We start from the raw sequence: 57,671 nt of genomic DNA on the forward strand, positions 1-57,671 counted from the left end.
TAGAAGCAACCGATGCAGGAGGAAACACCAGTTCAGATGTAACTACAGATGAATTAGTAATTGATACTACTGCACCAGTTTTAACAATAACTATAGATTATATTACAGCAGATAATGTATTAAATGCAGCTGAAGCAGGAATAACCATTGCAGTAACCGGAACAGTAGGCGGAGATTTCAATACCGGCGACACGGTAACATTAGAGATCAATGGAAACACTTATACAGGAACAGTAGACGCTGCAGGAGACTACAGCATCAATGTTCCAGGTTCAGACTTAGCAGCCGATGCAGACACGACTGTAGAAGCAAGTGTAATTTCAATTGATAATCATGGGAATAGAGGATCTGCTTCGAATACTCGTAAATACTATTTACAAGACACGGATAATGATGGCATATCAGATGTTGTAGATGTAGACGATGATAATGATGGCATTCCTGATGTAGACGAAGGAGATGGTTCGGTAGATACTGATGGTGATGGAATTCCAGATTCATTAGACCTAGATTCTGATAATGATGGTATTAATGATGTAATAGAAGGAGGAAATGGAGATTTAGATACCAACGAAGACGGTGTTATAGACTCTGGCGATTCAGGGTATACAGATACTAACGGAGATGGACAAGCAGATGCTTCAGTAGACAATAATGAAGAGCCAGATACAGATGGTGATGGAGTTCCAGATTATCAAGATTTAGATAGTGATAATGACGGTATTAATGATGTAATTGAAGGAGGAAATGAAGAGTTTGATACTAACGGAGATGGCGTTATAAATACAGAAGATATTGGAGGTTCAGATTCTGATGAAGATGGAATTTCTGATAGCGTTGACGGTGATACTACCAGGTTTGGTGAAGGTAATGGAGGAGATGAAGGAACTATTGATTCGGATGGAGATACTATTCCTGACTATCAAGATTTAGATAGTGACAATGATGGAGTGAATGATGTTGTTGAAGGAGGAAATTCAGATACAGATGGAGACGGTCAAGTTGATAATCCACATGACGATTCTGATAATGATGGTATCGCAGACAGTGTTGATGATTTAGATGGTTTTGGTGATGCTGATAATCCAGATTATAACTCTAATCCTACAGACCCTAATGATGGAGGAAATGGAGTAGTAGATGGAGATGATTCTGACGGAGACGGAATACCAGACCCTGTAGATGGTCTTGAAGGATTTGGAGATGCAATCAATGAGGATACTTGTGTAAAAGTAAATAACTTAATGAGTCCAAACGGAGATGCAGCAAACAGTTATTTACATATCGATTGTATTGAAAATTTCCCAAATAATACTCTTGAAATTTTTAATAGATGGGGTAATACAGTATATAAAACTGAAGGGTATAACAATAGCAGTGTTGTGTTTAGAGGAATTTCCGAAGGAAGAGCTAATATAAATGTAGGCGATAAATTGCCAGTTGGAACATACTTCTATATTTTAGATCTTGGAAATGGAAGTAAAGTTAAAAAAGGCTGGATTTACATTAATAGATAATCTGGATTTATAAAAAAGACTGATGAATAAAAGTATTAATCAAATGAAATTATATTTAAGTTTAATTATAATATGTACAATGAGTATTTGTATAACTACAAGTATTCATGCGCAACAAGATCCTCAGTACACACAGTATATGTACAATACAATGAATGTAAACCCTGCTTATGCAGGGTCTAGAGGGCATACTGTAATTACTGCTTTAGGAAGAATGCAGTGGGTCGGTTTTGAAGGAGCGCCAAATACTCAAAACTTATCTTATGATACACCTTTAGGCTATTCTGGTTTAGGGTTAGGAGTGAATTTGATGAATGATCAAGTAGGACCTTCTAGTGAGATATATTTAGATGCGAATGTATCTTACAATATACAAACAGGTGCAGAAGGTAATTTAGCCTTTGGTTTACGTTTAGGAGGAAGATTGTTAAATATAGATTGGTCTAAAGGAACCTATAAGGATAGTGAAATTGCCTTTCAAGATAATATCAATAAGTTCTTACCAACAGTTGGAGCAGGTATTTATTATCACCAACCACAGTGGTATGTCGGATTATCGGTACCAAATATTTTAAGAATGGAACATTACGATGCTGAAACTCCAGGAGAAGTAGCAGTAGAAAGAATGCACTTTTTCTTAATTGCAGGATATGTTTTCGATATTAATGAAGATTTAAAATTTAAACCAGCAGCTTTATTAAAAGGAGTTTCAGGAGCACCTTTATCATTAGATATTTCAGCAAATTTATTATTTAATGAAAAGTTCAGAATAGGAGCATCTTGGAGGTGGGATGATTCTGTAAGTGCACTTTTAGGTTTCCAAGCAACTGAATCGCTATTAATAGGATATTCATATGATTTAACAACGTCAAATTACAATGTAACAAATTCAGGAACACATGAAATAATGTTACAATACGAGATATTCCAAGATATTAGATATAGATCCCCTAGATTCTTTTAAAAAAGAGAAAATATGAATTTTAAAAAAGTACTAGCATCATTTTTATTGATGTTGGCAGTAAGCAGTTTTGCACAAAGCAAAAAAGTAGCAGATCGTTATTTTGAAGAGTTTTCTTACGTGCAATCAGCTAAACTGTACAAGGATTTAGTCTTGATTAAAGGAGATACTTCTAAACATGTGTTGAGTAGATTAGCAGAATCGTATTACAATAATTCAGATACAGAAGAAGCAGAAGTTTGGTATGAAAAATTATTAGCGAATTATAAAGATGATTTAGATGATAAACATTTATTTAAATACGCTCAAACGTTAAGAAGTAACGGAAAATATAAAAAATCTGATTCTATTTTTTTAAAGCTTACTGAAAATCAAAAAGGGAATTTAAACGAAGTATTAAACAGAGAAGGATATTTACAAGATTATTCTAAGCAAGAAAAGAGAATAGGAATAAGAAACTTGGCAATAAATACTCCTTTTTCAGATTTTGGAGGATTTTTATTAAACGGAAAATCATACTATTCATCTTCTGTTCCAAGTGGAAATAAAAGAGAGAATATTTATAAGTGGAACAATCAACCATTTTTAAATATTTATAAGGCTGAAGAAGATATTCAAACATTAGAAGGAAGAGAACAAGACACCGTACTAGTACTAGCAAATAGCCAAAAATTAGAAGCGCCAATATCTTCTGAATTGCATGAATCTACTCCAGTATTTACGAAAGATGGAAAAACAATTTATTTCACCAGAAATAATTCAGATGGTAAAAGAGCTAGAAAGAGTAAAAAGAATACTTCTAACTTGAAAATATATAAGGCTAGTTATATAAACGGATATTGGGTAAATGTTAAAGAATTACCGTTTAACAATGACGAATATTCTACAGGACATCCAGCATTAAGTCCAGATGAAAAAACATTGTACTTTGTTTCTAACATGCCTGGTGGTTATGGAGATTCAGATATTTATAAAGTTGAAATTAAAGGAAAAGACGACTACGGAACACCTGTTAATTTAGGAAGTACAATTAATACATCAGAAAAAGAGGTTTTTCCTTATGTAGGAAGTGATGATGTACTGTATTTTTCATCAAACGGACATTTAGGGTTAGGTCTTTTAGATATTTTTCAGTCAAAAATAAATGAAGATGGTACTTTATCTTCTCCAGAAAATTTAGGATATCCTTTTAATAGTAAGAAAGATGATTTTTCATTTTTTATAAGTGAAGATGGCAAAAGAGGTTTTTTCTCTTCAAATAGAGAAAAAGGAAAAGGAGATGATGATATTTATAGTTTCTTTATTTATACAGATCCTCCTGTTTGTACTCAAATAGTAGAAGGTGTTATTCGTGCAAAGAACACTAATAAAGTTATCGAAGCTGCTGTTGTAAAACTAATAGATAAAAATAAAGAAATTGTAGCAGAGGTGATTTCTGATGTAAATGGTAAATATGTTTTTAAAGAAGTTCCTTGTAATAACACTTATACAGTTACAGCAACAAAGCTAGATCATCGAGCAGGAAAAAGTAAGGTAGCTACTTTAAGTAATCGAAACGAGGTAATTAAAACGAATATCGAGTTAACTCCATTAATTGTTGGTGATCAAATCGTGATTAACCCTATTTATTTTGATTTTAATAAGTCAATTATTAGAGAAGATGCTGAGTATGAGTTAGAAAACATTGTTACTGTTATGACGAATCATCCTGAATTAGTGATTAAAATAGAATCTCATACTGATAGCAGAGGACCTAGAGAATACAACAGAATGTTATCAGACAAAAGAGCAAAATCAACCAGAGATTATATCTTATCTAGAGGAATAGCTAAAGATAGAATTGAAAGTGCTATAGGTTACGGTGAAGACAAACCTTTAAATGATTGTGTTGATGGAAAAAAATGTACTGAAGAAGAATATCAATTAAATAGACGTTCTTACTTCTATATTGTAAAAGGAGGAGAAAATATAGAAAAGAGACACGAAATAGAAGAGCGAAAAGTAAGAAGAAGAATTTCAACAAGAAAAAGTAATTTCTTAGAATACTTGAGAAAAAATTTTAAAAAGCCAAATAATTCAAGGCCTGAAAGTAGAAAATGTTACAAAGAAAAAGACGAAAATTGTGAAGCTACGCAGAATAAAGGTAAAGTGAATTATAAGAGATAATTAAAGATTCTAAAAAGTAAATAAACATTAATAAACGAAGAAAGCCTCTTAAAAAAGGGCTTTTTTTGTTTATAGTATAATATTACAACAAAAATTAAGTTATAGGTGTACATTAACTTATTATATCATTATTATTAATTATGAAAAAACTATTTATCCCCCTAGCGTTATTAGCTTTGACGATGACGTCGTGTGTATCAAAAAAGAAGTATGTTGAGTTAGAACAAAAGTACAATGATACTAGAGGTAACTTGCAAAAAACAACTCTAGAGAAAGAGGAATTAGAAGCAAAGTTTGCTAAGATTGAGCAAAGAGTTGATAACTACAATCAAAAAATTAACTCGTTAAAAAATGTAAACGAATCGCTGCAAGAAGAAAATAATGTTAAGTTAGATATGGTTGGTAATACAGCTGTAATCTCTAACACTATGAAAGAAAAAATGAGAGAGACACTTAAAAATGTTGATCCAGCAGAACTAGCTAATGCAAAAACATTAAAAGACTCAATGAATGTTGCAGTAGCTTATAATCTTAAAAAGTCAATTAACTCTTCAGAATTAGAAAACGATGAAGATGTAAATATTGATATAGACCAAACAGTGGTTATGATTTCTGTATCAGATAAAATGTTATTCAACACAGCTAGTTATAGAGTTAAGAGTAATGCTCACAAACTAATTAAAAAATTGGCTGACATAATCAATTCTGAACCTAGTATGGATGTAATGATTGAAGGACATACAGATGCCAGATCATATAACTCAGGTGTATTACAAGATAACTGGGATTTAAGTGTAAAAAGAGCAACGTCTATTGTTCGTCTTTTAGAGAAAAAATACGGAGTTGATCCAAGTAGGTTAATTGCATCAGGTAGAGGTAGTGCAGTTCCTTTAGTAGAGAATAACTCAGCTAAAAATAGAGCAAGAAATAGGAGAACAAGAATTGTAATCTTACCTAATTTAGATAAGTTCTTTGGTTTAATGGCTAAAGAAGAAACTATCAAACCTTAATTACATCTTTTAGAAGCAAAAAACCAGCATTAGGCTGGTTTTTTGTTTATGGTATATTTAAATACTTATGTGTTTGTAAGGATATTTTCCATTTCGGATTTTCCATTACATAATCAATAATTTGTGGAGTCATTTTTTCTTTTTTACTCCATTCGGGTTGTAAAAATAACTTACACTTTTCACCAACTTTAGCAGCTTGTTCTTCTGCAAACTGAAAATCATTTTTATTATGAATAATCATTTTCAATTCATCAGCCTCTTGGTAAGCGCGCTCTAATGGTAATTTCGTTTTTTTAGGAGATAAACAAAACCAATCCCAAACTCCAGAAAAATCATAGGCTCCAGAGGTTTCAATATGTGTTTTAATACCTTCTTTTTGTAATTGTTGGGTAATATGATCTAAACTCCACATTAAAGGCTCTCCACCTGTAATTACTACAGTTTCGGCATATTTTTTAGCATTCTCAACAATAATATCTGTTTTTGTAGGCGGATGTAAATTAGCATCCCAACTTTCTTTCACATCACACCAGTGGCAACCAACATCGCAACCACCAATACGAATAAAATAAGCAGCAGTACCAGTGTGTGCCCCTTCTCCCTGAATCGTGTAAAATTCTTCCATTAACGGAAGCATTTCTCCCGTATTAATTAACTCTTGTACTTCTTTTTTCAACATAAGAGTGCAAAGATAGGCAACATTAAAAATTAATGAATGATTTTTGTTACTTTTACGTGTTTTTATCACAAAAAAGGTCATAAATAATGAGTAAAACCGAAGAGTTTTTCAATTACATCAAAGAGGGCTATACAACAAAAGGAGAGTTTATTACGCTAGGAGCAGGAATGTTAGGAGAAGAAACTGTAACAAACGCTCATGTAAATATTCCTTTAAAAACATTAAACCGTCACGGATTAATAGCTGGAGCAACAGGAACAGGAAAAACAAAAACCTTACAAGTGCTGGCAGAAAACATGTCAGAAAAAGGAATACCTGTATTGTTAATGGATGTAAAAGGAGACTTAAGTGGATTAGCACAACCAAGCCCAGGGCATGCTAAGATTGATGAACGCCATGAAAAAATCGGAATACCATTTACTCCAACAAAATATCCAATAGAAATTTTATCAATTTCAGAACAAAACGGAGTTCGTTTACGTGCTACAGTTTCTGAATTTGGCCCTGTTTTATTATCACGTATTTTAGATTTGACGGAGACACAATCTGGAATTGTAGCGATTATTTTTAAATATTGTGATGATAACCAATTACCGTTATTAGACTTAAAAGACTTCAAGAAAATCCTTCAATACATAACCAATGAAGGAAAAGAAGAGATTAAAAAAGAATACGGAAGAATTTCTACCGCAAGTACAGGAGCAATTCTTAGAAAAATTATAGAAATAGAGCAACAAGGAGGTGATTTATTCTTCGGAGAAAAATCATTTGATGTTGACGATTTAACTCGTATTGATGAAAACGGACGCGGTGTTATTTCTGTACTACGTTTAACAGATATTCAAGATAGACCAAAACTGTTTTCAACCTTTATGCTACAGTTACTAGCAGAGGTATATGAAACCTTCCCAGAGCAAGGAGATAGTGGACGACCAGAATTGGTAATTTTTATAGATGAAGCCCATTTAGTGTTTGATGAAGCTTCAAAAGCGTTGTTAAGTCAAATAGAAAGCATTGTAAAATTAATTCGTTCAAAAGGAATAGGGTTGTACTTCGTAACACAAAATCCAAAAGATGTTCCAGAAGATGTATTAGCACAGTTAGGAATGAAGATTCAACATGCCTTACGTGCATTTACAGCAAAAGATAGAAAAGCAATTAAATTAGCTGCAGAAAACTATCCAGATTCTGAATATTACGATACTAAAGAAGTATTAACTCAGTTGGGAATAGGAGAGGCGTTGATTTCTGTATTAAATGAAAAAGGAATTCCAACACCATTAGCACGAACCATGTTGCGTGCACCTATGAGTAGAATGGATGTGTTAACAGATAAGGAAATTAAACAAGTTTTAGATAATTCAAGATTAATCCCGAAATACAATGATACTATTGATAGGGAGAGTGCTTATGAAATGCTAAACGAGAAGATTGAAAAAATCAACAAAGAAAAAACTGAAGAAGCACGCAAAGAGGAGGAAGAAAAAACAAGAAGAAAATCTTCAACACGTAGTAGAAGCACACGTATGAACCCAATAGTAAAGGTGTTAACCAGTGCTACCTTTATAAGAGCAGCTTTCGGAATTTTAAAAAAAGTAATAAAATAACAAATAGGAAAAATAGACGTTTTAAATATAAAAGAAGAACAATGAGAACATTAATGAAACCTTTAGTAGTTGCTGTAATGGCAGTAGTATTTGTACAATGCGGTAATAGTAAGTTTGATATTGCTAAAGGAAAAGTTGGGGAGCTAACTACGAAAACAACTGTGAAAGAAATTGAAGGTCTTTTCAAACAAGATTCAATAGTAAAAGTTTTAAGTGAAGGAGCTAAAGGAGATAACCTTTTTCAAGAAGATGATAAGTATTTAGTATATGAAAAAGGAGGGAAGCATTTGTTAACTATTACTCCAAAAGAACAGTTAGATTCTACATCTACAATTAAGAGTATCGAAATTTTTGATGAGCGTTTTAAGACAAAATCAGGAGTAAATATTAAATCTACCTTCCAAGATATTAATGCTAATACTAAAGTAAGTAAAGTAGAGTCATCATTTTCATCAGCAACGTTGTTTATAGATGATTTAAATGCAACAATTACAATTGATAACGAAGACTTAGGGTTAAAAGAGTTTAGCACTCAAAAAGTAACAGTTGAACAAATTCCTGATTTAGCAAAAATTAAATCATTTACTATTTGGTTTAACTAAAATATACGAAGCCGAAACAACTGTTTCGGCTTTTTAATTAATAATAGCTATGTAAATTTTAAAAGATGGAAGTAATAAAAATAGTATTTTTTGTATTGGGTGTTTTTTTTGGAGAAAACAGTAGAATAGGAGCAGAGAAAACAACAGTAACAGTAAATTCAAAAGAAAAAGAGGTGGTAATTGTTCAAGAAGGTTTATTTGCACTTATAAAGAATGAGCGAGATAGTATACAAGTTAATTCGGAGCTAGAGAGAATCATTGCTAGAAATTGGAGAGAAGAAATTAAGGCTTATCCATCAAAGTCATGTACTTTTCATACTACGAAAGAGGGTAATTTAAATGCAACAATCATTTTAAATTATTCATCAGTAAAAGACTTGAAAAATTTTGCTCTAGAATTTAATGAAGAGACCAAGGAGTTTTCCTTAATAAATATTCCTGATTGGAATATTGAAACAAGGCAAGGTGAGTTAAAGGGAAACTATTGGAAGTTTCAAGGAAACAACGAGTTTACTTTTATTGTTACACCTTTTAAAAACATGCCCGAAAAGCTTATAAATGCTAAAAAAAATCTTAGACCAATTTTAGAAGCTAAGGACTCAAAATAAAACAAGATGAATAAAAAATATACGATTCAAAAAAGCCCGTTTGTAGTACCAACTACTGATGGAAAGTTAATTGAAGAACATTATGGAAATGCTACCGATGGAAATTCAAATGTGAGTATTGCACACATGATAGCACCTCCTGGTTGGAGTGAGCCTTTTCAAACACCAGAATTTGAAGAATTCACGTATATTATTAAAGGAAAAAAACAATTCAATATAGACGGAGAAATTGTTGTACTAGAAGCAGGACAATCTATCAAAATTGAAAAGAATGTACGTGTACAGTATTCTAATCCTTTTACAGAACCTTGTGAGTATTTAGCCGTTTGTTTACCAGCTTTCTCAATGGGGTTGGTGCATCGTGAAGATAGTTAACAACACCCCTAAAATAATAGCTGCAAATTTTTTATAGTTGAATTTGTGGTTTTCAGTACTTTCAAAAAGGATAATAGTTGAAATATGTAAAAACACTCCGATAATTAACGCAGTAATTTCAGTGTTATACTCCATAATTACAGGGACTTTATCAGCCACTAAAATCCCTAACGGACTCATTAATGCAAATACCGTTAAAAAGAAAAAGATTGTTTTTTTCGAATAGTTAGCGTGTAATAAAAAAGTGGTTAATACAATAGCAATTGGAATTTTATGTACAATGATTGCCCACAATAAATTATCATCAGCATGATGAATTGGTAGTCCTTCAGAAAACGCATGAATACATAAACTTACAAATAACATCCAAGGGAATTCAGAAGAATCTGAATGCAAATGAATATGTCCGTGTTCAGCACCTTTAGAAAATGATTCTAATATCGATTGTACAATGATTCCTATAAGAATTAAAATACCTACTAATTTAGTATCATCAGTATGATGGTATACTTCTGGTAATAAATGTAAAATAGTAACAGAAAGAAGGTAAGCACCACTAAAAGCTAATAACAAACGAACGAAGTTATTGCTTGGTTTTATCATAAAAACTAATAAAACACCTACTAAAACAGCTGAAATTAATAAGAAGTAACTCATTTAGCAACGATAATTAAACGATCAGAAGATTGAGAATTGAATTTATTCAGGCTATAGTCGCCAAAAATATGTTTTACTTGCAAATTCACTTTATCAAAGTACGATTGCAATTTTTCTAAAGTTAAAAATTTTACACGTTCGGTATACAAATATGACTTTCCTTCCGCAGTAAAAGAAATATGTTTTAAGATGAATCCGTCTTTGATTTCTTTTTTAATATTGAACTCAATATCATCAATAGTCTTTGTTTCTTCTTTTACCAGTGTGTTTTTTACTTTTTCAACATTTAAGAAGTCCAAGACAAATACACCGTTTTCTTTTAATCCGTTTTTAATACTTCTTAAAACAGCAATGTCTTCGTTATCGTCTTCAAAGTAACCAAAACTGGTAAAAAGATTAAATACAGCATCGTATTTACTTTCAATAGGCTTTCGCATGTCCCAAACTTCAAAATGAAGCGTGTCATTCTCAAATTGTTTGGCATGTTCAATACTGTTTTCACTTAAATCACCACCTACAACGTCATAGCCTAACGAGTTTAAGTACACTGCATGGCGTCCTTTACCACAAGGTAAATCAGCAATACGACTCAATTTAGGTAATTGTAAAAAAGAGGTAATATTTCGCATAAAAAACTGTGCATCGGCATCGTTTCTATGCTTGTATAAAATATGATAGTATGGTGTATTAAACCATGAAGTAAACCAATCTGTTGTTGTATTCATAACTATAAAGGTCTGCAAAAATACGCAAAACTTACGTTTTTTATATTCAAAGTAGAAAAGATTCACAACAACCCAAAATTAGCTGTACTTTTGCAGTGAAATTTTACAGTTACATGGAAAAAGATTTTAAGATGACCGCCATAACCATGGCAGGTTTAGAAGGTGTTTTAGCAGACGAGTTACGTCAACTTGGAGCAATGGAAGTGAAAGAAGGGGTGAGGAGCGTTACTTTTAGAGGAGATAAAGGTTTTATGTATAAAGCCAATATAGCCTTACGTACTGCTATTCGTATTTTAAAACCAATTAAACGTAGTAAAATTTTTGATGAAGAAGATTTATACGAAGCAATACAACGTGTAAAATGGGAACGTTTTTTAGATGTTGATGGTACGTTTGCGATTGGTTCGGTAGTAAATTCAAAGAACTTTACTTCAAATTCACATTATATTAGCTTAAAATCGAAAGATGCTATCGCAGATTATTTTATGCACAAGTATAAAAAGCGTCCGAATGTAGATTTAAAATACCCAGATGTAAAAGTTCACGTGCACATTCATAAAGAATGGCTAACTATTTCGTTAGACTCTTCTGGTGAATCGTTACACAAACGTGGATACCGAAGTGCTACGAATATTGCTCCGATTAATGAGGTATTGGCAGCAGGATTAATTTTACTTTCAGGATATAAAGGGGAAGAGAATTTTATCGACCCGATGTGTGGTTCAGGAACTATTTTGATTGAAGCTGCAATGATTGCGAATCAAATTCCTGCAAATATCAACCGTAAGCATTTTGCTTTTGAAAACTGGAAGGATTATGATGAAGATTTATACTTTGTTATTCAAGATTCGTTATTAAAGAAAATACGAAGTTCTCATTTTAAAATTATGGGATTTGATAAGGCTCCATCGGCAGTTAGAAAAGCGCAGCAAAATATTATCAATGCTAATTTGGATGAGTTTATAGGAGTACATCACGTAAACTTTTTCAATTCCAAAAAAGAAGTATTTGGTAAAACTACAATTTTGTTCAATCCGCCTTATGGAGAGCGTTTAAATATTGATGTAGAAGAGTTTTACAGAAAAATAGGAGATACGCTAAAGAACAATTACCCTAATTCAACAGCGTGGTTAATTACGTCGGATATTCAAGCATTAAAGTTTGTAGGATTACGAACATCGAAAAGAATTCCGTTGAAAAATGCCGATTTAGATTGTCGTTTTGTAAAGTACGAACTGTATGAAGGTAGTAAGAAAGAAAAAAAGAATTCTTCATTTAACGATGAGGAAGAATAAAAATAAAACTCCGCTGAAAGGCGGAGTTTTATTTTTATAGTTTAAGAGAAAGTTTTCTAATATTATTTTTTAAGTAAGTATTTATTAAAACTTTTACCGTTTATTTTAGTGTACTTTGAGTCAATATCAAAGGCTACTTCCATACCTGTTATATCAAATTCACCTGATACTTTGGTGTATTTTATGTTTAAGTCTTCTTCAAATTTTACATTTCTAAACGATACACCATCTTTAAAATCAGTATATTTAAAAATAGCACTTTCGTTAAATACTGAGTTTTCAAAACTTACAAAACGTTTAAAGTTTGCATATTTAAAAGTAGAAGGTTCTTCAAATAAGGTGTTTTTAAAAGAAATATCTCTATTAAACTTAGCATATTTAAAAGTAGAGTCTCCTTTAAATTTAGAGCCAGAAAAGTCTGTGTTTTTCTCAAAGTCAGAATATTTAAACATGGCTTTTTGTTCAAAGGTACAGTCTTTAAAAATTACGAAGTCTTCAAAATTAGCAACAAAAGTATAGCCGCTTTTTTCATCGGGAATATAAGCTAATACGTCATCTTCAAAAACACAGTTTATAAACGAAACCTTATTAGTAATTTGTTTTTCTATAGTGTTTGAGCCACCGTTGTTCCACCAACGTTTTCTTGTAGGTAGTTTCGGTAAGGCTTCCTCCATAAAAGTAAAATCTAGTGTCCCTTTAATTGTAGCATTTGAAATGGTTACAGCTTTACCGTTTTTAACATCTTTTATAATATCAGATGCATTTATCGTTTTTTGAGCAAAAGTAGTTGAGAAACAAAATAGCAGTATGATAAGAGTGGCTATATTTTTCATTGTATAATTGTTTTAAGTTCTATTTTAAAGACAATAGCTATATGTTTTTTGTGACACTATAGAAATAAAAAACAGCATTTAGTTTCCTAAATGCTGTTGTAATATGTTTTGAGGAGGATATTAGTTTACTGAATTGCTTAAACCAGCACCAGCTTTAAACTTAACTACATTTTTAGCAGCAATTTTAATTTCTTTTCCTGTTTGAGGGTTTCTACCAGTTCTAGCAGCTCTCTTAGAAACAGACCAAGTTCCCCATCCAACTAAAGCAACTTTATCACCTTTCTTTAAAGTTTTAGTTACGTTATCAGTTAAAGAGTCTAATGCAGCTTTAGCAGCAGCTTTTGAAATTCCTGCATCAGCAGCCATCGCATCGATTAAATCTGATTTGTTCATAATTTAAATAGATTTTTAAAATTAATTAATGTTTTTTTTGCTTCAATAGCTCAACAAATATAGACGGAATGCGGGATTGTGCAAGATTTGCCTTAAAAAAAAGACTCTTTTGTTAATAAGTTATCTTGAATTGTTAATAACCCTGATTGTTTTTTTGTTAAAAAACGCTAAAACCTTATAAATAAAGGGCTACAGCATTTTAGCACCTTCTTTAAAAAGGTAGCCATTTAATAAACTCTGAGCATCCATTAATTTTTTTCCTGAAATTTTAATTTGATGAATATTTAAGTAACCATCTGTAACAGCAATTTTTAGCTCTTTTTTAGAGGTGACGATAGTACCAATCTCAAGATTATGAGAAGAAGGGGCTTTACTAACCTCGTATATTTTAGCTGAAAGTTCATCATCTCCATTTATAATGGTAGTCCAAGCAGCAGGGTACGGGTTTAGTCCACGGATATGATTGTAAATATCTTGTAGTGATTTAGACCAGTCAATTTTGCAATTGTCTGGAAATAGCTTAGGAGCTGATTTTTCTTCTAGCTCTGGTTGCTTGGTAGTGGTTACATCTCCTTTAGCAATTAAATCAACTGTTTCGGCTACTAAGTTAGCCCCTAAATACATTAGTTTGTCATGTAACTCTCCTACAACTTCATCTTCTTTAATATCAACTTCACTTTGTAAGATGATTTCACCGGTATCAATCTTATCATCAATAAAGAACGTAGTAACGCCTGTTTTGGTTTCACCGTTAATAATTGCCCAGTTAATAGGTGCTGCTCCACGATATTCTGGTAATAAAGAAGCATGTAAATTAAATGTACCATACTCTGGTAGTGCCCAAACTGATTTAGGCAACATTCTAAAAGCAACAACTACTTGTAAATTAGCATTCCACTTTTTTAAATCTTCTTGAAATTCTTCGCTCTTTAAGTTCTTAGGTTGAAGAATAGGTAAGTTTTGAGAAAGGGCATATTTTTTTACGGCAGATTGATTAAGCTTACGCCCCCTACCAGCAGGTTTATCTGGAGCAGTGATAACTCCCACAACATTATAATCATTATCCACTAAATGCTGTAAAATGGTAGCAGCAAAATCAGGAGTTCCCATAAAAACGATGCGTAAATCTCTCATTTATTTTAAAAAGTATTTATTGTTTTTTGTGTGTATTTTTTCTTCGGAAAGAAGCTCTCGCAAAAGTATTAAAATGTTCGCTTCTTTTTCATTTAATAGCGAGCAGATTTCAGTAACTGTATAGGTTTTTCCTTTTTGTAAGTTAGAAAGAATATCTTTTTGGCTTACACTAGTTTTATTTTTTCTTTGTAAACAAACATCACAGATTTCACAGTTTTGAGAGCTGTGTTCACCAAAATAGGAAAGAAGTTGTACACTTCTACAAACCGAATTACTTTCTATAAACTGAAGTAAATCGCTATTTTTTTGTTTTTTTTGTTTAATGTATTGTTTGATGTTTATAGAAATTCGGTTAATGGTTTTGTCATCTTCTCTAGGATGCAAAAAGAAAAGCTCCGCATTGTTGGTTGATTTTGTATAGGTAATCAGTTCTTCTTGGGCTAATTTTTCTAACATACTAATAATAGACCAAGAGGTTGAGCCTAGTTTTTTAGCGATATAGAATTCATCAATTTTTACAGGGTTTTCAAAAATTCCACCATATAAACGTAAAATTTGCTGAATAAAGTTTTTAAGCTGTATGTTTTGATGCGTTTGAGAAATGACTTGTTTACTCGTTGCTAAAAACTGAACGGTAGACTTTTGTTGAAAGTTATGATTGAGTTCTATAATTCCATTATTAGTTAGAATTTGAAGCGCATTAAAAGTTTTATTGGGTATTAAACCGTATTTGCTACAAAAATCCAAAAAGTTGAAGTCAAAAGCAGATTCGATTAATTCTCCCTTGGCAATTTGAAAATGTTGATATAACTTTTGATGAACAATTTTTATTTCATTAATACTAGGAAGCGATTTTTTAAGTAATTCACTACTTAGAGAAATATCACTGTTATTTGTTAATACTACAGAAAAAGCTTTGTTTCCGTCACGACCGCCACGACCTGCTTCTTGAATGTAATTTTCGATAGAAGAAGGTAAATTGATATGCACAACTACTCGAACATTTGGTTTGTCAATTCCCATCCCAAAAGCATTTGTAGCAACGATTATGGGAGTTTTTTCTGTCATCCAATTATCAAAAGCGAGTTTTTTTTCTATAGGAGATAGTCCACCATGATAAAAAGAGCTTTTAAAACCTTGTGCATTTAGGTAACTACTAATCTCTTTTGTTTTACTACGTGTATTTACATATACAATTGCTGGAGCTTTTGTTTTAGTGAAAATTTGATTCAGTTTACCAAGTTTATCTTCTGTCTTATAAATTTGATAGGCTAAATTTTCTCTAAAAAAAGATTTTTTGAATACAGTTGGGCTTTCCAACTCAAGTGAACTAGCAATATCTGAAATTACTTTTTGTGTAGCAGTAGCTGTTAATGCAACTATAGGGGCAGAAGGTTGTAATTCTTTTAAAATTGTAATATTCTGATACGACGGACGAAAATCATGTCCCCATTCAGAAATACAATGTGCCTCATCAATAGCAATCAAATTAACATCTAATTGCTTAATTTTCTCTTGGATAAAACGAGATTGTAATCGTTCGGGCGAAAGGTATAAAAACTTAGTATTTCCAAATCGGATGTTGTCAAAAAGTGTAATGATTTCATCCTGAGTACTTCCAGAAGGAATTAAAGTAGCTTTAATACCTCTTTCTGTAAGATTTGCAACTTGATCTTGCATCAAAGCAATTAAAGGAGAAATAACAATGCAAATACCTTCTTTTGCTAAAGCAGGTACTTGAAAACAAATAGATTTACCACCACCAGTAGGAAGTAGCGCAACTACGTTGTTTCCTGCTAATACTTCTGTAATTATTTTTTGTTGAGGTTCTCTAAACGAGTTGAACCCCCAGTAGTGTTTTAGTATTTTAAGCGCTGTATCATACATCGTGTTTTAACGTATGTAAAATAAAGTCGCAACGCTCATGTACCGTCCCAAAAGGAACATCAATTATATTATAGCCTATTTCTTCGTAAGCTTCTTTTAAAAAAGTATCAATTTTTACTGATTGTTCAAACGTTTCATAACGTTCGTTGTCAGATTTATAAATGTCTTCCCAAGGGGCACACATAAATACTTTGGTGTATAAGTATTTATTGCTTTTTTCTATAAAAATATCAGGAAAGTCAGAACCCAAATAATTCATATACGCATGTACATCAGGAATTCCTCTATCAAAAAAGATAATTTCAGCATCACTTTGGTGTGCATCTATATATTGTTGTTCTCGTCCTTCTAATAAAAGTTGACTAAATAGTAAGGGTTGCTCTAAAAAAAGTTGATCTATTCCATCTTTTTGAGCTTTTAGGGTAACCTCTCTTGAAATCTCTGGCATACATTTATATCCACGCTTAATAAATTCTCTTAAAATAGAGGATTTACCCGTACCAGGACCACCTATTAAAACTATTTTTTGTTGCATGGGGCAAAAATAAAAGTTTCAAGTTATAAATATAATAAATAGTGTAATTTTGTGCTTCATTATCATGAATTCTATATTTTTTGATGATTTTTAATAAAAACAGTAATTATTGAGTTATGCAAGATAGAGAGGCTTTTTACGCAAAATTAAAATCACAGTTAGAAGATACGACAACTTTTCCAGCTAAATACTTATACAAGTTTATTGTTCCTACTGATGGAAATCAAGTACAAGAAGTACAAGATTTATTTAATGAAGGTGGAGCGGTTATTGATACCAAAAAATCTAAAACAGGCAAGTATGTAAGTGTTTCAATACACTTAACGGTTAAAAGTTCAGACGAAGTTATTTCTTATTACAAAAAAGCAGAGGCTATAAAAGGAATTATTTCTTTGTAAATTTATAGCATGAAAAATCTACTTTTCATACTAGCTGTTTCATGTACAATTCTTCCAACTTTTTCACAAAGAGATCAGGAATTGTTTCGTATTAATGATACTCCTGTATTAGTTTCGGAGTTTAAGCAAGTGTATGAAAAGAATTTACCTTTAGTAGAAGACGGAAAAGGTGAGTCTAAAATAGAAGAGATCTATCAGCTTTTAGAATCAGGAGCTTCTTTTGAAAAGTTAGCAAATGAATATTCAGATGATCTAGGCTCTGCAAATAATGGAGGAAAGTTACCAAGGTTTGGAACTAGAGAAATGGTAGAGAAATTTGAGAATGAGGTAATAAAACTAGAAAAAATAGGAGATTATAGTAAACCTTTTAGAACAAAAAACGGTTGGCATATAGTTAAGCTATTAAAGAATTATCCTATAACTTCTTTTGAAGAAATGTAAGAAGAGCTAACAACAAGAATAATAAACTCAAGCAGGGTAGAAGTTTTAAGTATTGGAAGGGTAGAAAAGAAAAAAAAGGACTACAAAATAAAAGAATATCTTCAAGCACTTAATATTCTTAAAGAAGCTACAGAAGAAGAAAAGAATGGAAAGTTGGATAGGAGAGTGCTTTCTATTAATGGAAAAGAATGGTTGCAAAAAGATTTAGTTATGTTTGCTGCCTAAAAAAAAACAGCAAGTAGATCAAAAGCTGTTTAAAGAGTTTGTAAATAACAAAGTGATAAACTATTTCAAAGAAGACCTAGCGAAGTAAGAATTCTGAATATAAAAACATTCTGCAAGGATATAAAGTAGGATTGCTATTGTTTGATTTAATGGAAGCTAAAATTTGGAACAAGGCTTCAACTGACGAGGCAGGGTTGAATCAGTTTTACTCAACTCATAAAAACAAATATGGCAAAGAACTTGATGAAATTAGAGGGCAGGTGATGAGCGATTATCAAGATGAATTAGAAAAAGAGTGGATTAAAGATTTAAGAGAAAAAAATACTATCAAAGTAAGAGAAAAGGTTTTAAGAAAATTAAAGAAAACGTATAACCAATAGTATAAAGTGAAGAAATATATTTTTCTAATAGTGTTAATTAGTATAGTTTCATGTGATCTTGTTAGTTTAAAGAAAGAAAAAACAAGAGAAGATAAACCTATAGCTACAGTTTATAACAAACATTTGTATAAGAATGATATTAAAGGGTTATTACCTAAAAATCTTTCTAAAAAAGATAGTTTAGTACTCGTTAAAGGGATTATCAATTCATGGGCTAAACAAGAATTGTTATATATAAAAGCTGAAGAAAATATATCAGAAGTAAATAGCGAGCAGATTGAAGGCTTAGTAAACGATTACAAAAAAAGTTTATATATAAACGGCTACAAAGAACGATTAATAAAGCAGCAATTAGACACAGTTGTAGGTGAAGAAGAAATAGCTTCATACTATGAAGAGAACAAAGAAAACTTTAAGACAAATGAAGAGTTACTGCAATTTGAGTATATAAATTTTGGTAAAAAGTTTTTAGATAAAAAGGAAACCATAGCACAGTTTAAATCAGAAAAAGAAGAAGATAAAGTAGATTTAGAAAGACACTTGTTGAACTTTAAATCATATCGTTTACAAGATTCAACTTGGGTAACTTTTGATTATTTAAAGAAAAAAATACCTCCTTTTCGTAATGAATCAAAGGAAAACTTGTTAAAAATATCAAAATTCATACAAAAAGAAGATACTTTAGGAGTATATTTGGTCGCTGTAAAAAATATATTGCCTAAGAATGCAACTGCTCCTTTAAGCTATGTTAGCCCTAGAATTAAGCAAATTATTTTACATAAAAGAAAATTAGAATTAATACGAGATATTGAAAAAACACTAATAAATGATGCAATCCAAAACAAAAACCTTAAAGAATACTAGTATAGCTTTTGCCTTGTTTTTAGCAGGTTTAACAACGTTAAACGCACAAGAAAAAATAGACGGAGTAGCCGTTGTGGTAGGTAAAAACATTGTTTTAGATTCTGATATTGATAAATTTAAGCAAGAAGTAGAGTTACGAAGTGAAGGAAAAGTAAAGATTTCTGACTGCGAAATGCTTGAAGAGTTAATGCAACAAAAATTATTAGCACACCACGCTGTAATTGATAGTGTAGTAGTATCTCAATCTGAAATAGATGGAAGAGTAGACCGAAGTATTGCTTTTTTTACGCAAGAATACGGAAGTGAAGAAAAAGTAGTTGAAGCATATGGTTTTAACGATATCGAAGATTTAAAGAAAGAATTAGCTAGAGTTCAAAAAGAAAACTTACTAATAGAAAAAGAGCAACAAAAGATAACAGAGGATATTGATGTTACTCCAGAAGAAATTAGAGTATATTTTAAAGGTTTAGAAGAGAAAGATGAACTTCCTGAAATTCCTGCAGAAGTAGTATTAAATCAATTAATCTTAAAAGCTGAACCAACTAAAGAAGAAGAAGATCGTGTTGTAAACAAACTTAAAGAAATTAAAAAGGAGATTGAAGAGGGAGCAAGTTTTAAATTAAAAGCGATTATTAATTCAGAAGATCCTGCTGTGGCTCAAAATGGAGGGAAATATGTAATAACTAAAGATAGTCCGTTCATTAAAGAGTTTAAAGAAACTGCTTTTTCGTTAGATGTAAATCAAATTTCTGAGCCTATTAAATCAGCGTTTGGGTATCATATTATTCAACTACACAAAGTAAAAGGGAATCAACGAGAAGTATCTCATATTTTAATGCAACCTCAAATTTCTGATGAAAAACTACAAGAAACTAAAGAGGAAATTGAAAAAATAGTAGCTGAGATAAAAGAAGGTAAAATTACATTTGAGGAAGCTGTTGCTAAGTATTCTGAAGACGAAGAAACTAAAAATAGTGGAGGTTTAATTGTAAACCCATATACACAAGAACCTTCTTTTGAATTAACAAGAATGCCTCCAGAATTATATCCAAGAATTAGTGAATTAAACAAAGGAGATTTATCAGATATTTATTATGATGAAACGCGTGAAGGAGAGAAAATGTACGGAGTAATCTTAATGAAAGATAAAACAGATAACCATACGGCTGATTTAGTTAAAGATTATGTAAGAATGCAACAGTTTGCTTTAGCTAAAAAGAAAGAAGAAGAAATAGCTAAATGGACAAAGGAAAAAATACAAGAAACGTATTTAAAGTTAGGAAACGATTATAAAGATTGTACTTTCAAGAAAGATTGGAAGAAAGAAAATAAATAAGAAGTAATAAATTTAGTATATTGTCATTCCCGCGAAAGCGGGAATTTCATTTTATAAAAGTTTGTAATTAAATTTATTGAATAAAGAAAAACTTTCATTTATGTCTGACGTAACAGCAGTAAACACACTGGTAGAAAAATACAGCCAACTACAGCAAGAAATAGGAAAAGTTATAATAGGGCAGCAAGAAGCTGTAAATTATACGTTGCTTTCGATTTTTTGTGGAGGTCACTCGTTATTAATAGGTGTTCCTGGATTAGCAAAAACCTTGTTGGTAAATACAATTTCAAACGCACTAGGATTAAATTTTAGTAGAATTCAGTTTACGCCCGATTTAATGCCTTCTGATATTTTAGGAAGTGAAATACTAGATGAAACACGTCATTTTAAATTTATAAAAGGACCTATTTTCTCAAACATCATTTTAGCAGATGAGATAAACCGTACACCACCTAAAACACAGGCAGCCTTACTAGAAGCAATGCAAGAGAAGTCGGTAACTGTGGCGGGACATCACTATAAATTAGAGCTACCATTTTTTGTGTTAGCAACTCAAAATCCTATTGAGCAAGAAGGAACGTACCCGTTACCAGAAGCGCAGTTAGACCGTTTTATGTTTTCAATTAACTTGGAATATCCAAGTTTTGAAGAAGAGGTGCAAGTGGTTAAAAATACGACGTCAATAACTGAACAAATAGTAAATGCTATTTTTTCTTCAGAAGAAATTATTGAAGTCCAAAAATTGATTCGTAAAATTCCTGTAGCTGATAATGTAGTAGAGTATGTTGTTAAATTGGTAGGTAAAACGCGTCCGAAATCAGATAAAGCAACAGAGTTGATAAAAAAATATATTGATTGGGGAGCTGGTCCAAGAGCTTCACAAAATTTAATTTTAGCAGCGAAAGCACATGCTGCGGTTAACGGAAAGTATTCTCCAGATATTGAAGATGTGCAAGCAGTAGCAATTCCTATTTTATCACACAGAATTGTAAAAAACTACAAAGCAGAGGCTGAAGGAATTACTATCAAAGAAATTATAAACTCATTATTTTAAGATGAAAAAGTTATTGACTGTCGTTTTTTTACTGACACTATTTGTTTCGTGTAAACAAGAAGTAGTTAAAACTGTTTCTGAAGAAACAGAAAAGCAAGAGATTTTATCGGTGATGAAAGCTCAGGAAGAAGCTTGGTCCAATCACGATTTAGAAGGTTTTATGCAAGGGTACTGGAAAAGTGATTCATTAAAGTTTTACGGACGAAACGGAGTTACTTTTGGTTGGCAAAAAACCTTAGATAACTATAAAAAGGGGTATCCAACAAAAGAACACTCAGGAACATTAACTTTTAAGATTAATGATATTTCTAAAATTACTGAAGGAGCCTATTCTGTTATGGGGGAGTATCACTTAAAAAGATCTGTAGGAAATGCTGATGGTGTTTTTATGATTATCTTTAAGAAGATACAAGGTGAGTGGAAAATCATCGCGGATACTTCGTGTTAATTTAAAGTAATGTATTATTAGGTCATTTCGAACGAATGTGAGAAATCTCACATAAATAACCATAAAAAAAAGGGAAGTTTCTGATTGAAACTTCCCTTTTTTTTATGGTTATAAGCTAAAGTTTACGAAAACATTTTCGCTACTTTCTCTGCTTTTCTACTTTCAGAATAGTCATAAAAACCTTCACCAGATTTAACACCTAATTTACCAGCTGCAACCATGTTTACTAATAACGGACATGGAGCATACTTAGGATTTTTAAATCCGTCGTACATTACGTTTAAGATAGATAAACAAACATCTAATCCTATAAAATCAGCTAATTGTAATGGTCCCATTGGGTGCGCCATTCCTAATTTCATTACAGTATCAATTTCAGCAACGCCAGCAACACCGTTGTATAAAGTTTCAATACTTTCGTTAATCATTGGCATTAAAATACGGTTGGCAACAAAACCAGGATAATCATTTACTTCAACAGGAACTTTTTTTATTTTCTTAGTTAAATCAACTGTAAAGTCCATTACTTCATCAGAAGTGTTGTATCCTCTAATAATTTCAACCAATTTCATAATTGGCACAGGATTCATAAAGTGCATTCCAATTACTTTTTCAGGTCTATTGGTAGCTGCTGCAATTTGAGTAATTGAGATTGATGAAGTGTTGGTAGCTAAAATAGTATCCTCAGCACAAGCTTCATCTAAATCTTTAAAAATCTTAAGTTTTAAGTCAATATTTTCAGTAGCAGCTTCAACAACTAAGCTAGTGTTTTGTACACCATCTTTAATAGAAGTGAAGGTAGTAATATTGTTTAAGGTATTATTTTTATCGTCTTCAGTAATTTTTTCTTTTGCTACCATTCTATCTAAGTTTTTAGTAATGGTTGCTAAACCTCTATCTAAGGCAGCTTGCGAAATGTCGATAAGTTGAACATTGTATCCAAATTGAGCAAACGTATGCGCAATTCCATTTCCCATTGTTCCTGCTCCAATTACGGCGATATTTTTCATGTTGTTGTGTTTTGGTATTTATATGGGCGTTCCCCTCTGGGGCGGGCTTTCCGCTACAATCTTTTTTGGTGTATTCTTCGCTTTACTCAGCATAACAAAAAAGGATTTTCACTGCAATCCCTAACGCGGTTGTTACTTATTTACTTTATTCTAAAAACAGTCTATAATCTGATGTGCTACACGTAAAGCTTCAGTACCTTGACGTAACGAAACAATAGGCGTAGTATTATTGTGGATAGCATCTGCAAACGATTCTAATTCATCTAAAATAGCGTTGTTAGCTACTACTTCAGGATTATCGTAATAAATTTGCTTTTTAACACCTTCAGCATTCTGCAAAATCATAGCAAACTCATCAGGTTTTTCTGGTACGTCTTTCATTCTAACAACTTCTGATTGCTTTTCTAAGAAGTTTACTGAAATGTATGCGTCTCTTTGGAAAAAACGGCTCTTACGCATGTTTTTCATCGAAATTCTACTTGCTGTTAGGTTCGCAACACAACCATTTTCAAATTCAATACGAGCATTAGCAATATCAGGAGTTTCTGAAATTACTGATACACCACTTGCATGCACACTTTTTACTTTTGAGTTTACAACCGATAAAATAATATCAATATCATGAATCATTAAATCTAAAACTACAGGTACATCTGTTCCTCTAGGGTTAAATTCAGCCAAACGATGTGTTTCAATAAACATTGGCGTGTCAATCAAGTCTTTTACAGCAGTAAAAGCAGGATTATAACGCTCAACATGTCCAACTTGTCCACGAACATGGTGTTGACTTGCAAGGGTTCTAATAGCTTCTGCTTCTAGTACGGTATTGGTAATAGGCTTTTCAATAAAAATATGTTTTCCTTTTTCAATGGCTTGTTTAGCACAATCAAAGTGAGAAAGTGTAGGGGTAACAATGTCTACAACTTCTACAGCATCTATTAATTCTTCTACAGAATTGAATAGTTTATAACCAAATTCATCGGCTACTTTTTGTGCATTTTCTGTAAAAGGATCATAAAACCCTACTAATTCATATTTTTCTGATTGTTGTAACAAACGCAAATGGATTTTTCCTAAGTGACCTGCGCCTAAAACTCCAGCTTTTAACATAAGTGAAAGATTATTAGTTATTTGATTGGTTTGTTGAAAAAGAAATGATTTCTACAAAAAATCAACGCAAACAAAGATACACTTTTATACAGATTTATTACTACTTTTATCCTCCTGAAATTTTATAATTAGTGAGAGATACAACCAAGCACCAAGGACTTAGAAATCAATTAGCAAACGTTTTAGAAGCAAAAGGAATTAATGACGAGAGAGTATTAAAAGCTATCAGAAAAATTCCAAGACATTTGTTTATGGATAGTAGTTTTGAAGCGCATGCGTATCAAGACAAAGCTTTTCCTATTGCTGCTGAACAAACAATTTCACAGCCTTATACAGTTGCATTTCAATCACAAGTGTTAGAAGTAAAACGAGGAGATAAAGTATTAGAAATAGGAACAGGATCAGGATACCAAACAGCAGTGTTGTTAGAGTTGGATGCAGAGGTGTATTCAATAGAAAGACAACATGAGTTGTTTAAAAAAACTTCGATGTTTTTACCAAAGTTAGGTTATAAACCTAAACGATTTATTTTTGGAGACGGTTATAAAGGGCTGCCAGAAGAAGCTCCTTTTGATAAAATTATTGTCACAGCTGGAGCACCATATGTGCCTAAAGCATTATTAGGGCAGATTAAAGTAGGAGGTAGGTTGTTGATTCCTGTGGGAGATAAAGAACAAGTAATGACCTTGTTTATAAGAAAATCACCCAAAGAATTTGAAAAGCACGAGCTAGGTGATTTTAGATTTGTACCAATGCTGAAAGAGAAGAATTAAACAAAAAAATCCGCCTAAAAAAGCGGATTTATTGAATTTGAATAAAGAAACATCAACTTATTCAGCGATTGCTATTTCAGTTGCATCTGCAACTACTATCTCTTGTTGTTGATGTTGTTTTTGTTTGTTTTGATTAGTTTTTGCTAAACCACAAGGACTAGTACTTCCGCAAGAAGAAAAACCTAATAAACTAACAGTACAAATTGCAATAAATACTACTTTTTTCATCATTATTCCGTTTTATAAAATCAAATATACATATTTCTGATTAAGTCACCAGAATTTTCCTTCTTTTCAATAACGTTGAACTCTACCATTTTATTTTGTATGTCCGTAATTAAATTCTCAGAAATAGGTTCTCCATCATTCCATTCGGTTATAGATAACCATTCTTGAATATCCTCTAATTGTTGTTCATATCTGTTAGAAAGAACTTCATCAATATTATCAAAATCCTTAAAGTCTTTAGTACAAGCGTTAATAATGTCGTGCACTTTTTTTACTTCTTCAAAATTATTTTCTAATATCTCATCACGAACAGCAATTACAAAACAAGGCCATGGAGTAGGGCAGTTACCAACTCTTCTAAAAGTACCGTTATCAACCAATGGTTTGGTGGTAAAGTGTTCCCACATAAAATAATCGGCTTCTCCATTAGTTAAAGCATCTATTCCTCCTTGTAAATCTCTAACTACTTTAAATTGCAGTTTGCTAACGTCCCAACCATTGTTATGAGCATTTACAATTGCCATAAGTTGAGAACCTGAACCAAAGCGACTAATAGCTACGGTTGCGTGTTCTAAATCGTCAATTGTTTTAAATTTAGAGTTCGCAGCTACGTGAATTCCCCAAACAAGTGGACTTTTTACAAAGGTTTGTGTAATTTTTGAAGGATTTCCATTAATAATATCTTTAATAATTCCTTCAGTGAGCACCAAAGCAATGTCAACTTCACCAGAGCGTAAAGCTTTTGCCATAGCTCCCGTGCCTCCAGGATAGTCTTTCCAGCGTAAGTTGATTCCTTCTTTGGTGTATTCTTTATTTTTCAATGTGATGTACCAAGGATAATTAAAATGTTCTGGAACACCACCTATTTTTAATTTCAGCATTTATTCAACTAATTTCTCAAGAGTATATACAATTAAATCGTTTACTACTTTGTACGGATCTTTACTAAATGTTCCGTTGGCTCTGTTAGCAATAATAGCATTCATTGATGCAGCATTATGACCTAGTAGTTTAGCCAACCCATAAATGGCAGATGTTTCCATTTCAAGGTTGGTAATTCGATTGTTGTTATAGTTAAAACTATCAATCTTCTTATTTAAATCGGGGTCTTGTAAAGGTAAGCGTAAAACACGTCCTTGAGGACCATAAAAACCACCAGCGGTAGCTGTAATTCCTTTATATACCTTGTTAGATATTAATTTGTCTTCTAAAGCTTTTCCATTAGAAACAATTAAAGGGTATGATTTTTTCGCACTCCAATTGGTATGCTTTATAAAAGCTTCTTCTATATCTGGATGTGAAATTTCATCCACTTGATACGATTGTAACATTCCGTTTAAATCCAACCCGTGAGAGCTTAATAAAAAGCTGTCAACAGGAATATCAGCATGTAAAGAACCAGAAGTTCCAATTCTTGTAATGTTTAATTGTGTGTGTTTTTCTTTAGCTTTACGTGTGTTTAAGTCGATGTTAACTAAGGCGTCTAACTCGTTTAAAACAATATCAATATTATCAGGACCTATTCCTGTAGAAATTACAGAAATTCTTTTTCCTTTATAGGTACCAGTAGTGGTTTTAAATTCTCTTTTTTGGGTGCTAAACTCTATAGTATCAAAGTGTTTGGTAACTTTATCGACGCGATATTGGTCTCCAACAAAAATGATATCGGTAGTAATATGTTCAGGTCTTAAATTCAAATGGTAAATACTACCATCTGGATTTAAGATGAGCTCAGAATGTTTTATACTCATTTACGATGTAATTTTTAACAGCTTATCAGTAGAGTTTACATAGAGATAGCTGTATTTTTTTGCGCCACCAAGATACGAAAAATCAGAACGAATTTTAGCATAATAGTTTGTTTGGTTTTGCAATACTTTCTTACCTGTTTTACTAAGTTTTACAGGATTAAAAGAGGTAAATAGCTTTTTAAGGCTTTCAAGTTTGTTAACGTATTGAATATCACCAAACCCATAGTTTTCTTGATGAGTTAAAAGATTTCTAAGAAGTTCATCTTGGTTTGCAAATGTATGCTCGTTAGCAACCTTTAAAATATTATTTTCTATATGATTTAATCCATTTTCAATTGAAGGAAAACGAAGTAAATGTGCTTTTATAGCGCTTTCTAGATATACAAAAGGTGATTCTGGATTAAATTTATGTGCATTTTCAAGAGGTAACGGACTATCTGAGCAATATAATTGCCATATATAGTCAGCATATTCTATATCATCTTGAGAAAGCTCTACTTTATTTTTAAAGTGCTCTTTTAATTGATCGTCAGATAATTCTCCTAAACCATATAGTTTTTTTGAATTGTCAACTTTTCCACTAGTAACTAAAGATATTTTGTGATTTTTACGATATCTTTTTAACCAGCTTATTACCGCTAGCATATTTATTTGGCAAAACAAATCGTATTCAAACCATAAAACAATCTCATCTTGTTGTTTTTGATTACAAAGGTTGCGGTATTCTTTAAGGGTATAATCTATAAACTTCTTCTTAGTAACTTTATAGGTAGTTTTTAAAAAGTCAAAACGTGTTTTCCAGAAGTCTTCACTACCTACGTCTACTGATGTTTTTCCTTCACATAACATTTCACGCCACGTAATAATATCGCCTTCAATTTTTAATTTGTGAAGTCTTTGGGTTGTAACGTCTCCATTGGTTATGTGTAATAAAGAATGTTTCATGATTTCTAGGGAATTTGTTGATTTCTTTATTTATATAAAATAAACGATTTATTTTATACGTTATTGTTTATTGGTTGGTATTTAGTGCTTTACAAAAGTTATAAATATAAAAAAAATGTCGAAGAATTAATTCTTCGACATTTTTACTTATCCACCAACGCGTTTTACGTTGAATCCTTTATCTTTTAAAAGTTGCATTATAGTATCTCTATAATCACCTTGAATGATAATTGTATCATCTTTAAAACTACCACCAACACTGAGCTTAGTTTTAATTTCTTTAGCAAGCTTTTTAAAGTCTTGGGTTGCTCCATTATAACCATCTATAATAGTAACTGGTTTCCCTTTTCGTTTTTCGTACTTGCAAAGAATAGGTTCTTCTTGAAGCCAGATATCAGGTTTTTTTTCTTCAGGTTTTTCTTCAAACTGATGATCTGGGAATAGATTTTTTAATTGATCTTGTAAATCCATTAGATTTATTTTTTCAATCCTAATTCGCGTAAACGTTCATCTAAAAACTCACCAGCAGTAATATCTTCAAACTGTTTTGGATTGTTTTCATCAATACAGTTTTCTAAAACATCTAATTTCATATCAGAAACAGGATGCATGAAAAATGGAATTGAATAACGTGATGTTCCCCATAATTCTTTAGGAGGGTTAGTTACACGGTGAATTGTTGATTTTAACTTGTTGTTACTATGGCGTGATAACATATCACCTACATTAATCATTAACTCGTCATCTTCTGCTATAGCATCAATCCATTCACCTTTATGGTTTTGAACTTGTAATCCTTTTCCTTGAGCTCCCATTAATAAAGTGATTAAGTTAATGTCACCATGAGCAGCAGCTCTTACAGCTCCTTTAGGTTCTGTAGTAATAGGAGGGTAGTGTATTGGACGCAAAATACTATTTCCGTTTTTGATGTAGTTGTCAAAATACGTTTCTTCTAAACCTAAATGTAAGGCTAATGAACGTAAAACGTATTTAGCTGTTTTTTCTAACATTTGGTAAGCTTCTTTACCTACTTTGTTAAATTCAGGTAATTCTTCAACTTCAACATTTTCTGGGTATTCTTTTGCGTATTTTGAATCTACATCAACATACTGACCAAAGTGCCAAAACTCTTTTAAATCTCCTTCTTTCTTTCCTTTAGCACTTTCTTTACCAAAAGAAACATACCCTCTTTGACCTCCAATACCTGGAATTTCATATTTTTCTTTTACATCTGTAGGTAAATCAAAAAACTTCTTGATTTCAGCATATAAGTTATCTACTAATTCATCGTCTAAAAAGTGTCCTTTTAATGCTACAAATCCAATATTCTCGTAAGCGTCACCAATTTCATTGATGAATTTTTGTTTTCTTTCAGCATCGTCCGATAAAAAATCTGCTAAGTTTACGCTTGGAATTTTATTCATTGTTAATAAGTTTTATTATTCAGGAAGTAAAGTTAGTGAAATCAAGCGTATGCTGATAATTTATTTATTAACAAAAGGAATTAAGTACGATATTGTATAGTTGAATCCGAAACCAGTATTGCTTTCAAAAACACGGTTGAAACCAGGAGTGTACAAGGTTTTAAAGTTTTTTTGATCGTCTACACTTAACATAATTTTATATGAAAAGCTAAAACCTATAAACAGGTTTTTAAAAGTTTCTGCCTTTATACCTAGTTGTAATTCAGTCCAATGAGCGGTAAGTCCATTGTCAGATATAGGTGTTGTAACAGGGTTTGATGGAAAATAAGGAGGTAAGTTTTCAGTACCTGAAGAAACATTAGGTTGGTAGCTATTTAAGGTATGATCAAATATGGCAAAACCGTAACGCATACCAACATAAATTTCGTTATTCATATCTAACCAATTCTCGTAGGCGTTGTAATTTGCTCCAAGTCTAATATAACTTCCTTTTGAACTAGAAGAAGAAAAATCTTCATAGGTGGTTTCATCTTCAAAACCTAATTCAGTAGCGATGTACCATTTTTTAGATACTCTATAATCACCTACTAATTCGAGACCACTATAACTTTTATCAATAATAGCAAGACCAAGTTTACTAATATCTAATCCGATACGTAAGCCATATCCTGTTTTATATGTAACGGTATCTTTTTTTTCTTTGGTTTCTTCTTTAGATGTATTTATTTGTGAGTATCCGTTCATAAATACAAAAACGAAACATAAACTAATGAAATACTTGTACATGGGCGCTAGCTTGATTATCGATTAATGGAATTTCTGTAGTTGATAAACTGTTTATCCAACCTGTATTACTTAAAGTTACATTTTCATAAATAATTCTGAAACCACATGAACGAGACACAAAGTCTTCTTCAGGATTGTACTCAATAGTAAGTGTAGCCATTTGGTTATTAGCTATATTGCCATCTACATCATTCATTTTTAGTGTATAGACTGTTTTTTGAGATAGGCTGTTTAAAGGAATAGCAATACTGTCTACTGTTCTATTGGTAAAAAGACTATCAGTTTTTCCTTCTGCAATGACAGACAAACGTTCTACATTTTTTAAATCATTCGTATTATCCATATCGTAAAAACGAAGCACTAAATTGGGTGTTACAGGATTTTGTGTACAGAAATCATCTTTTTCACAGGCTGTTAAACTAGCTATAAGTATGAATAAAGCAATGTATTTTTTCATTAATTTTTATTTTTCAAATAAAACCACTGTTTCTATGTGTGATGTATGTGGAAATTGATCTACTAAACTAATCTTTTTTAATTGATATCCGTTTTTCATCAACTCTTCGGTATCACGAGCTTGTGTTGCTGGGTTACAAGATACATAAACCATTCTATCTGCATTTAAGTTTATGATTTTCTTAAGCGTTTTTGGCGCAATTCCTGCACGAGCTGGATCTAAAATAATGGTTCTTATTTTATTTTTATATTGTGGGTGTTCGTTTAAGAACTTTCCTACATCAGCTGCATAAAATTGTAAACCTTCAATATTGTTACGTTCTGCATTTTTCTTAGCGTCTTCAATAGCAGAGGCTACAATATCTACACCAACAATTTTAGTGTTATTCGACTTTGAAGCAATAATTTGTCCAATAGTTCCTGTTCCACAGAATAAATCCATCACTACGGTATTGTCAATTGCATCTTTGTTTTCTAACGCATAATCAACTACTTTGGTATATAGTTTTTCGGCAGATTTAGGGTTGGTTTGAAAAAAGCTTTTCATGCTAATTTCAAAATTTAAACCTAATAACTCTTCAACAATCTTATCTTTTCCGTATACTAATTTTACACTTCCTGAGGTAGCTATGGTTCTGTCGCCAGTTTCGTCGTTAATAGTGTGTAATAAACCAGCAACTCTATCGCCAAATAACTCTACTAAATAGTTAGCAAACTCTTTTAAATCAAATTTAGGTAAATCGTGAGAAGTGGTTACTAAGTTGAATAACAATTCGTTGGTTTTGTATGATTTCCTTACCACAAAATACCTAAAGAAACCTTCTTTTTTAGGCCCATGCCAAGGCGCTAAACCAGTTTTTTTACAATATTCTCTAATGTTTTTGATGTTGTCTTCAACTTGTTTGTCAAATAAACCAGAATCTTTTTCAAGGTTATCACCCATCCACCAAACACCGCGACGTTTAAAACCTAAGGTAAATTCATCTACATCGGTTTTGTTTTCACGATCGTAACCAATGGCAGAAAAACCATATTCCATTTTATTTCTATAGTGGAATACATTAGGGGAAGCGATAAATTCATCAAATAAATCTTCAATATTTTCAACTTTACCAATACGCTTAAATAAAGATAAAGTACTTTCTTGCTTGTATTTGTGTTGTAAATCTATAGGTAATTGAATGTAAGGTGCTCCAGGAATATCTTGATAAGGAATAGCTACTTCGTCCTCAGAATGTTTTAAAACATCAATCAATTTACACTCTGCATACTTTTTCTTTGATTTGTCTACACGTGCTTTTACTAACTGTCCTGGTAAAGTGTTAGGAACAAAAACTACAAAAACACCTTCTTCTGAACGTATTCTTCCAATTCCTTTTCCGCCGAAGGCATAATCTTCAATTAAAATTTCAATGATTTGTCCTCTTTTTACAAACTTATTTCGCTCTCTTCTTGGCATTCTATACTATGATTTATGGTGTGCAAAATTAGGAAAAGATATGGTTTGAAGATAAAAAAAAGACTACTCATTTAGAGTAGTCTTTAATCTTTGTTGTGAAGGCTTTTTTATTGACCTGCTTCTTTTTTAGCTTCTTTTATCATTTGTTCGTTTGCAACGATAGCAAACTCTACACGTCTATTTTTACTTCTTCCTTCAGCAGTATCGTTTGTTGCTATAGGATCTTTAACACCTAAACCTTTGGTTTCAAAACGGCTGTTGTTTAATCCTTTTCCTGCTAAATAATTTTTTACAGAATTAGCTCTTTTTTCAGAAAGTGTTTGGTTGTACTCAACTCTACCAGTACTGTCTGTATAACCATAAATTACAATATTTGTGTTTTCATAATCTTTAAATACAGGAACTAATTTATCTAAATTAGCTTGTGCAGTAGAGGTTAAAGTAGCTTTGTTAGTAGCAAAACGAACGGCGTTTTCTCCTAAGGTAAGTTTTATACCTTCCCCAACTCTTTCTACTTCAGCCCCTGGTAAAGCCTCTTCAATTTCACGAGCTTGCTTATCCATTTGGTTACCAATTACACCACCAGCAACACCACCTACAACACCTCCTAAAATAGCACCTAATTCAGAGTTATTTCCGTTACCTACATTATTACCTATTACAGCACCTATTACAGCACCAGCAGCTGTACCAATAGCAGCACCTTTTTGAGTGTTGTTAGCGTTTTGAATAGATTTACATGAAGTAAAAATAGTACCAGTTAAAAATAAAAATGATAAACTATAAATGATTGATTTTTTCATAATGCTTTTATTAATTATTGTCTTTGAAATGAGTATGTAATGTCTTTTACTTGTCCTGCAACGTTAACTTTGTCAATTAAGTCAAAGCTAGTTTCAGTAACGTTACGTAGTCTTAAAATGTATCCAGCGTTAACGTCTTTAGCTTTGTGGTTATTAATAATTTTTAAGACAAAGTTTCTATCTTTATTAACATACCATGTAATAGGAGAGCTAAAGTCTTTACAATTTGTACTTGGATTGTTTAAGTTCATTTCTCCTTTATTATTGTTAGAAACAAAACTCCAGTTACTACCAATAAAACAGCTAGAGTCTTCTAAATTAAATGAATTTACTTTTAGGTAGTTTGAACCAGGAAAGTTTACAGTAGTAATAGTCCAGTTACCTTTTAGCATTCGTTCAGTTTTGTTGTCAAGTTTATTGTTAGTTACAGATGTTGATTTACATCCAATTACAACTACTGAAAGCAGTAATAAAAAAAAGATTCTTTTCATAAAACGATATTTAGTTAATTCCCTTAAAGATAAAAAAAACTATTTAACCTTGTTTTTATTGTTTATTACAAAAAAGTTAAGCAGTTTTATTTTTTAGACTCACTAAAGCTAAATAAAGTCACTTAAATTTGATATTTTTGTAGTTAGGGATGATTTCTTTCCCACGCTGAATTTTCGAAACTTCTTTTTCGAAAGGATAAAGGTAGATAAGGAATGGTTATTTTATAAATTTTAAAAAATTAAGAAAAATGGCTGTTTTAGACCAATTAACTTCGCAACAAGCGATTGACTTAGAAAACAAATACGGAGCACATAACTACCATCCATTACCAGTAGTATTGAGTAAAGGAGAAGGAGTATATGTGTGGGATGTTGAAGGAAAAAAATATTATGATTTTTTATCGGCTTATTCCGCAGTAAACCAAGGACACTGTCACCCTAAAATTGTAGGGGCAATGGTAAACCAAGCGCAAACATTAACATTAACATCTCGTGCTTTTTATAACGATATGTTAGGAAAGTACGAAAAGTTTGCAACTGAATACTTTGGTTTTGATAAATTATTACCAATGAATACAGGTGCAGAAGCTGTTGAAACTGCTTTAAAAATCTGTAGAAAATGGGCGTATGAAGTAAAAGGAATTAATGAAAACGAAGCGCAAATTATTGTCTGTAAAAATAACTTCCACGGAAGAACAACTACCATTATTTCTTTTTCAAATGATCCAGTAGCACGTAAGAATTTTGGACCATTTACTAATGGGTTTATAAAAATAGAGTACGATAACTTACAAGCTTTAGAAGAAGCGTTAGAAAACAACGATAACATTGCTGGTTTTATGGCCGAACCTATTCAAGGAGAGGCTGGAGTGTATGTACCTTCTGAAGGATATTTAGCAGCAGCGAAAGCGTTATGTGAAAAGCATAATGTATTATTTATTGCAGATGAAGTACAAACAGGTATTGCACGTACAGGAAAATTATTAGCAGTAAACCACGAAGATGTACAACCAGATATTTTAATTTTAGGTAAAGCATTAAGTGGAGGGGCATATCCAGTATCTGCAGTATTAGCAAATGATAGCATTATGAATGTTATTAGACCTGGAAACCACGGTTCTACTTTTGGAGGAAACCCTGTTGCAGCAGCAGTAGCTATAGCGGCTTTAGAAGTAGTTAAAGAAGAAAAATTAGCTGAGAATGCTGAGCGTTTAGGTAAAATATTTAGAGAGGAGTTAGCTGAGTTTGCCAAAGAAAACGAGTTATTAACGTTAGTACGTGGTAAAGGGTTATTAAATGCTGTTGTAATTAATGACACTGAAGATAGCTCAACAGCTTGGGATATTTGTATTAAGTTACGCGATAACGGACTATTAGCAAAACCAACACACGGAAACATCATTCGTTTTGCTCCACCATTAGTGATGAATGAAGAGCAATTAAGAGACTGTATTAATATTATTAAGAATACTATTACTGAGTTTAAAAAATAAGCTTACAGTATTGTATATTAAAAAAAAGGAACGATTAAATCGTTCCTTTTTTTGTTGTTATTTGTTAGTTTTTAATTACTTCAATATAAAACTAACATTTTTCTAAATGTTATTAAAAATGTTTAATAGCAAGTTAGGTATTTTTCTGTACACTTTTTAAGTTGATAATTTTTTTGGTGTACAAGTGCTGTACACTATTTTTTTATCAAATTTCTTAGTGTAGAGTGTTGTGCACTTTTTTAGTTATGATTTTTTTTGGTGTACAAAAACATAATTAGTTAGCCATTTCATAAATGTTTAAATGTCTTTTTAAAATTCCTGAAGGCGTGTTTTTGGTTTCATCAAAAATTCGAGTGTCTCCAAAAAGAATAAAGCTTTCTTTGGCTCTAGAAACCGCTACATTTAGCATGTTAGGCTTGTTGTCTTTTTCAAAAAACAAGGTTCCTTCGTCGTCATTAGAATATACGGAGCTGAACAAGATAATGTTTCGTTCTGCACCTTGTAAAGCGTGCACGGTACCTAGTTTAATATCACTTACTTTATAACCCGCATCGGTTAAGGCTTTTGATAATTCTCCTTTCTGACTTGCAAAAGGAGTAATAATTCCTAAAACACTTTCAATAGCGTCTACATCGTATGCTTCTTGAATGGTTTCTTTGTTTTGTTGTAACCAAGAAATAATAGCTTTTACTTCACTTATATTTTGACGACTGTTGTATTTACGCTCACTAACTCCTTCTATATGATATGCCATCATTGATGGAAATGCTTGATTTTCTTTAGCTTTTCCTTTCATAGGCTTTAAAATACCATCGTATGCCAATTCGTTACAAAAACTAATAATTTCATCATTACATCGTCTATGTTCCAATAAAACCAATCCTTGTTCTTTTTTAGCGGGTAATGGTGTTTCAAATTCGCAGGCATTCTGAGCCATTTTCATAATGCTTCCGCTAGAAGCTAAAAAACCTAACTCGTCTAAATGTGCGTCATTTTGATTTTTAATAATATCAAGGCTTGTTAAGTTTCCTTGGTCAATTTTTTTAGGGATAGACCAAATAGGCTCAATTTGTTGTAAATCACCTACTACAAAGGCTTTTTGAGTTAATGAAAATACAGGGATGCTTACTTCTGGAGTAACCTGACCAGCTTCATCAATAATTAACAAATCTAAAAAGTTGTATAGCGGTAAGTATTCAAAAATAGGTTTTCCGTTTTCGTTTTCTCCTTGAAATTGACTGTATAAAAAGTGACTTGGTGCTGTGTAAAAAGTAGCTACAAAACAAGGAGTAAGCATAGCTCTTCGTTTCCATTTTGCTTTAATAGCATATTCTCCTGTTCCTTTTTCGGTGTTTTCCTCTAACATTTCTCTGGTTTCTAGTAACCAGCGAGCCTCCCAATAATGAGTTGCTAATAAGAATGCTTTATGGCGTAAATCAATATCTAATTCATCATAAAAGAAACGTTGTGTTGTATCGTTAGAGTTTATCTTTTCATATTCATACGCCCACATTTGTTCTTCTGAAACAAAAGGAAATCCTTTGATGTTATTTTCATACTTCCAATTTTTTAGGCTTAAATGTGATTGCAGTAGCAGATTTACATTGTTTGTACATTCTTTTACATATGCTGCTGCTTTTTTAGCATTCAACAATGTTTCAGCGTTAGCTTTAAAAATGTGTTCAGCATTTCTTGATTCAAACTGAGCTTCATCAATAAAATAGTGTTGTACTTTATCAATAAAATCAGTGTCTTTTGTCGATGTTTTTAAATCGTTTAAAACAGTTCTCCATTCCTGTAGTTTGGAGATTTTAAACGTACTTTTTTCGATGAAATCTTCTTCGTGTACAAGTATGCTGTTGATGTAGTTTACAGCATTTATATAGTTTCTAGAGAAGTCAACACCATCAGCTAAAATATTTTGAATACCTATAATTTCTTCTTGTAGATGGTTACATACATCGTCAAGTGAATTTGTTTGGGTATTGAAATACTGACAGTAGTTTGTTAAAAAATAATATTCAGCTTCAGATATGTATTTTTCATTCTCCAGATTACAAAGTGTTCCTTCATGACCAAATAAATTCCCTTTTAAGTAATTGATGTTAGCTAGTTTTTTCTCACTTTTTGAACTGGATGGGAGGTAGGTTGCATATCCGTTAAAATCAGGAATCCAACGATTAGCTAATTCTCCCATGGTACTTTCAGAATTGATAAAACTATCAATAATATTGGTTACTGCTTGGTTGTTGTTAGAGCATGCTAAGATAATTGGTGCTTCTTCACCGTTAATAGCAGCTTTTACAAACTCGGTAGCTACCAAGCTTTGCAATAGCGTAGTTTTTCCAGTTCCTGGAGGTCCGTTTACAGCGGTAACCGCATTTTCTTCGGCTACTAAATACGATAACAATGTTTTACGTTGACTAACGGAAAGTGGAAATTTATTCGACATTTGCCCTAAATGCAAATGGTTATACACTAAAAATCCGTTATCGGTAATGGCTTCTTGTCGTTCTCTAGTATATGGATTGATGATTTTAGAGAGCACAGGTAATTCATCCGTATTTTTAAGTAAGTTTTCGTACAGAAATAAAATACTTTTTGCTGTTGATATTTTAGAGCTTAAAGCGAAATAAGTAAGCTCATACTGTGTAGTGTAGCGTTCTACTTGATAACGGTATAGGTTGCTAAAAGTTGTCGCAGAAAATACTTCGTTAATATAGTTCCAGTATTCATCCCAAGGTATAGGTTCTTCGCTATTTTCAAAATCGGGAGCATCTAAGTCTTTAGCATCTAAAACAGTGTCGATAGAAGAGAAGATAAAATCATTCTTAACATCTGCCATAGGTGTTAGATAGTTACGAACAATTAAAGGAAAGCCATCTTTTGGAGCCGATAATTGTCCTGAACGATTTACAATAGCACTAATCCAAAAAGGATGAATAGTACGTTGTTTAAATTTCGTGTTGTCGGTTTGATATACTAAATGAAAAGGAGCTATTAATATTTTAGTTTCTTCTACCTTATGCCACTTAGGGTTGTCTTTTTTAGTTATTCCTTTTAATCGATTAATTCTACGTTCTTCAACATCTAATAGTTGACTTGCTTGTTTAGCATTGATGAGTGCGTTACTTAAATCGGAAGTTTTTTGATGAAAAAGGTTTTTTATTTTACTAATGTCGATAGCTAAGTTTTCACTATCAGATAAGCTGTTTTTATAATATTGAAGCCAGTTTTTCTCGTTGTTCATAGTTTTTCTCGTACCCTTGAAATGTGATTTTTTCTGTAAGAAAGGTTACGAAAATAGCGTATTCAACGCCGTGAAAAATAGTTTCTATCAGCTTTTTATTAACGAAAAAAATAAGGAATAGGATAGTAGGTTTGTTTTCAGTAAAATAAATGTTGAAAAATTATTGACGCGCGTAATAATGATAATCTTTAATCACAGTGTTTACAAATTCTGCTGGTTTTTGTTCAGAAGAAATTCCTGTGAGTTCGATAATTTTCGCATGCAGTTTTAAAATCACTTTATGATTTCTTTTTCTCATGGCGTCCTTATATACGTTTGAGATAGTGTGAATATCGTTATCAGTTAACAACGTTACTTGCGAGTAGGTAGGAGTATAATTGTCTACTACATCACTAGCAATGGTGTCTTTTAAGGTGATTCTTTTCTTTTCAGAAATAACAGTAGTTCCTGCAGCAATGTCACCTAAGCGTTGCCCTTTTCCATTTAGTAAAATGGTTAGTACAGCAACCGAACCACTTGCCAATGTGAAATCTACAACTCGCAATAACCAACGAATTAAATAGCTTCCAAAAGTAGGTTTAGAACCGTCTAACTTTACCACTCTTGTTTGATTGAAATATTTTCCAGGTGTTTGTCCGTTCATTAAAATTTCAAAAATCAAGCTGTAAAAAAATATAGGTAATCCAAGTAGCATATATAAGCTCAGGTATTCCATACTAAAAGGAATATCTAACATTCCTATAATAATGGCAATGATGATGTAATATCCGAAAATAAATAAAGCATCAATTAGGTATGAACCAATACGAGTGGTAACATGTGCCACATTTTGGCTAATAGCAATGTTCTGAGCAGTTTCTATTTGAAATTTATCCATGAATTAGTTTTTCAATTTTTTTATTGATATTTCTACAACTTTTTTTAGTTTAGCGAAGATAAAAATATTCTATGATTAAGGAAACTTCTCAACAAATACACTTTAATTTTTTAAGTAGATGAGAGAAGCTGCTTTTGTAAATAAAAACAAAGAAAAGTGGCAGCTTTTTGAAGATGCGTTGTATCAAAAAACAATTATTACTCCAGATAAATTATCAGATTTATATGTGGAGTTGACAGATGATTTAAGTTATGCCAAAACGTTTTATCCTAACGGAAATACGGTTGTATATCTAAATTCTATTGCTTCTGCTGCGCATCAAAAAATCTATAAAACAAAAAAAGAAAGTAAGAATAGATTTGCCAGTTTTTTTAAAACTGAGTTTCCTTTGATGTTTTATAGTTATCAAAAAGAATTGTTTGTTGCTTTTATCGTTTTTGCTTTTTTTACCATATGCGGAGCATTTTCAGCAGCGACTGATACCGATTTTGTACGTCTTATTTTAGGAGATAGTTATGTGAATATGACCTTAGAAAATATTGAAAAGGGAGATCCTATGGCTGTATATAAAGATGCAAATGAAATTAATATGTTTATAGGAATTACTATGAATAATATACGAGTTGCTATGTATGCCTTTGTATTAGGAATACTGTTTTCGGTAGGAACTTTATATATAATGATGCAAAACGGAATAATGTTAGGATCGTTTTTGTATTTCTTTTATGAGAAAGGTTTGTTTTGGGAATCTTCAAGAACTATTTGGATTCACGGAACCATAGAAATATCAGTAATTGTAATTGCAGGTTGTGCAGGTTTGGTGTTCGGGAATAGTATATTATTTCCTAAAACCTATTCGCGATTAGAGTCGTTTAAAAGAGGAATGAAAGACGGATTGAAAATTATGGTAAGTACCGTTCCGTTTTTTATTGTAGCAGGTTTTTTAGAAGGGTTTGTTACTCGTCATACTGAAATGCCCGATTGGTTAGCTATTCTAATCATAGGAACTTCGTTAGCCTTAATTATATTTTACTACGTTATATATCCAATTAAAGTTTATAAAAATCAACTAACACATGAATAAAGAATACATCGAGTTTAAAAGAGAAAGAGATTTAGGAAGTATTATTTCAGATGCTTTTAAATTTATCAGATTAGAAGGAAAGCAATTCTTTTTATCTATTTTAAAAGTAGCTGCAATACCAATAGTTGTAGCTGTAGCTTCTATGATTTATTATATGATGTCTATGTCATCAATAATTACTGAAGACGCAAGTGCTGCCATTGGTATGCTAGGGTCTGTGTTTATTATGATGATAGCTTATTTAATAGCTATTGTTTTTATAAACCTAGCGGGGATGTACTATATTAAATCTTATATAGATAATAAAGGAGTAGTGAATCAAGAAGAAGTTATAACCAACACAAAAGCAAAATTTTGGTCGTTTACAGGTTTTGGTATTTTAGCAGGATTGATATTGTTTGCAAGTGCCATGTTATGTGTATTACCAGTATTTTATACTTGGCCAGCATTATCTTTAGGAGCTTCAATCTTGGTGTTTCAAAATGAAACAGCTTCAGGAGCGGTAGGTAAATGTTTTAACTTTATTAGTGGATATTTCTGGGAAGTTTTCGGAGTAGTTTTCGTAGTGTCTATTTTAGTAAGTGTTCTAGGATATGTATTCCAAATTCCAGCAATGATTTATCAATTTGCAAAAATGGGATTAAGCATGGGAAGTGATGATCCAGCAGAAGTTTTTGGATTTTTTAGTGATCCTATTTACTTAATTTTGAATGTTCTTTCAATAGCAGGTCAGCTAATGTTTTATTCAATAACATTAATCACTAACGTGTTTTTATACTTTGATGTTAACGAGAAAAAGAATTTAACAGGAACTATTGAAAGAATTGATAGCTTAGGACAATAATCTTTTGAAACAGTTTCTTTTTTACATAACGTTTTTTATTTGCTCAATTGCAGTTTTTTCACAGGAAGAAAAAAAAGTGATTCAGTATGATGATACTATTATTGAGCAAAAGAAGTTTGATGCTCAAAAAATAGAAGAGTACAAACAAAAAGACGAGTTTATATATGTTGTAGAAAAAAGAGAACCTACCATTCTAGAGAAAATATGGGACTGGTTAAAACGAACCGTCATAAAAATACTTTCGTACATTTTTGATGATATTACACCAGCAGTAGGATTTTTACGTGTTGTTTTAAAGATTTTACCATACGTAATTGCAGGACTCGTACTTTTCTTCATTATTAAATTCTTTTTAAAAGTAAATGCAAGTAATATTATTGATGGTAAAAGAGTAAAACCTATCGTACATCTTTCGGAAGAAGAAGAGTTGATAAAAGACAAAGATTTACCAAAGCTAATAGAACAAGCTATTACAGAAGGAAACTACCAATTAGCAGTGCGTTATTACTATTTATTACTGCTGAAAAACTTATCAGATAAAGAGTTTATTTCTTGGCAACAAGAAAAAACAAATGAAGATTATATAAAGGAGTTGGCATCTAAACAACAATTACACGGTGATTTTAAAAAGTTAACCTATTTGTATGATTATGTATGGTACGGAGAGTTTTCAATAGATAAAGAAAAATTCGTGCAAGCAGAAAGTAAGTTTAAAAATACCCTAGCTAAAATTTACTAATTTGGATAAGAAACTTAAAATATACATTGGTTTATTGGTGTTTATACTGCTAGGTATTATTTACATCGAGTCTGTAAAGCCTAAAGAAATCAATTGGTATCCAAGTTATGCTGCTAAGCATAAGATTCCTTATGGTACGTATGTATTGCATAAAGAAATGCCGAGTTTATTTCCGAAGAAAAAAGTAAAAGACATTCATCAAAATCCGTATACATTTTTAAAAGATTCAACCAATAACGGAACTTATTTTTTTGTTGATAATGCATTGAATTTTGGAGAAGATGAGTTTTCTGAACTGCTCAAGTTTGTAAAAAGAGGAAACAATGTTTTTATAGCTACAAACGGAGTACATATTGATACGTTACAAACAGAAACGAGTATTTTAACAACATCAGCTTTTGAAGAAAAAGCGTATCAAAAAATGAGTAACTCAATTTTTGGTGAAACAGAATATCATTTTGATAGAGACTTTTCTAAATTCTATTTTTCCAAAGTAGATACCCTAAATACTACTATTTTAGGTGAGTTAGTAGTTAGAAATGAAAACGATTCTATCATCGGTAAAAAGCCAAATTACATTAAAGTAAAGCACGGAAAAGGAAATTTCTATTTGCATACTTTTCCACAGGCTTTTACCAATTACAACATGTTGTTAAACAACAATTACGAGTATGTAGCGAATGTACTATCGTATATAAGTACTTCTCAAAAAAAAGGAGCAAATGCAAGTACTATAAACGGGGGTGAAAGTACTGTTTTGTGGGATGCCTATTATAAAACGGGAAAAAGTAGTATAACTTCACCGATGCACTATGTTTTATCAACCCCACCGTTAAAATGGGCATATTATATAGCGTTGATAGGTGTGTTGTTTTTCATTATTTTTAAAGGAAAGCGTAATCAGCGATTAATTCCTGTAATTACACCGTTAAAAAATCAAACGTTGGCTTTTACACGTACTATAGCAAATATGTATTATGAAAAGTCAGACCATAAAAATATAGCTGAGCATAAAATCAACTATTTTTTAGAGTATATAAGAGTCAAATACAGACTATCAACTCTAAAGATAGATGAGAGTTTTTACAAAAATGTAGCTAGTAGAAGTGGTAATTCTGAAGAAAAAATTAAAGATTTATTTCAGAAAATAAAACAAATACAATCAAAATCAAACATAACCGAAGAAGATTTGATAGCCTTAAACAAAGCTATTGAAGATTTTAAAGCATATAAAAATAGTTAATATGGATACAGAGAATAATTCAGTAGAAACAACAAATGAGTTGTTTACAAGCAGAGTTGACTTGTCAAAATTAAAAGAAGCTGTTGTTAAGATTAAAGAGCAGTTAGGAAAAGTAATTGTTGGGCAAGAGGAGTTTATGGAGCTGTTATTAGTTTCTTTATTAGCTGATGGTCATGTGTTGATTGAAGGAGTACCTGGTGTAGCTAAAACAGTAACTGCAAAATTATTGGCTAAAACAATTGCAACGGATTTTAGCCGAATCCAGTTTACACCCGATTTAATGCCTTCGGATGTGTTAGGGACTTCGGTTTTAAACATGAAAACTTCTGATTTTGAATTTAAAAAAGGTCCAATTTTTTCCAATATTGTATTGATTGATGAAATCAACAGAGCACCGGCTAAAACACAAGCGGCATTATTTGAGGTGATGGAAGAAAAACAAATTACGATGGATGGAGAGCGTTACGCAATGAATCCGCCATTTATGGTATTGGCAACACAAAACCCAATAGAGCAGGAGGGAACCTATGCTTTACCAGAAGCGCAATTAGACCGTTTTTTATTCAAAATTAACGTAGGATACCCAAGTTTAGACGAAGAAATACAAATTATCACTGCTCATAACGATCGTAAAGGGGCGTTACCACAAACTCAGGTGGAAGCTGTGTTAACCGAGTCAGAATTGTTAGAATATAGAAGCAAGGTTTTTGAAGTATTGGTAGAAGAAAAGATTATTAAATACATTGCTCAGTTAATTTCTAATACACGTAACAACGCGCATTTATTTTTAGGAGGTTCGCCAAGAGCAAGTATTGCAGTATTGATGGCGTCTAAAGCGTTTGCGGCAATTAACGGACGTGATTTTGTAATGCCAGAAGACGTGAAGAAGAGTATTTATCCGGTATTACGCCATAGAATCATGTTAACTCCAGAACGCGAAATGGAAGGAATGACTCCTGACAAAGTAATTGAAATGATTGTACAATCTGTTGAAGTTCCAAGATAGTGATTCAATTCTTTAAATCGTTATACATACACAACCGCTTTTTTGTTTACATCAGCGTGGTTTCGGCATTGTTTTTAGTGTCGTTTTGGATTCCTGTGCTGTATTCTGCAACATGGATGTTAGTATGGTTGCTTATTATGGCGATGTGTATCGATCTAATCATTTTATATCGATTTAAAAACGGATTTTCAGCAAAAAGAATAGTGTCAGAAAAGCTATCAAATTCAGATGATAACGAAATAGCGATAACACTTGAAAACAATTATCCGTTTCGAGTTTTTATTTCGTTGATTGATGAGTTACCAGCACAATTTCAAAAAAGAGATTTTGAGCATGCAATGCCTTTGAAACCTGGAGAAAAATCAACCTATACATATACTGTTCGACCTGTTGAAAGAGGAGAGTATAACTTTGGAAGAGTAAATGTGTTTGTATCCTCTATTTTACAAATGTTTTCTAAACGTTACACATTTTCTGCAGAAGAGAGTGTAAAAGTATATCCGTCTTACGTGCAAATGAAAAAGTACGAGTTTTTAGCAATGCACAATAACTTAACTGAGTTTGGTATGAAGAAAATCCGACGAATAGGGCATACCATGGAGTTTGAGCAGATAAAAAACTATATTCCTGGTGATGATGTACGTACGATAAATTGGAAAGCCACAGCAAAGAGAGGTGATTTGATGGTGAATCAATACCAAGATGAAAAATCGCAGCCTATTTATTCGATGATTGATTTAGGTCGTGTTATGAAAATGCCTTTTGAAGGATTGAAATTATTAGACTATGCGATAAACTCAACCTTAGCGTTTTCAAACATTGCGTTATTAAAAAATGACAAAGCAGGAATGCTAATGTTTTCTAAAAAAGTAGAAAAAATAGTAGCAGCAAGTAGTAAGAAAACAAATTTATCAGTCATTAATGAAGAGTTATATAATATAACTACAGATTTTTCAGATGCTAATTATGCATTGTTGTATGCTAATATTAAACGAAAAATAAATCAGCGAAGCTTACTGATTTTATATACGAATTTTGAGCATATATCGGCATTAAAACGACAATTACCGTATTTAAAAGCAATAGCTAAAAAGCACCTGTTAGTAACCGTTTTCTTTGAAAATACAGAGTTAGATAGCCTAATTACTGAAAACGCTGAAGATTTACAAAGTGTGTATCACAAAACGATTGCTGAGAAATACGCATACGAAAAACGTTTGATGATAAAAGAATTAGAGAAAAATGCAGTACATGCTATTTTAACCAAGCCACAGCATTTATCAGTTAATGTTATAAATAAGTACCTTGAGTTTAAAGCGAAAGGAATGATATAAAAAAAGCGACCATTTGGTCGCTTTTTTATTATTATAGAATTCGCTACTATTGTAGCTCTTGTAATCTTTCTTGTAATAATTCAGGGCTACCTAAAGCATCCATTCCTATCATAGAAATAACCCAAATGATATAAGCGATAAAAATTACGTTTAATACAATACCAACTATACCCAATGTTTTACCAGTACTAGCATTTTTTACTCCTTCATATAAATCAGGATTTTCATTATTTAATTTAATAGCTTTATTACCTAAAATAACAGCAATAATACCAAGAGGTAATCCAATAACTCCGTAACAACAACAAGTTAAAATAGAGCAAATACCTAATACTAATGAAGTGGTTGAATTTGGTAGTTTTTGTTTTTCCATAGTTTTTCTAAAATTTAAATTATTTGATTCATTTTTATTACATAGCTAGTCACAATAATGGCTATGTTAACGATAGCCAATATACTGATTATTTTTTGAGCGTATTTTACTTTATAAAAGAAGTTAATAGCAACCACAAAAGCTAACGCTAGTAAGGTATATATAGCAGGGTACATTTTAAAAGCCGCTATAAATTCCCCATGAAAAACTAAGCTTAACGCACGTTGTATGCCACAACCTAAACAATCCATTCCAAAGAATTGTTTGTTTAAGCAGGGTAGCATATAATCTTCTAATTGTAAAAACATAGCCTATTATTTAAACATATCCATTCCAGGAATGTTTGGCATACCGCTTTTTGCAGCAATTGCTAATTCTTGTTCGTTAATTTCACCAGCACGCTTTAACGCTTTGTTTAAAGCTAAAATTAAGTAATCTTCTAACTCTTCTTTATCTTCTAATAAAGATTCGTCAACAGTAATAGCTTTTATTTCTCTATTTGCCGTTACGGTAACTTTTACATTTCCATCAGCAATACTTTCATCAATTAAAACGGTATCTAAACGTTTTTTAGTTTCTTCTACTTTTTGTTGGGCTTCTTTTAATTTACCCATCATTCCAGAAATATCTCCGAACATAATCCTTCTATTTTTATGATTTACTTAACAACAAAAATAGTATTTTCACAAGAAATATAAACCAACTTTAAAAATGAAAAAATTAATGCTATCAGCTTTGGCATTTAGTCTTATTTTTGCGTCTTGTAAAAAGCAAGAAATGAAGAAAGATATCAAAGCTCCAGTTGCTGAAAAACAGCCTACAAAGTTAGAGAAACATGGAGATGTACGTACTGATGATTATTTTTGGATGCGTTTAACCGACGAGCAAAAAAATGCTGAGGTTAAAGATGAACAAACTCAAAAAGTATACGATTACCTAAACGCAGAGAATACTTATTATGATGAAATGACGAAAGAAACGAAAGAGTTTCAAGAAGAGTTGTTTCAAGAAATGAAGGGACGTATAAAAGAGGACGACGAGTCTGTTCCGTATAAAAAAGATGGATACTTTTACATAACTCGTTATGAAAAAGGACAGCAATATCCTATTTATAGCCGTAAAAAAGAAACTTTAGAGGCTGAAGAAGAAATCATGTTCAATGTGAATAATGAAGCAAAAGGATATGATTATTTTCAGTTAGGAGGGTTAAATGTGTCGCCAGATAATAAAATGACAGCTTTTGCTACAGATACAGTAAGCCGTCGCCAGTATTTTATCAGAATTAAAAACTTAGAAACTGGTAAGATCTATAAAGATATCATCGAAAACACGACTGGAGGTTCTGTATGGGCAAACGATAATAAAACGTTGTTTTATGCTAAAAAAGACCCTGTAACATTACGTTCTTCAAAAATTTACAAACATACGTTGGGTTCTGATGCATCTTTAGATGAATTAGTGTATGAGGAAAAAGATGATACGTTCGGAGCTTTTGTTACCAAGTCAAAATCTAAAGATTATATCATAATAGGTTCGTATAGTACAGTTTCTACAGAGTACCACGTATTAGATGCTAATAACCCTGATGGAGAATTACGTATTATTCAACCTCGTGAGCGTGATTTAGAATATGATGTAGCACATTACGGAGATCATTTTTACATCAAAACGAATAAAGATGGAGCTACTAACTTTAAGTTAATGAAAACTCCTGTAGATAAACCTGGCAAAGAAAACTGGGTAGATGTAATTCCTCATAGAGATGACACTTTATTTGAAGATTTTTCAATTTTTAAAGACTATTTAGTTTTAGAAGAAAGAAACGAAGGATTGAATAAAATACGTATCAAACGATGGGATGGAACTGAAGACTACTACTTACCTTTTGAAGAAGAAACCTATTCAGCAGGGGTATATGGAAATCCTGAATTCGATACAGAGGTAATTCGTTATTCGTATAATTCAATGACAACTCCAAGTTCTGTGATTGATTTCAATATGAAAGAAAGGTCAAAAGAAGTTAAAAAGGAGCAAGAAGTTTTAGGAGGAAAGTTTGATAAAAATAATTATGTAAGCAAGCGTATATGGGTACCTGCTCGTGATGGTAAAAAAGTAGCGTTATCAATTGTACACCATAAAGATACGAAGCTTGATAAAAACACACCAATCTTACAATATGCTTACGGTTCTTACGGGTATACAATTAATGATGGGTTTTCAACAACACGTTTAAGTTTATTAGATCGTGGATTTGTATATGCATTAGCGCATATTAGAGGAAGTCAGTATTTAGGGCGTGAGTGGTACGAAGATGGTAAAATGTTGAATAAGAAAAACACCTTTACCGATTTTATTGATTGTTCTAAATATTTAATAGATAACGGTTATACATCACCAGAGCATTTGTATGCTATGGGAGGTTCTGCTGGAGGTTTATTAATGGGAGCTATTGTTAATATGAATCCAGAGTTATATAACGGAATCATAGCTGCAGTACCGTTTGTAGATGTAATTTCTACGATGTTAGATGATAGTATTCCATTAACAACAGGTGAGTATGACGAATGGGGAAATCCTAATGATAAAGAGTATTACGATTATATCAAATCGTATTCTCCATACGATCAAGTTGAGGCAAAGGCATATCCAAATATGTTAGTAACTACAGGATTACATGATAGTCAAGTACAATACTGGGAGCCAGCAAAATGGGTAGCTAAACTACGTGAGTTAAAAACTGATAATAATTTATTATTCTTACATACAAACATGGAAGCAGGTCACGGAGGAGCGTCTGGAAGGTTTGATGCTTTAAAAGAAACAGCAGAAGAATACACGTTCTTTTTAATGTTAGAAGGTAAGTTAAAAAAATAATTATATTTTTGCGCTCGATTGAGTGTAAGTGTCATTGCGAAAGCAACGAACAATCTCAACAGATTTTTCGTGTCTAATTTTCGTAATGACACTTTTTCTTATTTATAAAACATAATGAAAAGACATCAAGGTATTACCAATTCAATAATAGATTTAGTAGGTCAAACCCCCATGATTCAACTGCATCGAATTACCCAAGATTTACCGGGTACGTATTATGCAAAAGTTGAAGCTTTTAATCCAGGTCACTCTGCTAAAGATAGAATTGCACTTCATATTATTGAAACTGCTGAAGAAAAAGGAATTGTAAAAGAAGGAGATATTATTGTTGAAACAACATCTGGTAACACAGGATTTTCATTGGCAATGATTAGCATTGTAAAAGGATATCGCTGTATTTTGGCAGTGAGTGATAAGTCTTCTCAAGACAAAATAGACATGTTAAAGTCTATGGGAGCAGAAGTGCATGTTTGTCCTGCAAATGTTACTCCTGACGATCCTCGTTCGTATTACGAAGTAGCTAAAAGATTGCATAGAGAAAATCCAGGGTCTATTTATATCAATCAGTATTTTAATGAACTAAATATTGAAGCACATTATAAGAGTACGGGACCAGAAATTTGGGAACAAACCGACGGAAAAGTAACTCACGTAGTTGCAGCAAGCGGGACAGGAGGAACGATTTCTGGAACAGCACGTTATTTAAAAGAACAAAATCCTGATATTCAAATTTTAGGAGTCGATGCGATGGGCTCAGTGATTAAAAAGTATCATGAAACAGGTGAGTTTGATTCAAATGAAATTAGTCCTTATAAAATTGAAGGATTAGGTAAAAACTTAATTCCTACTTCTACCGATTTTGATGTGGTAGATGTATACGAAAAAGTATCAGATAAAGAAGCGGCTTTAAAAGCTAGAGAATTAGTAAAAGCAGAAGGTATTTTTGCAGGGTATACTTCAGGAGCAGCCTTACAAGCTACACAACAATACGCAGACAATGGTTTTTTTGATGAAAATAGTGTAGTAGTCGTAATTTTACCAGATCACGGTTCTCGTTATATGAATAAGATTTATTCTAATAACTGGATGAAAGAGCAGGGGTTTTTATAGGTAGTTCTTACTTACTCTTGTAGTCCTTAGGAAGATTAAAAGAGAATTTTTTCATTTCTTCTCTTTTAATTTTATTGGTAATTGTATAGTTCTTTTTGTTAAGAAATTGTACCATAATAGGATAATTAGCTTTATTATTAACGTTTTTTAATTCACCTTCTTTGTATTCGAAAATATTAAATGTCCAATAATTATGATTGCTATAATTTGTTAAGGTCATTGTAATAATTTCATGGTTTCCGTCTCCATCAAAATCGTATTCTGGTCGAATAGTATCCATTTTATCAGTAAAAGAAATCTTATGGAAGGTAGAGTCTTGTGTTTGAAATAAGTATATTACTCTAACATTCATTGCTGAAATACCATTACCCATATACGGAATTATCATTTTTATGTCTTCCAGACCATCACCATTTATATCTCCAACGTAAATAGGATCGTGACCTGTATTTATTGTTGAAAATAACATGCTTTCTGGAAATTTGCAGATTTCTTTTTTATTACGAAATAAGCGAATCGTTGAAGTGTTTTCGAAATAAGTAAGTAAAGAGGTTAATTGAACTGTTAAGCTCTTTTTATTATCAAAAAAAGAGTCAATAGTAAGTGTGTGATGTATCGTATTTTTTGTGTCTAACCAATCGTAAAGCTTCCAGTTCTTATATTCTTTATATTCTGTAGAAGGAAGTTTTTCAAAAGGAAATTGAGCAAACGAAAAGCTGCTAATTAAGAGAAATATAGTGAAGTAAAATTTTTTCAAAGCGCAGCAATTTACAATAGTTTTATTTGAGATTATAAAGATAAGAAGTTTTTTTACTTTAGAGTTTACTGTATGTAAATTGACTTTGTTAAAAATTTATTCTAATAACTGGATGAAAGAGCAGGGGTTTTTATAGGTAGTTCTTACTTGCTCTTGTAGTCCTTAGGAAGGGTTTCCTTTAATTGACAATTTAGCAAACTGGGGAATTAACTATAGACAATCGATGTGTGAGGAGAAATGATTTAATATTTATTCTGATAACTGGATGAAAGATTGATGTTTTTTAGTTAATCTATACCAAAGCAATAAATTTTAATAGTGTAGCTATACCCCATGGCAGTTTGTCCACTGTTTAGCGCAGGAATGATAGCATATTCTCCTTTTTTAAGTATGTCATCAAAAATTATTTCGTAGGTGTTTTTTTCAATCTTTTTAAGCTTGAAAGTTACTTCATTTTCAGAAGTATCTCTTGCATTTCCTCCCAATGCTATACTACTTTGAATAAATTGTCTTTTTTTTCTTTTTTCATTAGCCTTTATAACGGTGAATAAATCTTCAGGATTTAAAAGTCCTTCATATTTAAATACAATTTTTGGTATTGATTGATTATTAAATCTAACATTAGATTTAGCTTTAAATGCTATTAATTGAGTTTTAACGCCTCCATAACCTAGAGCCTTGACTTTTGCTTCGTATTTTGCTTTAACTTTTTCTAAGCTTACTAAATCATCTCGATTTAAATAATAGGGTTCATTAAAGTTTTTTAAATTTAATTTTTTTTCATCTGTTATTTTTTTTGACCAAGTTCCGTCTGAGTGTAGTATAAAAATTTCACCACTAGAGGTTACAGCTTCTTTTGTTTGAGCTAAAGATGGAGATACGATAATCAGTATAAGTAAAATAAGATACTTTTTCATAGTCAAAATTTTTAATAATCAAAAGTATTAAAAAAGAACTATTCATACAACAAATACTGTTCACGTACCTTTTTAAAGTCATTTAGACCTTCTTGCCAACTTGCTTTGATTTCTTCTTCAGAAAGTCCTTGTTCAATTTGTTCTTGTAGTTTGGTAGTACCTGCTAGTTTGGTAAAAAAAGTATTAAAAAAATCTTTTTTAGGAGACTGCTCGTATGCTTTTTTAAGCCAATTAAGATCTAAGTTAGCTAAACGGCTGTGAGTGCTTAAATCTTCTCCAAAACATAATTCTCCTTTATATTTTGGGTGTTTTGCTCCCTCATTCGATTGTGGAGTAAAACTAAAACCAGTTTTTTCTATATATGGCGAACCATAAATTTGAAATTGTTTGTCGGTTCCTCTTCCAGCAGAAACGTTTGTTCCTTCAAAAAAGCACAAACTAGGGTATAGGTTAATCGAAACATCGTTCGGTAAATTAGGCGATGGTTTTATCGGTAAACTATATGTTGATTGATGTGTGTAATTTTCTAGCGGAATTACGGTTAAATCACATTGAATACCATTTGCTAACCACTTTTCACCATTAATCATTTTACCGTATTCACCAATTGTCATTCCGTAAACTACAGGAACAGGGTGCATGCCTACAAAGCTTTTGTGTTCAGGTTCTAACATTGGTCCGTCAATATAATGTCCGTTCGGATTTGGTCTGTCAAGTAGTATCACAGGAATATTAGCCTCGGCACAAGCTTCCATTACATAATGCAGTGTAGAAATATAGGTATAAAAACGAGCTCCTACATCTTGAATGTCAAAAACAACAGCATCAATTCCATTTAATTGTTCAGGCGAAGGTTTTTTGTTTTTTCCGTACAACGAAATAATTGGAATCCCTGTTTTTACATCTTTTCCATCAGCTATGGCTTCACCAGCATCAGCTTTTCCTCTAAAACCATGCTCAGGAGCAAATACTTTTTGAACGTTAATTCTATCGTAATTATGTAAATAATCTACTAAGTGATGTTGTACCATTTCAGACCCCATAATGTTGGGGGCAACTTCAGCTCGTTGTAACACTTGCAATACGGAAGTTTGATTTGCAACTATGGCAATATTTTTATTCTTTAAAAGAGGAAGGTAAGCTGTAGTTCTATCAGCACCCGTTTTAATTGTTTTTGGCTGTTCTTGTATTGGCACTTCTTTAGTAGTTGATTTTTTTTGTTGTTGTGCACAAGAAGAAAATTGAAAACTGAATACTAAAAAAAGTAAAAAAACGTAATTAAAAGTAAGCTTCATCTATAAAAAATTAAAACATAAAGGTACAGATTTCTATTTTTTAAGAATAATAAAAGTTAAAGAATTAAAACCTAGGTATTCTTCTCTTTCTTTACATAAGAATTAGTTACTTTTGGTTTGTAAAAAAGAAAACATTTGAACTTCGAATTATTTATAGCAAAACGAATCATTGCTGGAAAACAGTATAAAAGCAGTATTTCATCACCAATTATTACCATTGCAACCACTGCCATTGCTCTTGGTGTAGCTATTATGTTAATTGCAGTGTCGATCACCTCTGGGTTTCAGAATAAGGTGCGCGATAAAATGACAGGCTTTAAAGGGCATATTCAAATTGTAAATTACGATAATAACAATTCAGATGTTTCAACAGTTCCGATTGATATTAACCAAGAGTTTTATCCAGAGTTTAAAAACATTGACGGTATAAAAAAAGTACAACCTTTTGCTAATGTTGGAGGGATAATTAGAACTCCTACTGATTTTGAAGGAATTATTTTTAAAGGGGTTTCGGCTGATTACGATTTTACTTTTTTTAATGAGTGTTTAGTTGAGGGTCGTTTACCAGATTTTACTCAGGATAGAAACCGAGAAATTCTAATTTCTCAATCTATTGCAAACCGATTGCATTTTAAACTAAACGATACCATTCAAACATGGTTTGGAGCAGAAAACAGTAGTTTGAAATTTAAATCAAGAAAGCCAATTATTGTGGGAATATACAATACAGGTTTTGAACAGTTTGATAAGATTATGTTGTTGGGAGACTTAAGAGAGGTTCAAAAAATTAATCGTTGGAAAGACAATGAAATAGGAGGCTTTGAAGTGTTGATTGATGATTATGATATGCTCAAAGAAAAAGGAGATGAAGTGTATACAAGTATTGGAGCAACCTTAAATAGTATTACGATTGTAAGTAATTATCCTGCTATTTTTGAATGGTTAAAACTATTAGATAATAACGTATGGTTTATTATTGGAATCATGGTGTTGGTTGCTGGAATAAATATGGTAACAGCATTGTTGGTTCTTATTCTAGAGCGTGTACAAATGGTTGGAATTTTAAAAGCACTGGGAAGTGTAAATTGGAGTATCCGAAAAATATTTTTATACAATGCTTCTTACTTAATTTTAAAAGGATTGTTCTGGGGAAATCTCATCGGACTTAGTATGCTTTTAATTCAAAAATATACGAAGTTAATAAGTCTAGATCCTGAAACTTATTATGTATCAACAATGCCTGTAGATATTAATTTCTTGGCAATTTTATTGTTAAACATAGGTACGCTAATACTTTGCTTTTTAATGTTGATAGTACCTTCATATATCATTACAAAAATTCGCCCTTCAAAATCCATTCGATTTGCTTAGTTTTGCATAACATTAATAAGATATGAAGTACGCAAAAAATATATTAGAAACTATTGGTAACACACCTTTAGTTCAATTAAACTCAGTAACAAAAGAAGTAGATGCTTTAGTATTAGCTAAAGTAGAAACGTTTAATCCAGGAAACTCTGTAAAAGACCGTATGGCACTTAAAATGATAGAAGATGCTGAAGCAGATGGTCGTTTAAAGCCAGGGGGTACCATTATAGAAGGTACTTCAGGAAATACAGGAATGGGATTAGCATTAGCAGCTATTGTAAAAGGGTACAAATGTATTTTTGTAATTTCAGATAAGCAATCAAAAGAAAAAATGGATATTCTGCGTGCTGTAGGAGCAGAGGTAGTTGTTTGCCCTACGAATGTAGAACCAGATGATCCTCGTTCATATTATTCAGTATCTAAGCGTTTAGGGGAGGAAACTCCAAACTCTTGGTATGTAAATCAATATGACAATCCTTCAAACGCACAAGCACATTATGAACAAACAGGACCAGAAATTTGGGAACAGACCGATGGTAAAATCACACATTTTGTTGTTGGAGTAGGAACAGGAGGAACGGTTTCAGGGACTGCTAAGTTTTTAAAAGAAAAGAATCCAAATATTAAAATTTGGGGAGTAGATACGTACGGATCTGTATTTAAAAAATATCACGAAACAGGTATTTTTGATGAGAATGAAATCTACCCATATATCACGGAAGGTATTGGTGAAGATATTTTACCTAAAAATGTTGATTTTTCTTTAATTGATGGATTTACAAAAGTAACTGACAAAGATGCTGCTATTTACACACGCAAAATAGCTAAGGAAGAAGGAATTTTTGTAGGGAATTCAGCAGGTTCAGCTATTAAAGGATTATTACAGTTAAAAGACGAGTTTAAACCTGATGATGTAGTGGTAGTGTTGTTTCACGATCATGGAAGTCGTTATGTAGGAAAAATGTTTAATGACGATTGGATGCGTGATAGAGGTTTCTTAGATGAAGAAATTACTACAGCTGAAGATTTAATTAAAGATCATATAGATAAACCATTAGTAACTGTTCAAACAGAAGAATTAGTGTCACATGCTATTGAAAGAATGCGTACATTTAAAATATCACAGATTCCTGTAAGAGATGCAAATGGGTTTGTAGGTTCAGTAGATGAATCAGCATTATTATATAATTATTTAGAAGATAAAAATATAGCAGAAAAGCCTATTAAAGATGTAATGGGAAGAACATATCCTACAGTTAAAAAATCAGCTTCTATTGATGAGGTATCTAAGTTAATTAACAAAGAAAATCAAGCAGTTTTAGTTGATTTAGAAAATGGAAAACACCACATCATTACAAAATATGATATAATTAGAGCTATTTAAAATTAGCATCTCTAAAGAGAATAAAAACAGGAAGCCCGCTCAATTTGAGCGGGCTTCTTTGTTAATCAACTAATTCAAATAATTTACACAATGAAAACAATGTTACTTGCTTACGGTATTGTTGTTTCCAATATCTGTGCCAAAATTATAAATAAAAAGCGGTACTTTATTTAATTTTTAATTATTTGACATTTTTTTAACGTTAAACCGTTAAAAAGTTAAGGATATTTTAATTTAAGGTTAGCTAGCGTGTTTGTGTGCTTTATACGATGAACGTACTAAGGCACCACTTTCTACATACATAAAGCCCATTTCTAACCCTAATGTTTCGTATTTTTTGAATTGTTCTGGTGTTATAAATTCCTTAACAGGTAAGTGTTTTTTACTAGGTTGTAAATATTGACCGATAGTAATAACATCCAATCCAACATTACGTAAGTCTTTCATGGTTTGTATTACTTCATCTTCTGTTTCGCCTAAACCAAGCATAATTCCAGATTTAGTACGCATTCCGTTTTCTTTTAGGTATTTTAAAACCCCCAAGCTACGATCATATTTTGCTTGAATACGAACTTCACGAGTTAAGCGACGTACCGTTTCCATATTGTGAGAAACAACTTCAGGAGCTACTTCAATAATACGGTCTATTAATTTTTCGTTTCCTTGAAAATCAGGAATAAGAGTTTCTAAAGTAGTATTCGGATTAGCTCTACGAATAGCCTGTACTGTTTCAGACCAAATAATAGAACCTCCATCTTTTAAATCATCACGGTCAACAGAGGTAATTACCGCATGTTTAATATTCATTAATTTAATAGAACGAGCTACTTTTTCAGGTTCATCCCATTCAACGGTGTCTGGACGTCCAGTTTTAACACCACAAAACCCACATGAACGTGTACAGATGTTACCTAAAATCATAAAGGTAGCAGTACCTTCTCCCCAACATTCACCCATGTTTGGACAGCTTCCACTGGTACAAATAGTGTTTAATTTATATTTATCAACAAGTCCTCTTAGTTCCGTGTATTTTTTTCCTACAGGTAATTTTACACGTAACCATTTTGGTTTTTTCGTTCTTTCTGGTGTTGCTACAGTTTCGTTTGCCATTCCATAAAAATTGAACTGCAAATTTACGAAGAAAAGATTTATAAACTAAGTAAAAACCAAATACTAAATCCGAACAAAAAAACAATACCTATAAGACTGAAAATGCGTAAACCAATATTTGGTCTGTACTTTTTTGGCGTATGCTTACCAGTAATTAAGATATAGTTGAGAATAGCATAAAACGGAGCTGTTAAAAAAGATAAAACTGTGGCTATTCGTACAAGAAATACCATATCACTTAAAAAACAATATAAAATAACAGAGGTTCCAAGCGTTAACAGTAGTAACCAAAACCAGTAGCCTAATTTTATTGTTCTTGTTGTTCTCGGAAAAAGTAAAAAAGAAGATTTTTCCATAGCTCTTGGTGAAGCATCTAATGTTGTAATAGTAGTACTAAACATAGTTGTAAAAGCTGCAACACCAATAAATACAGAAGAAAATTCTCCTAAGTTTTTTGTGTATAAATTGATTAGTTGAGAAGCAAAAATAGTTCCTTTACTAGAGAATGATTCTCCTGATTGATGCATAACTAAAGCACCTAACATAACAAAACAAACTCCTAAAAATAAGGCTCCAATATAGCCAACATTAAAATCAAAAATGGCTTGTTTAGGCTTTATTTTTACAAAAGTAGTTTTGTCTTTTTCAACCGACCATAATGAATGCCAAATAGAAATATCTAATGGGGCAGGCATCCACCCTAAAAAGGCAATTAAAAAAGTTACTTGTGCTGTTCCGCTAGGAATAATTTGTTGAAAGCTGAATCCTTTTTCAGTTTTAAATAAGGCTATAGCTACAGCAACAATGGTGCTTACAGTTAAAATGGCTATGATATACTTCATTAAATTATCTAAAAAAGTATACTTGCCAACTCCTAAAAAAAGAATACTAACTAGCATGATTGCTAATGACCATGCAACCAAATCGTGTGAAAAACCAAAGAGATTAGCTGCCAAACTCGCGGTAACAATCGTTACAGCAGCTTGAACGGTAAACATGGTAGCAAAATTTAAAATATAGTAACTTATTAAAACGCCTTTGCCTAGTTTTTTGTAGCCATCTAACAGCGTTTCTCCGGTTGCAGCAGCATAGCGTGGCCCGAATTGAAAGAAAGGATATTTAAAAATATGAACTAGGAGAAGCGCCCAAAGTAAACCAAAGCCAAAATCGGCACCAGCTCTTGTAGATTGTACTAAGTGCGAAACACCAATGGCAGCTCCAGCGAATAATATTCCAGGACCTAATAA

Annotated in this window: 59 protein-coding genes (1 of these 59 running past the window's edge); 28 read left to right on the forward strand and 31 right to left on the reverse strand. The window is 31.9% G+C overall.

The genetic code is table 11. The annotated features are described in order from the left end of the window. The 4 genes from Q0663_RS11855 to Q0663_RS11870 form a co-directional block, all read left to right on the forward strand. Nucleotides 1-1,517, forward strand: a 1,517-nt coding sequence (locus Q0663_RS11855) for a gliding motility-associated C-terminal domain-containing protein (protein ID WP_299011301.1), incomplete at its 5' end; no start/stop codon positions are given. A 43-nt stretch (nucleotides 1,518-1,560) separates the two neighbouring features. Further along, nucleotides 1,561-2,481 carry a type IX secretion system membrane protein PorP/SprF gene (locus Q0663_RS11860; RefSeq protein ID WP_299011636.1) on the forward strand — a complete coding sequence of 307 codons (921 nt, stop codon included), beginning with the start codon at nucleotides 1,561-1,563 and terminating at the stop codon, nucleotides 2,479-2,481. A gap of 12 nt (nucleotides 2,482-2,493) precedes the next feature. Continuing rightward, nucleotides 2,494-4,644 carry an OmpA family protein gene (locus Q0663_RS11865; RefSeq protein ID WP_299011303.1) on the forward strand — a complete coding sequence of 717 codons (2,151 nt, stop codon included), beginning with the start codon at nucleotides 2,494-2,496 and terminating at the stop codon, nucleotides 4,642-4,644. Between the two features lie 140 nt (nucleotides 4,645-4,784). After that, complete coding sequence (locus Q0663_RS11870) at nucleotides 4,785-5,654, forward strand: OmpA family protein (RefSeq protein WP_299011305.1); 870 nt, start codon at nucleotides 4,785-4,787, stop codon at nucleotides 5,652-5,654. Between the two features lie 46 nt (nucleotides 5,655-5,700). Here Q0663_RS11870 and Q0663_RS11875 read toward each other — a convergent pair whose 3' ends face one another. Continuing rightward, entirely contained in the window at nucleotides 5,701-6,333 is a 633-nt protein-coding gene (locus Q0663_RS11875) for a 7-carboxy-7-deazaguanine synthase QueE (protein ID WP_274635187.1), read from the reverse strand. 86 nt (nucleotides 6,334-6,419) lie between these two features. Between Q0663_RS11875 and Q0663_RS11880 the strand changes: the two genes are divergently transcribed. The 4 genes from Q0663_RS11880 to Q0663_RS11895 all read left to right on the forward strand — a co-directional run bounded on the left by Q0663_RS11880 (nucleotide 6,420) and on the right by Q0663_RS11895 (nucleotide 9,525). Continuing rightward, on the forward strand, nucleotides 6,420-7,940 hold the full coding sequence (locus tag Q0663_RS11880; protein WP_299011307.1) for a helicase HerA-like domain-containing protein: 1,521 nt from the start codon (nucleotides 6,420-6,422) through the stop codon (nucleotides 7,938-7,940). A gap of 41 nt (nucleotides 7,941-7,981) precedes the next feature. Further along, the gene (locus Q0663_RS11885) at nucleotides 7,982-8,542 is read left to right on the forward strand and encodes a hypothetical protein (RefSeq protein WP_299011310.1); all 561 of its coding nucleotides are present in this window, start codon (nucleotides 7,982-7,984) and stop codon (nucleotides 8,540-8,542) included. A 65-nt stretch (nucleotides 8,543-8,607) separates the two neighbouring features. After that, on the forward strand, nucleotides 8,608-9,150 hold the full coding sequence (locus tag Q0663_RS11890) for a hypothetical protein (protein ID WP_299011312.1): 543 nt from the start codon (nucleotides 8,608-8,610) through the stop codon (nucleotides 9,148-9,150). A gap of 6 nt (nucleotides 9,151-9,156) precedes the next feature. Continuing rightward, nucleotides 9,157-9,525 carry a cupin domain-containing protein gene (locus tag Q0663_RS11895; protein WP_299011314.1) on the forward strand — a complete coding sequence of 123 codons (369 nt, stop codon included), beginning with the start codon at nucleotides 9,157-9,159 and terminating at the stop codon, nucleotides 9,523-9,525. Here Q0663_RS11895 and Q0663_RS11900 read toward each other — a convergent pair. Further along, nucleotides 9,493-10,182, reverse strand: coding sequence for a ZIP family metal transporter (locus Q0663_RS11900; RefSeq protein WP_299011316.1), 690 nt, complete (start codon nucleotides 10,180-10,182; stop codon nucleotides 9,493-9,495). The genes Q0663_RS11895 and Q0663_RS11900 overlap by 33 nt on opposite strands. Next, nucleotides 10,179-10,907 (reverse strand): bifunctional 2-polyprenyl-6-hydroxyphenol methylase/3-demethylubiquinol 3-O-methyltransferase UbiG, encoded by a 729-nt coding sequence (locus tag Q0663_RS11905; protein WP_299011344.1) that lies wholly within the window; start codon nucleotides 10,905-10,907, stop codon nucleotides 10,179-10,181. The genes Q0663_RS11900 and Q0663_RS11905 overlap by 4 nt, the downstream gene beginning before the upstream one ends. A 113-nt stretch (nucleotides 10,908-11,020) precedes the next feature. Between Q0663_RS11905 and Q0663_RS11910 the strand changes: the two genes are divergently transcribed. Beyond that, nucleotides 11,021-12,202 (forward strand): class I SAM-dependent RNA methyltransferase, encoded by a 1,182-nt coding sequence (locus Q0663_RS11910; protein WP_299011346.1) that lies wholly within the window; start codon nucleotides 11,021-11,023, stop codon nucleotides 12,200-12,202. A gap of 62 nt (nucleotides 12,203-12,264) precedes the next feature. On the opposite strand, the gene Q0663_RS11915 is transcribed toward Q0663_RS11910, so the two are convergent. The 5 genes from Q0663_RS11915 to Q0663_RS11935 all read right to left on the reverse strand — a co-directional run bounded on the left by Q0663_RS11915 (nucleotide 12,265) and on the right by Q0663_RS11935 (nucleotide 16,984). After that, nucleotides 12,265-13,035, reverse strand: coding sequence for a pentapeptide repeat-containing protein (locus Q0663_RS11915; protein ID WP_299011348.1), 771 nt, complete (start codon nucleotides 13,033-13,035; stop codon nucleotides 12,265-12,267). A 120-nt stretch (nucleotides 13,036-13,155) separates the two neighbouring features. Then, nucleotides 13,156-13,428, reverse strand: coding sequence for an HU family DNA-binding protein (locus Q0663_RS11920; RefSeq protein WP_099216100.1), 273 nt, complete (start codon nucleotides 13,426-13,428; stop codon nucleotides 13,156-13,158). 189 nt (nucleotides 13,429-13,617) lie between these two features. Beyond that, complete coding sequence (gene fmt, locus Q0663_RS11925) at nucleotides 13,618-14,562, reverse strand: methionyl-tRNA formyltransferase (RefSeq protein ID WP_299011353.1); 945 nt, start codon at nucleotides 14,560-14,562, stop codon at nucleotides 13,618-13,620. Next, on the reverse strand, nucleotides 14,563-16,449 hold the full coding sequence (locus Q0663_RS11930; RefSeq protein WP_299011355.1) for an ATP-dependent DNA helicase RecQ: 1,887 nt from the start codon (nucleotides 16,447-16,449) through the stop codon (nucleotides 14,563-14,565). It lies immediately after the preceding gene. Beyond that, the gene (locus tag Q0663_RS11935) at nucleotides 16,442-16,984 is read right to left on the reverse strand and encodes an ATP-binding protein (protein ID WP_274634888.1); all 543 of its coding nucleotides are present in this window, start codon (nucleotides 16,982-16,984) and stop codon (nucleotides 16,442-16,444) included. Before Q0663_RS11935 ends, Q0663_RS11930 begins: the two co-directional genes overlap by 8 nt. Before the next feature lie 116 nt (nucleotides 16,985-17,100). Here Q0663_RS11935 and Q0663_RS11940 point away from each other — a divergent pair, with 116 nt between their 5' ends. The 7 genes from Q0663_RS11940 to Q0663_RS11970 all read left to right on the forward strand — a co-directional run bounded on the left by Q0663_RS11940 (nucleotide 17,101) and on the right by Q0663_RS11970 (nucleotide 22,130). Beyond that, nucleotides 17,101-17,382: a DUF493 family protein gene (locus tag Q0663_RS11940; RefSeq protein WP_133534358.1), complete on the forward strand. Its 282-nt coding sequence runs from the start codon at nucleotides 17,101-17,103 to the stop codon at nucleotides 17,380-17,382. A gap of 9 nt (nucleotides 17,383-17,391) precedes the next feature. Next, on the forward strand, nucleotides 17,392-17,823 hold the full coding sequence (locus Q0663_RS11945) for a peptidylprolyl isomerase (RefSeq protein ID WP_299011367.1): 432 nt from the start codon (nucleotides 17,392-17,394) through the stop codon (nucleotides 17,821-17,823). Between the two features lie 362 nt (nucleotides 17,824-18,185). Continuing rightward, a complete protein-coding gene (locus Q0663_RS11950; RefSeq protein ID WP_299011371.1) occupies nucleotides 18,186-18,428 on the forward strand; it encodes a hypothetical protein in 243 nt (80 codons plus the stop codon). Nucleotides 18,429-18,434: 6 nt separating this feature from the next. After that, on the forward strand, nucleotides 18,435-19,292 hold the full coding sequence (locus Q0663_RS11955; protein ID WP_299011373.1) for a hypothetical protein: 858 nt from the start codon (nucleotides 18,435-18,437) through the stop codon (nucleotides 19,290-19,292). After that, a complete protein-coding gene (locus Q0663_RS11960; protein ID WP_299011375.1) occupies nucleotides 19,255-20,628 on the forward strand; it encodes a peptidylprolyl isomerase in 1,374 nt (457 codons plus the stop codon). Before Q0663_RS11955 ends, Q0663_RS11960 begins: the two co-directional genes overlap by 38 nt. Nucleotides 20,629-20,728: 100 nt before the next feature. After that, on the forward strand, nucleotides 20,729-21,682 hold the full coding sequence (locus Q0663_RS11965; protein WP_299011377.1) for a MoxR family ATPase: 954 nt from the start codon (nucleotides 20,729-20,731) through the stop codon (nucleotides 21,680-21,682). Nucleotide 21,683: 1 nt separating this feature from the next. Further along, nucleotides 21,684-22,130, forward strand: a complete 447-nt coding sequence (locus Q0663_RS11970; RefSeq protein ID WP_299011379.1) for a nuclear transport factor 2 family protein — start codon at nucleotides 21,684-21,686, stop codon at nucleotides 22,128-22,130. Between the two features lie 122 nt (nucleotides 22,131-22,252). Here the strand turns inward: Q0663_RS11970 and Q0663_RS11975 are convergent, their stop codons facing one another. Together Q0663_RS11975 and Q0663_RS11980 are read right to left on the reverse strand one after the other, a co-directional pair. Further along, nucleotides 22,253-23,140, reverse strand: coding sequence for a 3-hydroxybutyryl-CoA dehydrogenase (locus Q0663_RS11975; RefSeq protein ID WP_299011380.1), 888 nt, complete (start codon nucleotides 23,138-23,140; stop codon nucleotides 22,253-22,255). Between the two features lie 150 nt (nucleotides 23,141-23,290). Then, nucleotides 23,291-24,250, reverse strand: coding sequence for a Gfo/Idh/MocA family oxidoreductase (locus Q0663_RS11980; protein ID WP_299011382.1), 960 nt, complete (start codon nucleotides 24,248-24,250; stop codon nucleotides 23,291-23,293). A 131-nt stretch (nucleotides 24,251-24,381) separates the two neighbouring features. Here Q0663_RS11980 and Q0663_RS11985 point away from each other — a divergent pair, with 131 nt between their 5' ends. Further along, a complete protein-coding gene (locus tag Q0663_RS11985) occupies nucleotides 24,382-25,023 on the forward strand; it encodes a protein-L-isoaspartate(D-aspartate) O-methyltransferase (protein ID WP_299011384.1) in 642 nt (213 codons plus the stop codon). A gap of 57 nt (nucleotides 25,024-25,080) precedes the next feature. Here the strand turns inward: Q0663_RS11985 and Q0663_RS11990 are convergent, their stop codons facing one another. From Q0663_RS11990 to Q0663_RS12040, 11 genes are all read right to left on the reverse strand, one after another. After that, entirely contained in the window at nucleotides 25,081-25,251 is a 171-nt protein-coding gene (locus Q0663_RS11990) for a hypothetical protein (RefSeq protein ID WP_164506702.1), read from the reverse strand. 20 nt (nucleotides 25,252-25,271) lie between these two features. Then, nucleotides 25,272-26,132: a substrate-binding domain-containing protein gene (locus Q0663_RS11995; RefSeq protein ID WP_299011392.1), complete on the reverse strand. Its 861-nt coding sequence runs from the start codon at nucleotides 26,130-26,132 to the stop codon at nucleotides 25,272-25,274. Then, on the reverse strand, nucleotides 26,133-27,002 hold the full coding sequence (locus Q0663_RS12000) for a nucleoside phosphorylase (protein WP_299011394.1): 870 nt from the start codon (nucleotides 27,000-27,002) through the stop codon (nucleotides 26,133-26,135). It abuts the gene before it with no gap. Then, nucleotides 27,003-27,947 carry a DUF1835 domain-containing protein gene (locus Q0663_RS12005; protein ID WP_299011396.1) on the reverse strand — a complete coding sequence of 315 codons (945 nt, stop codon included), beginning with the start codon at nucleotides 27,945-27,947 and terminating at the stop codon, nucleotides 27,003-27,005. Nucleotides 27,948-28,094: 147 nt separating this feature from the next. Continuing rightward, the gene (locus Q0663_RS12010) at nucleotides 28,095-28,418 is read right to left on the reverse strand and encodes a translation initiation factor (RefSeq protein ID WP_299011398.1); all 324 of its coding nucleotides are present in this window, start codon (nucleotides 28,416-28,418) and stop codon (nucleotides 28,095-28,097) included. Between the two features lie 5 nt (nucleotides 28,419-28,423). Beyond that, nucleotides 28,424-29,371, reverse strand: coding sequence for a 2-oxoglutarate and iron-dependent oxygenase domain-containing protein (locus tag Q0663_RS12015; RefSeq protein WP_299011401.1), 948 nt, complete (start codon nucleotides 29,369-29,371; stop codon nucleotides 28,424-28,426). 60 nt (nucleotides 29,372-29,431) lie between these two features. After that, complete coding sequence (locus tag Q0663_RS12020; RefSeq protein ID WP_299011405.1) at nucleotides 29,432-30,115, reverse strand: DUF6048 family protein; 684 nt, start codon at nucleotides 30,113-30,115, stop codon at nucleotides 29,432-29,434. 22 nt (nucleotides 30,116-30,137) lie between these two features. Continuing rightward, a complete protein-coding gene (locus Q0663_RS12025; RefSeq protein ID WP_299011408.1) occupies nucleotides 30,138-30,614 on the reverse strand; it encodes a DUF6452 family protein in 477 nt (158 codons plus the stop codon). Nucleotides 30,615-30,620: 6 nt separating this feature from the next. Continuing rightward, nucleotides 30,621-32,072 (reverse strand): 23S rRNA (uracil(1939)-C(5))-methyltransferase RlmD, encoded by a 1,452-nt coding sequence (gene rlmD, locus Q0663_RS12030; RefSeq protein ID WP_299011410.1) that lies wholly within the window; start codon nucleotides 32,070-32,072, stop codon nucleotides 30,621-30,623. Between the two features lie 107 nt (nucleotides 32,073-32,179). After that, nucleotides 32,180-32,875: an OmpA family protein gene (locus Q0663_RS12035; protein ID WP_299011412.1), complete on the reverse strand. Its 696-nt coding sequence runs from the start codon at nucleotides 32,873-32,875 to the stop codon at nucleotides 32,180-32,182. 14 nt (nucleotides 32,876-32,889) lie between these two features. Next, nucleotides 32,890-33,366: a lipocalin family protein gene (locus Q0663_RS12040; RefSeq protein ID WP_299011414.1), complete on the reverse strand. Its 477-nt coding sequence runs from the start codon at nucleotides 33,364-33,366 to the stop codon at nucleotides 32,890-32,892. 248 nt (nucleotides 33,367-33,614) lie between these two features. Here Q0663_RS12040 and rocD point away from each other — a divergent pair, with 248 nt between their 5' ends. Further along, a complete protein-coding gene (rocD, locus tag Q0663_RS12045) occupies nucleotides 33,615-34,859 on the forward strand; it encodes an ornithine--oxo-acid transaminase (protein ID WP_299011416.1) in 1,245 nt (414 codons plus the stop codon). A gap of 274 nt (nucleotides 34,860-35,133) precedes the next feature. Here the strand turns inward: rocD and Q0663_RS12050 are convergent, their stop codons facing one another. Together Q0663_RS12050 and Q0663_RS12055 are read right to left on the reverse strand one after the other, a co-directional pair. Next, on the reverse strand, nucleotides 35,134-38,109 hold the full coding sequence (locus Q0663_RS12050; RefSeq protein ID WP_299011417.1) for an ATP-binding protein: 2,976 nt from the start codon (nucleotides 38,107-38,109) through the stop codon (nucleotides 35,134-35,136). 160 nt (nucleotides 38,110-38,269) lie between these two features. Beyond that, nucleotides 38,270-38,986: an RDD family protein gene (locus Q0663_RS12055; protein WP_274634315.1), complete on the reverse strand. Its 717-nt coding sequence runs from the start codon at nucleotides 38,984-38,986 to the stop codon at nucleotides 38,270-38,272. A gap of 118 nt (nucleotides 38,987-39,104) precedes the next feature. Here Q0663_RS12055 and Q0663_RS12060 point away from each other — a divergent pair, with 118 nt between their 5' ends. From Q0663_RS12060 to Q0663_RS12085, 6 genes are all read left to right on the forward strand, one after another. Next, entirely contained in the window at nucleotides 39,105-40,070 is a 966-nt protein-coding gene (locus Q0663_RS12060) for a stage II sporulation protein M (protein WP_299011419.1), read from the forward strand. After that, nucleotides 40,063-40,914: a hypothetical protein gene (locus tag Q0663_RS12065; RefSeq protein ID WP_299011421.1), complete on the forward strand. Its 852-nt coding sequence runs from the start codon at nucleotides 40,063-40,065 to the stop codon at nucleotides 40,912-40,914. Before Q0663_RS12060 ends, Q0663_RS12065 begins: the two co-directional genes overlap by 8 nt. A 76-nt stretch (nucleotides 40,915-40,990) precedes the next feature. Beyond that, nucleotides 40,991-41,653, forward strand: a complete 663-nt coding sequence (locus Q0663_RS12070; RefSeq protein ID WP_299011423.1) for a DUF4129 domain-containing protein — start codon at nucleotides 40,991-40,993, stop codon at nucleotides 41,651-41,653. A 1-nt stretch (nucleotide 41,654) separates the two neighbouring features. Next, complete coding sequence (locus tag Q0663_RS12075) at nucleotides 41,655-42,896, forward strand: DUF4350 domain-containing protein (protein ID WP_299011425.1); 1,242 nt, start codon at nucleotides 41,655-41,657, stop codon at nucleotides 42,894-42,896. Nucleotide 42,897: 1 nt separating this feature from the next. Then, nucleotides 42,898-43,902, forward strand: coding sequence for a MoxR family ATPase (locus Q0663_RS12080; protein WP_299011427.1), 1,005 nt, complete (start codon nucleotides 42,898-42,900; stop codon nucleotides 43,900-43,902). A 2-nt stretch (nucleotides 43,903-43,904) separates the two neighbouring features. Continuing rightward, the gene (locus tag Q0663_RS12085; protein WP_299011638.1) at nucleotides 43,905-45,236 is read left to right on the forward strand and encodes a DUF58 domain-containing protein; all 1,332 of its coding nucleotides are present in this window, start codon (nucleotides 43,905-43,907) and stop codon (nucleotides 45,234-45,236) included. Nucleotides 45,237-45,282: 46 nt separating this feature from the next. On the opposite strand, the gene Q0663_RS12090 is transcribed toward Q0663_RS12085, so the two are convergent. Genes Q0663_RS12090 through Q0663_RS12100 form a run of 3 tightly spaced genes read right to left on the reverse strand, consistent with a single transcriptional unit; the run spans nucleotide 45,283 to nucleotide 46,247 of the window. Then, entirely contained in the window at nucleotides 45,283-45,609 is a 327-nt protein-coding gene (locus tag Q0663_RS12090; RefSeq protein ID WP_299011429.1) for a CCC motif membrane protein, read from the reverse strand. A gap of 14 nt (nucleotides 45,610-45,623) precedes the next feature. Next, nucleotides 45,624-45,917, reverse strand: coding sequence for a DUF2752 domain-containing protein (locus tag Q0663_RS12095; protein WP_299011434.1), 294 nt, complete (start codon nucleotides 45,915-45,917; stop codon nucleotides 45,624-45,626). A 6-nt stretch (nucleotides 45,918-45,923) separates the two neighbouring features. After that, nucleotides 45,924-46,247, reverse strand: a complete 324-nt coding sequence (locus Q0663_RS12100; protein WP_299011438.1) for a YbaB/EbfC family nucleoid-associated protein — start codon at nucleotides 46,245-46,247, stop codon at nucleotides 45,924-45,926. 139 nt (nucleotides 46,248-46,386) lie between these two features. On the opposite strand from Q0663_RS12100, the gene Q0663_RS12105 reads away from it, so the two are divergent. Then, on the forward strand, nucleotides 46,387-48,483 hold the full coding sequence (locus tag Q0663_RS12105; protein WP_299011440.1) for a S9 family peptidase: 2,097 nt from the start codon (nucleotides 46,387-46,389) through the stop codon (nucleotides 48,481-48,483). A gap of 114 nt (nucleotides 48,484-48,597) precedes the next feature. Then, nucleotides 48,598-49,593: a PLP-dependent cysteine synthase family protein gene (locus tag Q0663_RS12110; RefSeq protein WP_299011442.1), complete on the forward strand. Its 996-nt coding sequence runs from the start codon at nucleotides 48,598-48,600 to the stop codon at nucleotides 49,591-49,593. Nucleotides 49,594-49,600: 7 nt separating this feature from the next. Here Q0663_RS12110 and Q0663_RS12115 read toward each other — a convergent pair whose 3' ends face one another. The 3 genes from Q0663_RS12115 to Q0663_RS12125 form a co-directional block, all read right to left on the reverse strand. Beyond that, nucleotides 49,601-50,350 (reverse strand): VCBS repeat-containing protein, encoded by a 750-nt coding sequence (locus tag Q0663_RS12115; protein WP_047789485.1) that lies wholly within the window; start codon nucleotides 50,348-50,350, stop codon nucleotides 49,601-49,603. Nucleotides 50,351-50,637: 287 nt separating this feature from the next. Beyond that, nucleotides 50,638-51,267: a hypothetical protein gene (locus Q0663_RS12120; RefSeq protein ID WP_073182984.1), complete on the reverse strand. Its 630-nt coding sequence runs from the start codon at nucleotides 51,265-51,267 to the stop codon at nucleotides 50,638-50,640. A gap of 38 nt (nucleotides 51,268-51,305) precedes the next feature. Beyond that, nucleotides 51,306-52,562, reverse strand: coding sequence for a DUF1343 domain-containing protein (locus Q0663_RS12125; RefSeq protein ID WP_299011449.1), 1,257 nt, complete (start codon nucleotides 52,560-52,562; stop codon nucleotides 51,306-51,308). Between the two features lie 135 nt (nucleotides 52,563-52,697). Here Q0663_RS12125 and Q0663_RS12130 point away from each other — a divergent pair, with 135 nt between their 5' ends. Together Q0663_RS12130 and Q0663_RS12135 are read left to right on the forward strand one after the other, a co-directional pair. Continuing rightward, nucleotides 52,698-53,933 carry an FtsX-like permease family protein gene (locus tag Q0663_RS12130; RefSeq protein WP_299011452.1) on the forward strand — a complete coding sequence of 412 codons (1,236 nt, stop codon included), beginning with the start codon at nucleotides 52,698-52,700 and terminating at the stop codon, nucleotides 53,931-53,933. 22 nt (nucleotides 53,934-53,955) lie between these two features. Next, nucleotides 53,956-55,314 carry a pyridoxal-phosphate dependent enzyme gene (locus Q0663_RS12135; RefSeq protein WP_299011454.1) on the forward strand — a complete coding sequence of 453 codons (1,359 nt, stop codon included), beginning with the start codon at nucleotides 53,956-53,958 and terminating at the stop codon, nucleotides 55,312-55,314. Nucleotides 55,315-55,554: 240 nt separating this feature from the next. Here Q0663_RS12135 and lipA read toward each other — a convergent pair whose 3' ends face one another. Together lipA and Q0663_RS12145 are read right to left on the reverse strand one after the other, a co-directional pair. After that, nucleotides 55,555-56,424 (reverse strand): lipoyl synthase, encoded by an 870-nt coding sequence (gene lipA / locus Q0663_RS12140; protein ID WP_047789490.1) that lies wholly within the window; start codon nucleotides 56,422-56,424, stop codon nucleotides 55,555-55,557. A gap of 38 nt (nucleotides 56,425-56,462) precedes the next feature. Beyond that, nucleotides 56,463-57,671: the 3' portion of an Nramp family divalent metal transporter gene (locus Q0663_RS12145; RefSeq protein WP_299011460.1), read on the reverse strand. It continues 21 nt past the right edge of the window; only the last 1,209 of its 1,230 coding nucleotides appear in the window; the start codon falls outside the window, past its right edge; its stop codon occupies nucleotides 56,463-56,465.

The organism is uncultured Tenacibaculum sp., assembly GCF_947504135.1.
GTDB lineage: Bacteria > Bacteroidota > Bacteroidia > Flavobacteriales > Flavobacteriaceae > Polaribacter.

Bases quoted from the DNA above. Each gene is read 5' to 3' on its own strand.
- Q0663_RS12040 (WP_299011414.1), bottom strand. From the start codon at position 33,366: ATGAAAAGAATCTTTTTTTTATTACTGCTTTCAGTAGTTGTAATTGGA.
- Q0663_RS12060 (WP_299011419.1), top strand. From the start codon at position 39,105: ATGAGAGAAGCTGCTTTTGTAAATAAAAACAAAGAAAAGTGGCAGCTT.
- Q0663_RS11940 (WP_133534358.1), top strand. From the start codon at position 17,101: ATGCAAGATAGAGAGGCTTTTTACGCAAAATTAAAATCACAGTTAGAA.
- Q0663_RS11860 (WP_299011636.1), top strand. From the start codon at position 1,561: ATGAAATTATATTTAAGTTTAATTATAATATGTACAATGAGTATTTGT.
- Q0663_RS12100 (WP_299011438.1), bottom strand. From the start codon at position 46,247: ATGTTCGGAGATATTTCTGGAATGATGGGTAAATTAAAAGAAGCCCAA.
- Q0663_RS12110 (WP_299011442.1), top strand. From the start codon at position 48,598: ATGAAAAGACATCAAGGTATTACCAATTCAATAATAGATTTAGTAGGT.
- Q0663_RS12135 (WP_299011454.1), top strand. From the start codon at position 53,956: ATGAAGTACGCAAAAAATATATTAGAAACTATTGGTAACACACCTTTA.
- Q0663_RS11875 (WP_274635187.1), bottom strand. From the start codon at position 6,333: ATGTTGAAAAAAGAAGTACAAGAGTTAATTAATACGGGAGAAATGCTT.
- Q0663_RS11970 (WP_299011379.1), top strand. From the start codon at position 21,684: ATGAAAAAGTTATTGACTGTCGTTTTTTTACTGACACTATTTGTTTCG.
- Q0663_RS12120 (WP_073182984.1), bottom strand. From the start codon at position 51,267: ATGAAAAAGTATCTTATTTTACTTATACTGATTATCGTATCTCCATCT.
- rlmD (WP_299011410.1), bottom strand. From the start codon at position 32,072: ATGCCAAGAAGAGAGCGAAATAAGTTTGTAAAAAGAGGACAAATCATT.
- Q0663_RS11960 (WP_299011375.1), top strand. From the start codon at position 19,255: ATGATGCAATCCAAAACAAAAACCTTAAAGAATACTAGTATAGCTTTT.
- Q0663_RS12050 (WP_299011417.1), bottom strand. From the start codon at position 38,109: ATGAACAACGAGAAAAACTGGCTTCAATATTATAAAAACAGCTTATCT.
- Q0663_RS12035 (WP_299011412.1), bottom strand. From the start codon at position 32,875: ATGAAAAAATCAATCATTTATAGTTTATCATTTTTATTTTTAACTGGT.
- Q0663_RS11945 (WP_299011367.1), top strand. From the start codon at position 17,392: ATGAAAAATCTACTTTTCATACTAGCTGTTTCATGTACAATTCTTCCA.
- Q0663_RS11900 (WP_299011316.1), bottom strand. From the start codon at position 10,182: ATGAGTTACTTCTTATTAATTTCAGCTGTTTTAGTAGGTGTTTTATTA.
- Q0663_RS12125 (WP_299011449.1), bottom strand. From the start codon at position 52,562: ATGAAGCTTACTTTTAATTACGTTTTTTTACTTTTTTTAGTATTCAGT.
- Q0663_RS12090 (WP_299011429.1), bottom strand. From the start codon at position 45,609: ATGGAAAAACAAAAACTACCAAATTCAACCACTTCATTAGTATTAGGT.
- Q0663_RS12080 (WP_299011427.1), top strand. From the start codon at position 42,898: ATGGATACAGAGAATAATTCAGTAGAAACAACAAATGAGTTGTTTACA.
- Q0663_RS12020 (WP_299011405.1), bottom strand. From the start codon at position 30,115: ATGAACGGATACTCACAAATAAATACATCTAAAGAAGAAACCAAAGAA.
- Q0663_RS11980 (WP_299011382.1), bottom strand. From the start codon at position 24,250: ATGTTAAAAGCTGGAGTTTTAGGCGCAGGTCACTTAGGAAAAATCCAT.
- rocD (WP_299011416.1), top strand. From the start codon at position 33,615: ATGGCTGTTTTAGACCAATTAACTTCGCAACAAGCGATTGACTTAGAA.
- Q0663_RS11870 (WP_299011305.1), top strand. From the start codon at position 4,785: ATGAAAAAACTATTTATCCCCCTAGCGTTATTAGCTTTGACGATGACG.
- Q0663_RS12025 (WP_299011408.1), bottom strand. From the start codon at position 30,614: ATGAAAAAATACATTGCTTTATTCATACTTATAGCTAGTTTAACAGCC.
- Q0663_RS12010 (WP_299011398.1), bottom strand. From the start codon at position 28,418: ATGGATTTACAAGATCAATTAAAAAATCTATTCCCAGATCATCAGTTT.
- Q0663_RS11915 (WP_299011348.1), bottom strand. From the start codon at position 13,035: ATGAAAAATATAGCCACTCTTATCATACTGCTATTTTGTTTCTCAACT.
- Q0663_RS11935 (WP_274634888.1), bottom strand. From the start codon at position 16,984: ATGCAACAAAAAATAGTTTTAATAGGTGGTCCTGGTACGGGTAAATCC.
- Q0663_RS11975 (WP_299011380.1), bottom strand. From the start codon at position 23,140: ATGAAAAATATCGCCGTAATTGGAGCAGGAACAATGGGAAATGGAATT.
- Q0663_RS11905 (WP_299011344.1), bottom strand. From the start codon at position 10,907: ATGAATACAACAACAGATTGGTTTACTTCATGGTTTAATACACCATAC.
- Q0663_RS11885 (WP_299011310.1), top strand. From the start codon at position 7,982: ATGAGAACATTAATGAAACCTTTAGTAGTTGCTGTAATGGCAGTAGTA.
- Q0663_RS11920 (WP_099216100.1), bottom strand. From the start codon at position 13,428: ATGAACAAATCAGATTTAATCGATGCGATGGCTGCTGATGCAGGAATT.
- Q0663_RS11890 (WP_299011312.1), top strand. From the start codon at position 8,608: ATGGAAGTAATAAAAATAGTATTTTTTGTATTGGGTGTTTTTTTTGGA.
- Q0663_RS11990 (WP_164506702.1), bottom strand. From the start codon at position 25,251: ATGAAAAAAGTAGTATTTATTGCAATTTGTACTGTTAGTTTATTAGGT.
- Q0663_RS12105 (WP_299011440.1), top strand. From the start codon at position 46,387: ATGAAGAAAGATATCAAAGCTCCAGTTGCTGAAAAACAGCCTACAAAG.
- Q0663_RS11865 (WP_299011303.1), top strand. From the start codon at position 2,494: ATGAATTTTAAAAAAGTACTAGCATCATTTTTATTGATGTTGGCAGTA.
- Q0663_RS11895 (WP_299011314.1), top strand. From the start codon at position 9,157: ATGAATAAAAAATATACGATTCAAAAAAGCCCGTTTGTAGTACCAACT.
- Q0663_RS11880 (WP_299011307.1), top strand. From the start codon at position 6,420: ATGAGTAAAACCGAAGAGTTTTTCAATTACATCAAAGAGGGCTATACA.
- lipA (WP_047789490.1), bottom strand. From the start codon at position 56,424: ATGGCAAACGAAACTGTAGCAACACCAGAAAGAACGAAAAAACCAAAA.
- Q0663_RS11910 (WP_299011346.1), top strand. From the start codon at position 11,021: ATGGAAAAAGATTTTAAGATGACCGCCATAACCATGGCAGGTTTAGAA.
- Q0663_RS11995 (WP_299011392.1), bottom strand. From the start codon at position 26,132: ATGCTGAAATTAAAAATAGGTGGTGTTCCAGAACATTTTAATTATCCT.
- Q0663_RS11930 (WP_299011355.1), bottom strand. From the start codon at position 16,449: ATGTATGATACAGCGCTTAAAATACTAAAACACTACTGGGGGTTCAAC.
- Q0663_RS12005 (WP_299011396.1), bottom strand. From the start codon at position 27,947: ATGAAACATTCTTTATTACACATAACCAATGGAGACGTTACAACCCAA.
- Q0663_RS12065 (WP_299011421.1), top strand. From the start codon at position 40,063: ATGAATAAAGAATACATCGAGTTTAAAAGAGAAAGAGATTTAGGAAGT.
- Q0663_RS12015 (WP_299011401.1), bottom strand. From the start codon at position 29,371: ATGAATAAAATTCCAAGCGTAAACTTAGCAGATTTTTTATCGGACGAT.
- fmt (WP_299011353.1), bottom strand. From the start codon at position 14,562: ATGAGAGATTTACGCATCGTTTTTATGGGAACTCCTGATTTTGCTGCT.
- Q0663_RS12095 (WP_299011434.1), bottom strand. From the start codon at position 45,917: ATGTTTTTACAATTAGAAGATTATATGCTACCCTGCTTAAACAAACAA.
- Q0663_RS12000 (WP_299011394.1), bottom strand. From the start codon at position 27,002: ATGAGTATAAAACATTCTGAGCTCATCTTAAATCCAGATGGTAGTATT.
- Q0663_RS11965 (WP_299011377.1), top strand. From the start codon at position 20,729: ATGTCTGACGTAACAGCAGTAAACACACTGGTAGAAAAATACAGCCAA.
- Q0663_RS12055 (WP_274634315.1), bottom strand. From the start codon at position 38,986: ATGGATAAATTTCAAATAGAAACTGCTCAGAACATTGCTATTAGCCAA.